The sequence below is a fragment of the Pontibacter coccineus genome, assembly GCF_030546575.1.
In the GTDB taxonomy this organism is placed as follows: domain Bacteria; phylum Bacteroidota; class Bacteroidia; order Cytophagales; family Hymenobacteraceae; genus Pontibacter; species Pontibacter coccineus.
On sequence record NZ_JAUOTN010000010.1, the window covers coordinates 57,672 to 115,342 of the forward strand.

General features: G+C 51.2%; 53 protein-coding genes (2 of these 53 cut by a window edge). 35 read left to right on the top strand and 18 right to left on the bottom strand.

Annotation, left to right across the window (positions count from 1 at the left end; all coding sequences use genetic code 11):
* Positions 1–656, bottom strand: the 5' portion of a protein-coding gene (locus tag Q4E40_RS18890; RefSeq protein ID WP_303414429.1) for an HAD family hydrolase. Its footprint begins 91 nt before the window's first position; 656 of the gene's 747 nt are visible here — the first part of the coding sequence; it begins with the start codon at positions 654–656; its stop codon lies beyond the left edge, outside the window.
* A gap of 102 nt (positions 657–758) precedes the next feature.
* Positions 759–947, bottom strand: coding sequence for a hypothetical protein (locus tag Q4E40_RS18895; RefSeq protein WP_303414431.1), 189 nt, complete (start codon positions 945–947; stop codon positions 759–761).
* Positions 948–1,184: 237 nt separating this feature from the next.
* On the opposite strand from Q4E40_RS18895, the gene pgi reads away from it, so the two are divergent.
* Complete coding sequence (gene pgi, locus Q4E40_RS18900) at positions 1,185–2,834, top strand: glucose-6-phosphate isomerase (RefSeq protein WP_303414434.1); 1,650 nt, start codon at positions 1,185–1,187, stop codon at positions 2,832–2,834.
* Positions 2,835–2,882: 48 nt separating this feature from the next.
* Positions 2,883–4,481, top strand: coding sequence for a hypothetical protein (locus Q4E40_RS18905; protein WP_303414435.1), 1,599 nt, complete (start codon positions 2,883–2,885; stop codon positions 4,479–4,481).
* A 197-nt stretch (positions 4,482–4,678) separates the two neighbouring features.
* Here the strand turns inward: Q4E40_RS18905 and Q4E40_RS18910 are convergent, their stop codons facing one another.
* Positions 4,679–5,746 carry a DNA topoisomerase IB gene (locus Q4E40_RS18910; RefSeq protein ID WP_303414437.1) on the bottom strand — a complete coding sequence of 356 codons (1,068 nt, stop codon included), beginning with the start codon at positions 5,744–5,746 and terminating at the stop codon, positions 4,679–4,681.
* A gap of 141 nt (positions 5,747–5,887) precedes the next feature.
* Between Q4E40_RS18910 and Q4E40_RS18915 the strand changes: the two genes are divergently transcribed.
* The 4 genes from Q4E40_RS18915 (at position 5,888) to Q4E40_RS18930 (ending at position 11,489) form a co-directional block, all read left to right on the top strand.
* Positions 5,888–6,298: a hypothetical protein gene (locus Q4E40_RS18915; RefSeq protein ID WP_303414439.1), complete on the top strand. Its 411-nt coding sequence runs from the start codon at positions 5,888–5,890 to the stop codon at positions 6,296–6,298.
* 89 nt (positions 6,299–6,387) lie between these two features.
* On the top strand, positions 6,388–9,237 hold the full coding sequence (locus Q4E40_RS18920) for a M16 family metallopeptidase (protein ID WP_303414440.1): 2,850 nt from the start codon (positions 6,388–6,390) through the stop codon (positions 9,235–9,237).
* Between the two features lie 218 nt (positions 9,238–9,455).
* On the top strand, positions 9,456–10,292 hold the full coding sequence (locus Q4E40_RS18925) for a M48 family metalloprotease (RefSeq protein ID WP_303414443.1): 837 nt from the start codon (positions 9,456–9,458) through the stop codon (positions 10,290–10,292).
* Between the two features lie 57 nt (positions 10,293–10,349).
* Positions 10,350–11,489, top strand: coding sequence for an App1 family protein phosphatidate phosphatase (locus Q4E40_RS18930; protein ID WP_303414446.1), 1,140 nt, complete (start codon positions 10,350–10,352; stop codon positions 11,487–11,489).
* Between the two features lie 137 nt (positions 11,490–11,626).
* Here the strand turns inward: Q4E40_RS18930 and Q4E40_RS18935 are convergent, their stop codons facing one another.
* Positions 11,627–12,121 carry a YybH family protein gene (locus Q4E40_RS18935; RefSeq protein WP_303414449.1) on the bottom strand — a complete coding sequence of 165 codons (495 nt, stop codon included), beginning with the start codon at positions 12,119–12,121 and terminating at the stop codon, positions 11,627–11,629.
* A complete protein-coding gene (gene mtgA, locus Q4E40_RS18940; protein WP_303414452.1) occupies positions 12,108–12,845 on the bottom strand; it encodes a monofunctional biosynthetic peptidoglycan transglycosylase in 738 nt (245 codons plus the stop codon). The genes Q4E40_RS18935 and mtgA overlap by 14 nt, the downstream gene beginning before the upstream one ends.
* 158 nt (positions 12,846–13,003) lie before the next feature.
* Between mtgA and Q4E40_RS18945 the strand changes: the two genes are divergently transcribed.
* Positions 13,004–13,639: an LON peptidase substrate-binding domain-containing protein gene (locus tag Q4E40_RS18945; protein ID WP_303414455.1), complete on the top strand. Its 636-nt coding sequence runs from the start codon at positions 13,004–13,006 to the stop codon at positions 13,637–13,639.
* On the top strand, positions 13,639–14,868 hold the full coding sequence (locus Q4E40_RS18950) for a metallophosphoesterase (protein ID WP_303414458.1): 1,230 nt from the start codon (positions 13,639–13,641) through the stop codon (positions 14,866–14,868). Before Q4E40_RS18945 ends, Q4E40_RS18950 begins: the two co-directional genes overlap by 1 nt.
* A gap of 7 nt (positions 14,869–14,875) precedes the next feature.
* Here Q4E40_RS18950 and Q4E40_RS18955 read toward each other — a convergent pair whose 3' ends face one another.
* Together Q4E40_RS18955 and Q4E40_RS18960 are read right to left on the bottom strand one after the other, a co-directional pair.
* The gene (locus tag Q4E40_RS18955; protein ID WP_303414460.1) at positions 14,876–15,787 is read right to left on the bottom strand and encodes a diacylglycerol/lipid kinase family protein; all 912 of its coding nucleotides are present in this window, start codon (positions 15,785–15,787) and stop codon (positions 14,876–14,878) included.
* A gap of 34 nt (positions 15,788–15,821) precedes the next feature.
* Complete coding sequence (locus Q4E40_RS18960) at positions 15,822–16,619, bottom strand: M48 family metalloprotease (protein WP_303414463.1); 798 nt, start codon at positions 16,617–16,619, stop codon at positions 15,822–15,824.
* 279 nt (positions 16,620–16,898) lie between these two features.
* Between Q4E40_RS18960 and Q4E40_RS18965 the strand changes: the two genes are divergently transcribed.
* Positions 16,899–17,096 (top strand): hypothetical protein, encoded by a 198-nt coding sequence (locus tag Q4E40_RS18965; RefSeq protein WP_303414466.1) that lies wholly within the window; start codon positions 16,899–16,901, stop codon positions 17,094–17,096.
* A 72-nt stretch (positions 17,097–17,168) separates the two neighbouring features.
* Here the strand turns inward: Q4E40_RS18965 and Q4E40_RS18970 are convergent, their stop codons facing one another.
* A complete protein-coding gene (locus Q4E40_RS18970) occupies positions 17,169–17,984 on the bottom strand; it encodes a murein L,D-transpeptidase catalytic domain family protein (RefSeq protein WP_303414468.1) in 816 nt (271 codons plus the stop codon).
* 269 nt (positions 17,985–18,253) lie between these two features.
* On the opposite strand from Q4E40_RS18970, the gene Q4E40_RS18975 reads away from it, so the two are divergent.
* Entirely contained in the window at positions 18,254–18,643 is a 390-nt protein-coding gene (locus Q4E40_RS18975; protein ID WP_303414470.1) for a hypothetical protein, read from the top strand.
* Between the two features lie 51 nt (positions 18,644–18,694).
* Here Q4E40_RS18975 and Q4E40_RS18980 read toward each other — a convergent pair whose 3' ends face one another.
* The gene (locus Q4E40_RS18980) at positions 18,695–19,093 is read right to left on the bottom strand and encodes a hypothetical protein (RefSeq protein WP_303414472.1); all 399 of its coding nucleotides are present in this window, start codon (positions 19,091–19,093) and stop codon (positions 18,695–18,697) included.
* A gap of 312 nt (positions 19,094–19,405) precedes the next feature.
* Here Q4E40_RS18980 and Q4E40_RS18985 point away from each other — a divergent pair, with 312 nt between their 5' ends.
* On the top strand, positions 19,406–19,636 hold the full coding sequence (locus Q4E40_RS18985; protein WP_303414475.1) for a hypothetical protein: 231 nt from the start codon (positions 19,406–19,408) through the stop codon (positions 19,634–19,636).
* 86 nt (positions 19,637–19,722) lie between these two features.
* Here Q4E40_RS18985 and Q4E40_RS18990 read toward each other — a convergent pair whose 3' ends face one another.
* Together Q4E40_RS18990 and Q4E40_RS18995 are read right to left on the bottom strand one after the other, a co-directional pair.
* A complete protein-coding gene (locus Q4E40_RS18990) occupies positions 19,723–20,181 on the bottom strand; it encodes a DUF4199 domain-containing protein (RefSeq protein WP_303414476.1) in 459 nt (152 codons plus the stop codon).
* Positions 20,182–20,242: 61 nt separating this feature from the next.
* Positions 20,243–20,713 carry a DUF4199 domain-containing protein gene (locus tag Q4E40_RS18995; protein WP_303414479.1) on the bottom strand — a complete coding sequence of 157 codons (471 nt, stop codon included), beginning with the start codon at positions 20,711–20,713 and terminating at the stop codon, positions 20,243–20,245.
* Between the two features lie 334 nt (positions 20,714–21,047).
* Between Q4E40_RS18995 and Q4E40_RS19000 the strand changes: the two genes are divergently transcribed.
* A complete protein-coding gene (locus Q4E40_RS19000; protein ID WP_303414482.1) occupies positions 21,048–22,673 on the top strand; it encodes an ABC-F family ATP-binding cassette domain-containing protein in 1,626 nt (541 codons plus the stop codon).
* A gap of 36 nt (positions 22,674–22,709) precedes the next feature.
* A complete protein-coding gene (locus tag Q4E40_RS19005; RefSeq protein ID WP_303414484.1) occupies positions 22,710–23,396 on the top strand; it encodes a hypothetical protein in 687 nt (228 codons plus the stop codon).
* Between the two features lie 76 nt (positions 23,397–23,472).
* Here Q4E40_RS19005 and Q4E40_RS19010 read toward each other — a convergent pair whose 3' ends face one another.
* The gene (locus tag Q4E40_RS19010; protein ID WP_007660460.1) at positions 23,473–23,622 is read right to left on the bottom strand and encodes a lmo0937 family membrane protein; all 150 of its coding nucleotides are present in this window, start codon (positions 23,620–23,622) and stop codon (positions 23,473–23,475) included.
* A 66-nt stretch (positions 23,623–23,688) separates the two neighbouring features.
* Positions 23,689–23,841 carry a lmo0937 family membrane protein gene (locus Q4E40_RS19015; protein WP_108212983.1) on the bottom strand — a complete coding sequence of 51 codons (153 nt, stop codon included), beginning with the start codon at positions 23,839–23,841 and terminating at the stop codon, positions 23,689–23,691.
* Positions 23,842–24,293: 452 nt separating this feature from the next.
* On the opposite strand from Q4E40_RS19015, the gene Q4E40_RS19020 reads away from it, so the two are divergent.
* A complete protein-coding gene (locus tag Q4E40_RS19020; RefSeq protein ID WP_303414496.1) occupies positions 24,294–25,199 on the top strand; it encodes a 3-hydroxybutyryl-CoA dehydrogenase in 906 nt (301 codons plus the stop codon).
* A 2-nt stretch (positions 25,200–25,201) separates the two neighbouring features.
* Complete coding sequence (locus Q4E40_RS19025; RefSeq protein WP_303414499.1) at positions 25,202–25,591, top strand: VOC family protein; 390 nt, start codon at positions 25,202–25,204, stop codon at positions 25,589–25,591.
* Positions 25,592–25,684: 93 nt separating this feature from the next.
* Here the strand turns inward: Q4E40_RS19025 and Q4E40_RS19030 are convergent, their stop codons facing one another.
* Positions 25,685–26,497, bottom strand: a complete 813-nt coding sequence (locus tag Q4E40_RS19030) for a 2,3,4,5-tetrahydropyridine-2,6-dicarboxylate N-succinyltransferase (RefSeq protein WP_303414502.1) — start codon at positions 26,495–26,497, stop codon at positions 25,685–25,687.
* 51 nt (positions 26,498–26,548) lie between these two features.
* Here Q4E40_RS19030 and Q4E40_RS19035 point away from each other — a divergent pair, with 51 nt between their 5' ends.
* The 17 genes from Q4E40_RS19035 to Q4E40_RS19115 all read left to right on the top strand — a co-directional run bounded on the left by Q4E40_RS19035 (position 26,549) and on the right by Q4E40_RS19115 (position 50,036).
* On the top strand, positions 26,549–27,697 hold the full coding sequence (locus Q4E40_RS19035; protein WP_303414504.1) for a glycosyltransferase: 1,149 nt from the start codon (positions 26,549–26,551) through the stop codon (positions 27,695–27,697).
* 67 nt (positions 27,698–27,764) lie between these two features.
* Positions 27,765–28,763 carry a 3-oxoacyl-ACP synthase III family protein gene (locus tag Q4E40_RS19040; RefSeq protein WP_303414506.1) on the top strand — a complete coding sequence of 333 codons (999 nt, stop codon included), beginning with the start codon at positions 27,765–27,767 and terminating at the stop codon, positions 28,761–28,763.
* A 185-nt stretch (positions 28,764–28,948) separates the two neighbouring features.
* Positions 28,949–29,605 carry a metal-dependent transcriptional regulator gene (locus tag Q4E40_RS19045; RefSeq protein ID WP_303414508.1) on the top strand — a complete coding sequence of 219 codons (657 nt, stop codon included), beginning with the start codon at positions 28,949–28,951 and terminating at the stop codon, positions 29,603–29,605.
* Position 29,606: 1 nt separating this feature from the next.
* Entirely contained in the window at positions 29,607–30,539 is a 933-nt protein-coding gene (locus Q4E40_RS19050; RefSeq protein ID WP_303414511.1) for a metal ABC transporter solute-binding protein, Zn/Mn family, read from the top strand.
* 12 nt (positions 30,540–30,551) lie between these two features.
* A complete protein-coding gene (locus Q4E40_RS19055) occupies positions 30,552–31,343 on the top strand; it encodes a metal ABC transporter ATP-binding protein (protein WP_303414513.1) in 792 nt (263 codons plus the stop codon).
* Positions 31,344–31,551: 208 nt separating this feature from the next.
* Positions 31,552–32,835 (top strand): metal ABC transporter permease, encoded by a 1,284-nt coding sequence (locus tag Q4E40_RS19060; RefSeq protein ID WP_303414515.1) that lies wholly within the window; start codon positions 31,552–31,554, stop codon positions 32,833–32,835.
* Positions 32,836–33,205: 370 nt separating this feature from the next.
* Positions 33,206–34,084, top strand: a complete 879-nt coding sequence (locus Q4E40_RS19065; protein ID WP_303414517.1) for a metal ABC transporter permease — start codon at positions 33,206–33,208, stop codon at positions 34,082–34,084.
* Between the two features lie 73 nt (positions 34,085–34,157).
* Positions 34,158–34,700: a thioredoxin family protein gene (locus Q4E40_RS19070; protein WP_303414519.1), complete on the top strand. Its 543-nt coding sequence runs from the start codon at positions 34,158–34,160 to the stop codon at positions 34,698–34,700.
* 70 nt (positions 34,701–34,770) lie between these two features.
* Entirely contained in the window at positions 34,771–36,150 is a 1,380-nt protein-coding gene (gene mnmE / locus Q4E40_RS19075; protein WP_303414521.1) for a tRNA uridine-5-carboxymethylaminomethyl(34) synthesis GTPase MnmE, read from the top strand.
* A gap of 267 nt (positions 36,151–36,417) precedes the next feature.
* On the top strand, positions 36,418–37,389 hold the full coding sequence (locus tag Q4E40_RS19080) for an MBL fold metallo-hydrolase (RefSeq protein WP_303414522.1): 972 nt from the start codon (positions 36,418–36,420) through the stop codon (positions 37,387–37,389).
* Positions 37,390–37,662: 273 nt separating this feature from the next.
* A complete protein-coding gene (locus tag Q4E40_RS19085; RefSeq protein ID WP_303414524.1) occupies positions 37,663–39,504 on the top strand; it encodes a glycoside hydrolase family 15 protein in 1,842 nt (613 codons plus the stop codon).
* 1 nt (position 39,505) lies between these two features.
* On the top strand, positions 39,506–40,615 hold the full coding sequence (locus Q4E40_RS19090) for a glucose 1-dehydrogenase (protein ID WP_303414526.1): 1,110 nt from the start codon (positions 39,506–39,508) through the stop codon (positions 40,613–40,615).
* A gap of 133 nt (positions 40,616–40,748) precedes the next feature.
* Entirely contained in the window at positions 40,749–42,293 is a 1,545-nt protein-coding gene (locus Q4E40_RS19095; RefSeq protein ID WP_303414528.1) for a glycoside hydrolase family 10-like protein, read from the top strand.
* Positions 42,294–42,518: 225 nt separating this feature from the next.
* A complete protein-coding gene (locus tag Q4E40_RS19100; protein WP_303414529.1) occupies positions 42,519–43,838 on the top strand; it encodes an SGNH/GDSL hydrolase family protein in 1,320 nt (439 codons plus the stop codon).
* Positions 43,839–44,880: 1,042 nt separating this feature from the next.
* Positions 44,881–46,308, top strand: coding sequence for an APC family permease (locus tag Q4E40_RS19105; RefSeq protein WP_303414531.1), 1,428 nt, complete (start codon positions 44,881–44,883; stop codon positions 46,306–46,308).
* An 867-nt stretch (positions 46,309–47,175) separates the two neighbouring features.
* Positions 47,176–48,291 (top strand): lysylphosphatidylglycerol synthase transmembrane domain-containing protein, encoded by a 1,116-nt coding sequence (locus Q4E40_RS19110; protein WP_303414532.1) that lies wholly within the window; start codon positions 47,176–47,178, stop codon positions 48,289–48,291.
* The gene (locus tag Q4E40_RS19115) at positions 48,288–50,036 is read left to right on the top strand and encodes an amino acid permease (protein ID WP_303414534.1); all 1,749 of its coding nucleotides are present in this window, start codon (positions 48,288–48,290) and stop codon (positions 50,034–50,036) included. Before Q4E40_RS19110 ends, Q4E40_RS19115 begins: the two co-directional genes overlap by 4 nt.
* Before the next feature lie 159 nt (positions 50,037–50,195).
* Here Q4E40_RS19115 and Q4E40_RS19120 read toward each other — a convergent pair whose 3' ends face one another.
* From Q4E40_RS19120 to Q4E40_RS19130, 3 genes are all read right to left on the bottom strand, one after another.
* The gene (locus Q4E40_RS19120; protein ID WP_303414536.1) at positions 50,196–51,470 is read right to left on the bottom strand and encodes a glycoside hydrolase family 1 protein; all 1,275 of its coding nucleotides are present in this window, start codon (positions 51,468–51,470) and stop codon (positions 50,196–50,198) included.
* Positions 51,471–51,535: 65 nt separating this feature from the next.
* Positions 51,536–52,738: a UDP-galactopyranose mutase gene (gene glf / locus Q4E40_RS19125; protein WP_303414537.1), complete on the bottom strand. Its 1,203-nt coding sequence runs from the start codon at positions 52,736–52,738 to the stop codon at positions 51,536–51,538.
* 35 nt (positions 52,739–52,773) lie between these two features.
* A complete protein-coding gene (locus Q4E40_RS19130; protein ID WP_303414540.1) occupies positions 52,774–54,027 on the bottom strand; it encodes a glycosyltransferase family 1 protein in 1,254 nt (417 codons plus the stop codon).
* Between the two features lie 258 nt (positions 54,028–54,285).
* On the opposite strand from Q4E40_RS19130, the gene Q4E40_RS19135 reads away from it, so the two are divergent.
* From Q4E40_RS19135 to Q4E40_RS20440, 3 genes are all read left to right on the top strand, one after another.
* Complete coding sequence (locus Q4E40_RS19135) at positions 54,286–54,999, top strand: DUF8091 domain-containing protein (protein WP_303414542.1); 714 nt, start codon at positions 54,286–54,288, stop codon at positions 54,997–54,999.
* A gap of 101 nt (positions 55,000–55,100) precedes the next feature.
* Complete coding sequence (locus Q4E40_RS19140; protein ID WP_368411182.1) at positions 55,101–56,348, top strand: sugar MFS transporter; 1,248 nt, start codon at positions 55,101–55,103, stop codon at positions 56,346–56,348.
* An 18-nt stretch (positions 56,349–56,366) separates the two neighbouring features.
* Positions 56,367–56,525, top strand: a complete 159-nt coding sequence (locus tag Q4E40_RS20440) for a hypothetical protein (protein WP_368411183.1) — start codon at positions 56,367–56,369, stop codon at positions 56,523–56,525.
* Between the two features lie 598 nt (positions 56,526–57,123).
* Here the strand turns inward: Q4E40_RS20440 and Q4E40_RS19145 are convergent.
* On the bottom strand, positions 57,124–57,671 hold the 3' portion of the coding sequence (locus Q4E40_RS19145) for a GH92 family glycosyl hydrolase (RefSeq protein WP_303414544.1). The gene runs 1,771 nt beyond the window's last position; 548 of the gene's 2,319 nt are visible here — the last part of the coding sequence; the start codon falls outside the window, past its right edge; its stop codon occupies positions 57,124–57,126.

The window sequence follows — 57,671 nt, forward strand, 5'->3', positions numbered from 1 at the left end:
CCGAAGCCGCCGGCTTTCGCGGCCTGTACTCCTTTGCGAGCATCCTCGAATACGGCGACCTCCTGGGGGGCTATACCTAAGCGGCGGGCGGCTTCCAGAAAAACATCCGGGGCGGGCTTGCCTTTCAGTCCCAGCTGTGAGGCTTGCAGCCCATCGACGTGCTCTTCAAACAGCTGCGCTATACCTGCGGCATGCAGCACATCCACACAATTTTTGCTGGCCGAGATAATGGCTGTGCGTAAACCGTTTTGTTTCTGTTGTTTGAGCCAGGCGATGGTATCATCATATACATCGACCCCTTCCTGCCTGACCAATTCCTGAAAGTACATATTTTTCAGGTTGCCTAGTCCTCCCACTGTTTCTTGTCCCTCCTCGTCTTCGGGTGCGCCCTCTGGCAAACGGATGCCGCGCGACTCCAAAAAGTTGCGCACGCCGTCGTAGCGCGGAATGCCGTCAATGTGCTCCCGGTAGTCGGTTTCAATGTCAAGCGGCTCGTAGTGCTTGCCCTCTTTCTCGCCGCGCTTCTGCAGGTAGGCATCAAACATGCGTTTCCAGGCCTGGGCGTGTACCCGGGCAGTCTGCGTCACGACACCATCGAGGTCAAAAATCAAGGCTTTGATGTTTTTGTCCTGGAGATTCTGCTGAAGCGTATTCATTTTTTCGGTTAGTTAAAGATCAGGGTACCAGATGGGCGTTAAGCCTGGGGTATAGTTTAGGTATACTTGGCTGCGTGAGCCTCATAAAGAATCAATAAGCGCCTAAGGTATACCTTCTGTGCGCTCATGCGGCGGCACGTCAGGCGCCTGCTCCGGGTGGGTGGTCTGGTGCTGTTCACCGGTTACCTCCTTCGGGTGGGTCGGTGGGGTTCTTTTTCCGTCGTCTTCACGCAGAATTTTGGCCTTTGGCGATGATTTATCGTTTGGCTGGTCCTTTTGTTCCTCTTTCATGGTCTGGGGCTTTTGGTGTAACATTCCAGTAAGCTTCATACGCATGAACTCGCTTCATCGAATGAAATCAACCGGTCTTAGACCTACGCAGGAGTCCGCCAAATGATACCTTTCCTGTGCTAGCTGCCCAAATTAACGTATCTTTATACCTGAAAGACTATATTTCCTGCTCATTCCGAAAAACCTTGCAGGCCCTTTAAGAGTAGTTCCTGCCGTAACACCTTGACAATTTAAAACATGCTACACACCGACAATCCGACCCATACCAACGCCTGGAAAAAACTGGAAACTCACTTCACTGAACTGAGGCAAAAGCACTTGCGCGATTTGTTCAAGGCCGATCCGGATCGCTTCAAGAAATTCTCGTTTGAGGTAGACGGCACGCTCTACGATTTCTCCAAAAACCGCATCACGGAAGAAACGCTGGATCTGTTAACTGATTTAGCCGAGGAAACTAACGTACCGGCTGCCATCGAGAGCATGCTGCGCGGCGAGAAAATCAATGCCACCGAAGGCCGTGCCGTGCTGCACACTGCCCTGCGCAACTTCACGGATCAGGAACTGATCGTGGATGGCGAGAATGTGCTGGAGGAGGTGCGGGATGTGCAGCGCCAGATGAAGGACTTCTGCGACCGCCTGCACAGCGGCGCGTGGACCGGCTATACCGGTAAAAAAGTGCAGCACGTTGTGAACATAGGGATTGGCGGCTCGCACCTGGGCCCGCAGATGGTGACCGAGGCGCTCAAAAAATACCAAAAGCCGGATATCGAGGTGCACTTTATCTCGAATGTGGACGGCACCGATGCGGCCGAGGTCCTGCGGAAAGTGGATCCGGAAACAACCCTCTTTATCATTGCCTCCAAAACCTTCACTACGAAAGAAACGATTGCCAACGCCCACATGGCACGCAGCTGGTTTCTGGCAACGGCCAAAGACGAGGCGCATGTCAGCAAGCACTTTGTGGCGCTCTCCACCAACACGGAGGCAGTTTCTAAATTCGGCATCGCCCCGGAAAACACCTTCCGCTTCTGGGATTGGGTAGGCGGGCGCTTCTCGCTCTGGTCGGCCATCGGCCTGTCGGTTGCTTGCGCCATTGGCTATGACAAGTTCGAAGAGTTGCTGCGCGGTGCCGAGTCCATGGACAAGCACCTAAAAAATACCCCGATGCGCCAGAACATACCGGTGCTGATGGCTTTGCTGAGCGTGTGGTATACTAACTTCTTTGAGTCGCAGTCGCATGCTGTGCTGCCTTATGACCAGTACCTGCGCCTGTTGCCGGAGTACCTGCAGCAATTGCAGATGGAAAGCAACGGCAAGACCGCCATGCGCAACGGCGAGTATGTCAACTTCCAGACGCAGCCGGTGATCTGGGGGGCGGCCGGTACCAACGGACAACACTCTTTCTTCCAGCTGATTCACCAGGGCACTGTCCTTATACCTTCCGATTTTCTGGCTCCGGTAAACAGCCACAACCCGATTGGCGAGCATCACCCGATGCTGCTCTCCAACTTCTTTGCCCAGACGGAGGCCCTGATGAAGGGCAAAACCGAAGCGGAAGTGCGTGCCGAATTGGAGAAGAAAGGGATGGCCGGTGAAGAACTAGAGCAACTGGTGCCACACAAGATATTCGAGGGCAACAAGCCGTCCACCTCTATTATGTTCGACTTGCTGACGCCCTATAGCCTGGGCAGCCTGATTGCGATGTACGAGCACAAGACCTTTGTGCAGGGTGTGATCTGGAACGTGTACAGTTTCGACCAGTGGGGCGTAGAACTGGGCAAGCAACTGGCCGGCGCAATTGAAGAGGAACTGCTCAACGATAAGACTGCCGAGCACGACAGTTCCACAGCCGGACTGATTAATTACTACAGACAAAAACGCAAATAGGCGAAAACCTTGTGGCAAGGCTGCGTTTAAGGATGGTACCTATACCTTATGCAGCACCTATACCTTAAAACGACGCTTCTGCTGCTTCTCACACTCTTGCTAAGCAGTTGCGCCGACGATAATTTTTACCAACAAGACGCTTTGGTGCAGCCGGGGGAGTATGACCTGCCCCCGGCCGGCGCCGACAGCGTATGGGTAGTGGCAGGCCGCCACTACGACCGCAACTGGCTGCACCGCCTTTTCTGGGGCAACCACCACCGCGATAGCTGGACCACCCCCGTTCAGCTCCCCGTGTTTGACCTTTCCCGGGTGAAAGGCGGCATGAAAGTCGTCAAGAAAGGCGGCGGCTTCCAAACCAGCAGTTTTCAGCTTCAGGACAGTCTCGGCCGCATTTATGCCTTCCGTTCCATCGACAAGAATCCGGTGCAGGTACTGGCCAAATTCTGGCAACCAACCTTCGTCACCAACATCCTCCGCGATCAAATCTCGTCTGCCAACCCCTATGGGGCCTTAATCATACCTGACTTGGCCGAAGCGGCTGGCGTTTTCCACTCCTCCCCCGCCCTCTACTATGTTCCAAAGAGCGATACAGCTTTCGGAGTATACGCCGAGGCGGTGCAGGGCAAGGTATACATGCTCGAGGAGAAATTTGATGGCATGGCCGACACCTTGCGCATATTTGGGAATGTGGCTGGATTTGCGGACTCCGAAGATGCCTTGCGCGATCGTTATGAGACCAACACCCATCATTTCGATCAGAAGGCCTTTGCCCGCGCCCGGCTCCTGGATGTGCTCGTCGGTGACTGGGACCGCCACAAAGGCCAGTGGGACTGGGCTGTTTACGCAGAGGGCACTGATACGATCTATAAGCCCATCCCCAAGGACCGTGACCAGGTCTTTTTGAAAATGAAAGACGGCGCTATACCTGCCATCGCCACCAGCAAGCTGATGGCCCGGAAGTTCAACTCTTTCGGACCGAAGATCAAAGATGTGAAAGCCCTGATGATCAATGCCCGGTTCATTGACGAGCGCCTGATCCATGAACTGACCCGCGAGGAATGGGTGGCCATTGCAAAGGATATGCAGGAAAAGCTGACAGATGTAGTGATTGAAAAGGCGGTTCACAACCTGCCTCCGCCCATCTATACCTTGAAAGGAGCGGATGTCATTCAAAACCTGAAAAACCGGCGCGACCAACTCCCTGAAGTGGCTGCAGAAATGTATGAGATCCTGGCCAGTGAGGTCACTATTGCCGGCACTGACCAACCGGATATCTTTCGGGTTCGAAGATTAGATGATGACCGCACTGAAGTAACCTTAAGCCGCCCCGCCCAAAACGGTACACCTGGAAAGGTCCTTTACCAGCGAACATTCTTCCGGAAAGAAACCGAGAAGATCACGTTGCATGGCCTCAGTGGTGGTGATGTATTCTTAGTGGAAGGCGATGTGGCCGAAGGGATATTGGTAGAGGTATACGGTGGCCTCGGAGAAGATGAGATCACGGATAAATCCACTGTGGAAGGGTGGCGCAAGATGACCCACATCTACGACACCGAGCGCGGCAACGAAATCGACTTCGGCACCGAAGCCAAAGACCTGACCACCCGTGATGTTAGGGTGCATGCCTATGACCGGGAAGGAAATTAAAGGTTGAAAGTTAGAGTTTTTAGGTGTTGGAGAGGGAAGGAATCTGAAACCGAGCGGACAGATGTCAGTATGTTTTATCTGTGGTAACAGGCTAAAAACTTAAACTCCCTTTTAGGAGCACACTGATCTTATTTCGTTATAAAATGAGTAGTCAATGCAGCCTATACCACTCTTAAACTTTCTAACTCCCAAACTCCTCAACTCTTCAGGCTTTTCTCCAGCATTTTCAGCACAAAATTTTCCATATTCGTGAGATGTTCGGTCTTGGATTTGGTGGGATCGTGCTTTTTGAGGAAGCTCATCAGTTTGTCTTCCCGGAAGAGGTTCACCACTTCAGGGTGAATGTAGTATTTGCTGCAGACCGTCGGCGTGTTACCAAGGCCCTTGGCCACCTCCTTCACCGCCTCTTTTATACCTTTCTCCTTGTCGATCTCAGGCTTCTCGTCGATGACGCGCTCCAGGCACTCCACCATGCGCACGGTGCCACCCCAGGTCCTGAAATCCTTCGCTGTGAAATCATAAGCGGTCACCGCCCGCAGGTATTCATTCACGTCCCCTGACTCCAACGTTTGCCGCTCGCCGGCTTCGTCATAATACTGAAACAGGTCATAGCCCGGTATCTCTTTGCACTTCTTCACGAGCTGCGCCAGTCGCCTGTCTTTCAGGTCAATTTTCTGCTCTACCCCTTTCTTGCCCACAAAGGAAAAGGTGACGGTGTGGCCATTGAACGTCACGTGCCGGTCGCGCAGCGTGGTAAGCCCATACGATTTGTTTGATTTGGCATAAGCGCGGTTGCCGACCCGGATCAGCGCGTTGTCCATGATCGACACGACCAGCGCCGTCACTTTGCGCTTGTCGAGCTGACGGGACTGTATGTCTTGCTGAACCTGCTCGCGTAGCGTGGGCAATGACTTACCAAACGTGATCATGCGGCCGAACTTGGTCAGGTTGCGGGCATGCTGCCACTCATTGTGGTAAATATACTGCTTGCGCCCTTTGTCATCACGCCCGGTGGCCTGCAAGTGTCCCCGGGCAGTTTTCGCGATCCAGACTTCGGTCCAGGCAGGCGGTATCACCAGCTTTTTGATGCGCTCAAGTGTCTTTTCGTCTGTCACCTTCTCACCTTTTGAGTCGAGGTAGTAGAAGCCTGTGCCGGCCTTTTTTCGGGTGATGCCCGGCCTTTCGTCAGAGGTATAGCGCAGGCCCGCCCACTCCGCTGAGAGGGCAGGATCTTTATATAAATTGTGTAGTTCTTTCTTTGTCATTCGCTCAGGCATTAGGCGCCTGCTGCCTATAATACATAAAACCCATGCAAAAGTTATCAGCGATAGAAGCTGCCTAACAGCTTTTGCCTATACCTCCTCAACATTTCCGCTTATATTTGCCTCTGCATAACGATATACTCCATGACCATCCATAAACAGATTTCTTACCTCTACGCTTTTTTTGGTGTGTTCCTGCTGGGCTGTGGCGCTGTGGCCGTAGACGTAGCCGGCGAGCAGGCCCAAACCGCCCTCTTCACAGGTATAGCCGGTGGCCTGCTGGCGCTGGTGGCAGGTCACTTCCTGAACAGAAAACAGCGCTGGGGTTTCTTGCTCGGCACCGGCGAGGCAGGACTGCTCACGCTGCTGCTGGGCTGGCGCTCGGGCACCTATTTTATTCGCCTGCTGGAGATGGTGCAGGAAGCGCCGGAGCCCAACTCCACACACACCGCAGGTATGGCTTTTCTGCTAACAACGGCCATGCTGGTGGTTGCTTTGCTGACACTGGCCGTGTCCGTTATGTTCGCTAAACAGGTGTTTGCCGAGACAAAATAGGCGTTCGTCTATATTTTCTTATAGCATTAAACCTTTATGTGTTATATTGGTCCTAACACAAGACCAATCGTTCACCTAAAACAAATTATATGCTACAGAAAATCGGTTTGAGTATCGTGCTTACGGCCAGTGTGGTCAGTGCAGCCGAGGCGCAGACAAAACTCGTGGAGAAGGTAACCAAGAAAAGCGATGAGCTGGTTATACCTTACGAAAAGTATAAACTGGCCAATGGCCTCACCCTGATCGTGCACGAAGATCACTCCGATCCGGTAGTGCATGTGGACGTAACCTACCACGTAGGCTCCGCCCGCGAAGAAGTAGGCAAGTCCGGTTTCGCGCACTTCTTTGAGCACATGATGTTCCAGGGCTCCGACAACGTAGCCGACGAGGAGCACTTCAAGATCGTATCGGATGCAGGTGGTACGCTAAACGGCACCACCAACCGCGACCGCACCAACTATTTCGAAACCGTACCGAGCAACCAACTGGAGACAGCGCTGTGGCTGGAGGCCGATCGTATGGGCTTCTTGCTGGACGCTGTAACCCAGAAGAAATTTGAGGTACAGCGCGAAACCGTGAAAAACGAGCGTGGTCAGAACTACGACAACCGTCCTTACGGACTCGTGTACGAGAAAACATCACAGCACCTTTACCCGCACGGTCACCCTTACTCCTGGACCACGATCGGTTACATCGAAGACCTGAACCGCGTAAACGTAGAAGACCTGAAAAACTTCTTCCTGCGCTGGTACGGACCAAACAACGCAACGGTAACAGTAGGTGGCGACGTAAACCCGGCTGATGTAGTGAAGCTGGTGGAGAAATACTTTGGCGCTATACCTACCGGCCCGGCCGTGCAGGACATGAAGCCAATGGTTGCTTCGCTTAACGCAGACCGCTATATCTCTTACGAAGACAATGTGCGCTTCCCGATGCTGCGCGTAACGTACCCGGTGCCGGAAGCTGGTCACAAAGACGAGCACGCGCTGGACGTACTGGCTGAAATTCTGGGACAGGGACGTAACTCTATCTTCTACAAAAACTTTGTGAAAGAGCAGAAAGCCCTGCAGGCTTCTGCCATGAACTCTACCTCGGAGCTTGCCGGTGAATTTGGTATCAGCATTATGGCCTATCCAAACAGCACTTTGGCTCAGATGGAGGAGCTCCTGCGCAAGTCTATCGCTGAATTTGAAACACGCGGTGTGACCGACGAAGACCTGCAGCGCTACAAAGCCTCTGCTGAGTCGAGCCTGGTGAACAGAATGGCAAGCGTGAGCGGCAAAGTGTCACAGCTGGCTTCTTACGAAACCTTCCGCAACAACCCGAACTACCTGCAGGAAGAAATTCGCCGTATCAACGCGCTGACCAAAGCAGACGTGATGCGTGTGTACAACCAGTACATTAAAGGCAAGCCTTCCGTTATCCTGAGCGTGGTGCCGAAAGGTAAGCCAGAGATGGTGGCCAAAGCCGACAACTATACGGTTGACACCAAAGTATCAGTAGCCGAGCCGCAGGACTACAGCGTCCTGAGCTATACCAAGGCAGTGGACACATTCGACCGCACCAAACGCCCGGTAGCGGGTCAGGCCAAAGCCGTGAGCGTACCGAACTTCTATACTTCGAAGTTCAAGAACGGCATGAAGGTGATCGGTACCAAATCGGACGAGATACCAACCGTAACGCTGCAGCTGACTATACCTGGCGGACACCGCTTGCTGGCCAATAACACGGGCAAAGCAGGCATCGCTTCGCTTACAGCGTCTCTGATGAACGAAGACACCGAAAACTATACTTCGGAAGACTTCACCAGCGAGCTCGACAAACTGGGTAGCTCGATCCGCATCGGCTCCGGCACTGAAGACACTTATGTAACGGTGCAGTCGCTGAAGAAGAATCTGGACAAGACACTGGTGCTGCTCGAAGAGCGCCTGTTCCGTCCGAAGTTCGCACAGGATGACTTTGATCGCCTGAAGAAGCAGCAGCTGGAAGGTATAGCCAACCAGTCCACACAGCCGACGGCCATTGCCAGCAGCGTGTACAACAAACTGCTTTATGGCGATAACCACATCATGGCCATCCCAACCTCGGGTACAACAGAGTCAGTAACCAGCATCACACTGGATGATGTGAAGCAGTTCTACGCGGCCAACTTCACGCCTACTGGTTCTGAGCTGGTAGTGGTAGGCGATATCAACGAGAAGGAGATCATCGGCAAACTGGACTTCCTGAAAAAATGGAAGAAGAAAAATGTGACCGTGCCTGCTGACGTGAAAGCGCCCGCTAATGCAGCCACCAAAATCTATTTCGTGGACAAGCCGGATGCCGCACAGTCCGAAATCAGGATTGGTTACGTGGGCATGCCTTACGACGCGACCGGTGAGTACTACAGAACTTCGCTGATGAACTTTGTGCTGGGTGGTGCCTTTAACAGCCGCATCAACCTGAACCTGCGCGAAGACAAAGGCTATACCTATGGTGCCCGCTCCGGCTTCGGTGGCAGCCGCTTTGCAGGTCCGTACACGGCTTCTGCCGGTGTGCGTGCCGATGCCACGGCTGCTTCTGTAGTGGAGTTCATGAAAGAGATCAACGATTACAGAACCAAAGGCATCACAGAAGATGAACTGCAGTTTATGAAGAACTCGATCGGTCAGTCAGATGCCCGCCAGTACGAAACGCCTGCCCAAAAGGCGAACTTCCTGGGCCGCATCCTGCGCTACGACCTGAAGAAGGATTACGTAAGCAAGCAGACACAGATTTTGAATAACATCACGAAGCAAGAAATTGACGCTTTGGCAGCCAAGCACCTGCCATCCGACAAGATGCACATCGTGGTAGTGGGCGACAAGAAGACGGTACTGCCTGAACTGCAGAAACTGAGCTACGAAGTGGTGGAGCTGGATACCAACGGCAACCCCGTAGGTACCTCATCCGTAAAATAAACCATACTACACTTAGAAAAAGCCCCTGAAATTCAGGGGCTTTTTTATTTGCACCGATTTCTGGGTTGTTTACTTCAGCGCACCTTCCAACCATGGCTAATTTTAATCCGTAAGGGCATACTAAAATCTATTCGCTTTAGTTTTAAGCCAGTCGCAGGGTATGTTTTTACAGCCTATACCTGCGCATAGCTAAAACTCATTTTACCACTCTTAATCAAATGATGAAGTATATCAATCGTACTACGCCCTGGCTGCTTGTCTTTGTCAGCGTGTTTTTCATGAGCAGTTGCAAAGACAATGAGGGCGTGATCTTCTCCATTCAGGACGACATCCGACTGGGTGAGCAAGTTTCGCAGCAGGTTGACTCTACCTTCCGCGCACAAGGCAAGCTGCTGGAACGCACCTCTACCAACGCCAATGTAAAAAAAGCATACACCCACCTCGACCGCATTGTGAACCGTGTGCTCAGCTCCGGCGAGATCAAGTACAGGAACGAGTTTGTCTGGACGGTGAAGATCATTGACGATCGCGAAACGCTGAACGCTTTCGCAGCGCCGGGAGGGCACATTTATGTATACACTGGCTTGATGAAGTTCCTGGATGACGAAGACCACTTTGCCGGGGTGCTGGCCCACGAAATTGCCCACGCCGACAAGCGCCACAGTGTGCAGCAGCTGCAACGCGACTATGGTATAGCCCTGCTGCTCTCCGTAGCTCTTGGCAACAATGCAGGCACACTACAACAAATTGCCGCCCAACTGGCAGGTACACTGGCCGGTCTGCGTTTTAGCCGGGGAGCCGAGACTGAGGCCGACAACGCCTCGGTGGTATACTTGGATGGTACCGATTACTATGCCTGCGATGGTGCAGCCGGTTTCTTTGTGAAGCTCAACTCCCAGGCACAGGGAAGCAACCCGCCTGAGTTCCTGAGCACGCACCCGAACCCGGACAACCGCGTAGAAAACATACAGCAGCAGGCCAAGCAGCGCGGTTGCGCGACAGACGGAGCCGCCAACACGGACTTCAATGAGCTGAAAAAAAGCCTGAACCTGTAACACGCAAAGGTCTGTCGCAAGGCAGGCCTTTCTGTTTCACCTCTATACCTGCCGACTATGAAAAAGATAAAGACTACTGCTGCGAAGGCTATTTTGAAAGCAGAGGAAAGCTTTGACACCCTGACATTTAATCTGCGTCGCAAGCTCAACATGTTCGGGCCGCTGCACATCATGGCCTACCGCAGCTATGGCACCCCTACCCGCCTGTATGTGAAAGGCCGCGTGCTGGTCGATAAGGGGATTACCTTGTCAGAAGAGAATGATTCGCTTTGGGAGAATATCCTGAATATGTACAAGCGTTTCAACAGCCGTGAGATACCGGGAGCACGTGTAGAGCTGTGTCTGGGAGATCAGAAGCATGAAATCACAACGGATGTGGAAGGCTATTTTGTACTGAACCTCGCACCTGAAAAGCCGCTTGAGTTATCGGATATATGGCACACCATTGATATCACCCTTTCAGCATCTCCGGTTGAGATGGAAGGTCCGGTAAAGGCGCAGGCACATGTGCTCGTTCCACCTCCAGATGCCGAGTATGGCATCATCAGCGACATAGACGACACCATCGTGCGGACGGGCGCCACGAGCCTGCTGCAGACCGGCCGGAACGTACTCCTCAACAATGCGCACTCCCGTATACCTTTCCACGGGGTGGCCTCCTTCTACAAGTCCCTGCAACTGGGGCGTAATGGCAAACGCAACAACCCATTCTTCTATGTCTCGAGCAGTCCCTGGAACACGTACGACCTGCTATACCATTTTCTGGAGCTGAACGAAATACCACAAGGTCCGCTCCTGCTTCGCGACTTCGGAATAGATGAGAGCAAGCTTGGCTCCTCCGACCACATGAGCCATAAATACAAGGAAATCGAGAACATTCTGATCACCTACCCGGAGCTTAAATTCATTTTAATTGGTGACAGCGGGCAACAGGATGCCGAAATTTACGCCGAAGTAGTGCGAAAGCACCCGGGCCGCGTGCTGGCCATCTACATTCGGGATGTGAACATCGAGAAACACACCACCAAAGTAGTCAGCATCTTCGACGGGTTTAAGGATAGCAAAGAAGTAGAAATGGTACTTGTGAAACAGACCCCGGAAGCCGCTGAACACGCAGCCAAATGCGGTTACATCTTCACGGAAGAAATTCCGGAAATAGCCAGAGAAACTAAAGTGGATGCCGAGGGAGATGAGTAATTTAGGGATTGAGTGAGTTGGTGATGGAGTGAGTTCCAATTGTTGATTGTTAAATTGTTAATTCAATGATTGAAATCATACACTAACAGCACATTCTCTCAATCACCAATTCACTCAGTCACTCCATCACTCATTTACTAACTCGAATGGTCTGCTATGATCTTCCAGCCTTCGGGGAAGCGCTTGATGATAATAGAGAAATGGCCTTGCAGGTCGCCTAGTTCAGCTTCGCGCTGCAGATGCCATTTGCCTACCACCAGCATGTGGTCTGCAGCCAGGTGCCGCATCTCTTTCAGGTCGAAGGTCAGTTTGCCCATGGCTGCCGGATCAGGATAACTCTTGCGGTAGTTGTCCAAGGTCTTTTGCCAGCCATAGGTCAGGCCGCTTTTACCGACAAACAGCAACGAGTCCGATTTCCAGTAGTCCTGCATAAAGCACTCGAGGTTGCCCTGGCTCCAGCAGACCGATTGCGCGGCCAGCATGTCGCGCACCTGCGCTTCTGCCGCCGCTGTGTCGTGCTGGGCAGGGGCATTGGTGGTCAGCTCTACCTGCTTCTCTTCGTTCTGCTGACAAGCTGTGAGCGACAAGCCTATACCTAAAGCCAGTGCGTAGATAAACCTATTTCTTTTCATCTTTTTCGGGAAGTATGGTTTTGATATAAGTAGTTCCACCCAGTCGGCCCATGGCGCGGGCTATACGTCGCTGCCTGCCCAACACGTAAGCCGACGGCCTTCCTGCGGAATAGCGGATCGGGTTGGGAAGCACGGCTGCCAGCCGTGCCGACTCCTGACGTCCAACCTCCGAGGCCGGTTTGTTAAAATACTTTTGAGAAGCTGCTTCCACGCCAAACACCCCATCTCCCATCTCCGCAATGTTCAGGTATACCTCCAGGATGCGTTGCTTGCCCCACAGCACTTCGATCAGAAATGTAAAGTAAGCCTCTACGCCTTTGCGCAGGTAACTGCGGCCATGCCACAGGAACACGTTCTTGGCCACTTGCTGGCTGATGGTACTGCCGCCCCTGATGTTCTTCCCCTTCTGATTACGCTTGAAGGCATCGGCAATGGCATCGAAGTCAAAACCGCTGTGCTCCAAGAAAAGCTGGTCTTCGGAGGCTACCACGGCCAGTGGCAACTGCTCCGACATCTCCTCCAGGGAAACGAACTTATACCTGATTGCGGGGTTATCCTTGCCTGTCGTTCCGGCTTCGGCACGGCGCTTTACCATATGCAGTGTCGCGGGAGGAGCCACCCAACGGTATACCAACACCCACAGCACACTCAGGAGCACGAGGCTCAGCAAAAGCTTTGTGATGATAAGCCTGATCTCACGAAAGCCCAGCCGTTTCTTCTTCATTTTAAGCGGTCAAAAATAAGTGCGCAAAGCTAAGTGTTTTGGCTTATAATGCAACAAAAGCAGGCTGCCTGAATCGTTTTACTTAACACGTGCCTAAACATACCCGTATTCCATATACAAAACCCATACTTGTCTGTTACTCAGCTAAAGAAAAGACCATGCAAAAATACCTGCCCTTATTCCCTCTGAATATCGTGGTATTTCCGGGTGAGAAACTAAACCTGCACATTTTCGAGCCCCGCTACAAGCAGCTGGTCTACGACTGCCTCGAAAGCGGCAACACGTTCGGCATACCCACGTTCATCAACAACAGCGTAGGCCTCTACGGCACGGAAATCAAGCTGCTGCAGGTTGAGAAGAAATACGAAAGCGGCGAGATGGACATTCGTACACAGGGTTTAGGTATATTCAAAATACTGGAATTTGAAAAACAGGCACCCGGCAGGCTTTATGCAGGTGGGCAGGTAGAGGAAGTAGAGAATCTGGCTGACGAGGACATCGTGACAAAGGAACAAATACGCGAAAAACTACGGGAACTGTACACGGCCTTAGGTATAAGCAACATCTTTCTGGACCTGCCCGAGAACTTTACCTCATATGATGTTGGCCATCATCTGGGACTCAATACGGAGCAGGAATATACTTTATTGCAGTGCAATAGTGAAGGCTTGCGTCAAGAGATGATTTTGCAGCATCTGTTGCAGGTATTGCCCATTGTAGCCGAAACCGAAAAACTCAAGGAGCGTGTCAAGCTCAACGGTCATTTCAAAAACCTCACCCCACCCAACTTCTGATGCTCCTATACTTTATTATCATACCTACCGTGCTGTTTTTGGTTTTTGGGCTGTTCAGCTACTGGCAGGAGCTCAAGTACCGCAACAAGCCATTCTACAAGCTCTCGGACGTAGGGTGGCGCAAATGCCTTCCCAAGCCGGAGGCACGGCTGGTGCACAGCATCGCGTTCATGGGCGATGTGGGCTACGTAGCGACCGACGGCACAGACCCTGTTATGCGGCTCCTGGGGGAGTGGCAGCAAACCACAGGCCCTGAAGGAAGCGTCCTGTTCCTGGGGGACAATTTATACCCGGTAGGGATGCCTGCTGAAACACACCGCCACTACCCTGCCGCCAAAGAGCGTATGGATTTCCTGCTGCAGCAAATGGGCGCTTACGGGGGACGCAAGATTTTTCTGAGCGGTAACCACGACTGGAACAAAGGGCGCAAAAAAGGGCTGGAGTATATGCTGCGACAGGAAAAATACGTGGTCGACACGCTGCAGGATGAAAACAGTTACCTTCCCCGCCACGGATGCCCGGGACCGGAGGCTATACAACTGGCAGAAGGGTTGCAGCTGGTGATCATCAACACGCAGTGGTGGGTGCAACGCGGCGAAAAGCCGATGGGGCCATCACAAGGGTGTGCTTATGATGACATAGAGGAATTTTTTCTGCGCCTGAACCAGATCCTGCGCCGGAACAGGCACCAGCGCATTGTGGTGGCAGCGCACCACCCGCTTTATAGCAATGCACTGCACGGCGGCAAGTTCACAGTAAAGCAGCACATCTTTCCGCTGACGGCCGCACACAAACGTTTCTATATTCCATTGCCTATTTTCGGATCGCTATACCCGTTTTACCGCCAGCTATTTGGAGCCTACGAAGACATGTCGCACCGGAAATACCGCAAGATGCGCAAGCGCCTGCTCCGTATCTTCCATCAGTACAGTAACATTGTGTATGTGGCGGGGCACGACCATAACCTGCAGCATTTTGAGGTGCGGGATAACCATTACATTGTGAGCGGATCGGGTAGCAAAACCTCATTTGTAAAAAAAGGAGGCAAAGCCACCTTTACGCTGGAGCAGCGGGGCTTCTTTGTGCTCAACTACTACGACACCGGAGAGTTATGGATAGAGGCACTGGCGGTCACGGAAGCGGAAGACGTTTCAATACCAGGAGCCGTCGTATTCCGAAAAGAGCTTGGCCCCGTTCTGCAACCAAAAGAGCAGACGCAGCAGGTATAGCTCTAGATTAGGACTCCTCAGGTATAGGAAGTATAACTTTCAGGCTTTTGGGGTGCATCGTCACTTTTATCACCTCATCCAACTCAGCTGGCTCGCCGTCAATGTGCACTACCTCATGGTCTACGTTGTAGACGGTTGCCTTGCGGCAGCTGATGCGGCGGGTATAGATGGAGCCGTCAATATTGTCGGTGTACATCCGTACCAGCAGAACGGGCGCGGCAGCTTTCGGGAAGGGCTCAATCAGACAAATCTCAAAGCGGCCGTCGTTTAGAATACCGCTGGGGTTAATAGCGGCATTGCTCCCGAAAGCGTTGGCATTGGCTATGGTCACCATAAAAGCCTCCCCCTCAAAATTCTCGGTGTCGGTCTCAATGCGATAGAACTTCGGTTCGTAATTTATGTACTCCTGCAGGGCTATCCAGGCATAGGCACCTGGACCGCGCTTATCCCCTTCGCAAAAGCGCTTTACGACCAGGGCATTAAACCCCAGATCACTGAGATGGATCGAAGGCTTCCCGTTCAGGTCGATGGTGTCGATGTTGCGCACCACATGTTCGTGGATCAGTTGGAGGGCCTCCTCTGTATCTTGCGGTATACCCAAATCTTTGGAGAGTCCATTGCCCGAGCCAAGCGGAATAATACCCAACGGGGTTTGAGTGCCTATCAGCAAGGCGCCAACCAGACTCACTGTACCATCTCCCCCTACCGCAAAAACAGCGTCAAAGGTGTTTTCCTCTATCAGCTGCTTGATATGCTCTAAATCTTGCTGGCCTGTCGTGCGGTAGATGGTGCACTTCATTTGATGTTCAGCACACTCTGTCTTAATTTCATCCTCCAGTTCTTCCTTGTCTATATCCCCCGCTATAGGGTTAACAACAAACAGCAGGTTGCTGAACTTTTTTTCCTTTTGCTTTCCCATGTCGTGGTGTCAATTTCTAGTTTAAGGCACGGGCTTATTCAACCAGGCCGGCGGGAAGACCGCTTGGATATTCCTCCTGGATGGCACGTTCTATTTCCGCGATCCGGTTACCAGGATTGGGATGCGTTTGCGCAAACTCAGGACCACTGGCACCACCGCTGGCCTCCTCCAGCACCCGCATTACCCCGATCATAGCCCGCGGGTCATAACCAGCCTCACCGGTCAGGCGCACAGCTAGCCTGTCCGACTCCAGTTCATCTTCCCGGCCATAACGCATGTTCATCAGCTTGCCGATCATGGCGGCAGCCACGGCGCCGGTACGGGAGGCTGGGTTTTCCGGATCGTAAGTGGCAATGGCTGCAGCACCGGTCAGGCCCTGGGTGAGCTTTGCCTTGGCTAACTGCTGGGCGGAGTGCCGTCCGACGACATGCCCAATCTCGTGGCCCAGCACGCCGGCCAGTTGCGCCTCAGAACTCAGGCGGCGAAGCAGACCCGCTGTGATGAAGATCTGCCCGCCAGGCAGGGCGAAGGCATTGACGGTCTTCTCATCGGCCAGCAGATGAAAGTCAAACTGGTAGGGAGTTTCGCCAGCGCGGGTACTCCGGACAAGCCGCTGCCCGATGGCGTTCACCTGGGCTCTCGCCTGTTCGTCCGGGTGCATCCCTCCATATTGTGAAGCCATCTGCGGGGCGGTCTGTAATCCAAGGGCGATCTCCTGTTCTACGGTCATATCTACGTGCTGCATCTGGCCGGTAAATTCATTTTCCTGCCTGTTGCACCAATACGTGACCAGCGATACTGCCGCAATCAGGATTGCGACGATAAATTTCATGACTGCTCTCATGTTACTCTATATCAACACGATTCTGGTTAAATGTTTTGCATGTGCGTTGCTCAACGGCTTAGTTTGCGAAAGGTATTCACGTCGGCCGGATGCGCTGCCTCATCATATACTTTTATTGTACTAGAAAGTATACGCAATCGCCATGAAAATAATAGAGACTGTTGGTCCGACATGGTGTAAGAATTCATAAATAGCTACCCTATTTTATATGAATTTCGTAATACACTAAAATCGCTGCAAAATCAGCTTCAATTAAAACAGAATATTATGAATATGAAAAGAACATTCGGTGCCATTCTGACCATATTAGGTATAGTCGGCATCATCTGGGGCGCTTATGCCTTTATTATGGGAGGCGACGGCGCTGCTGTCGGCAAGTACACGGCTGCAGTCCCTTTTATTGTAGGACTGATCTTTTTCTTTGCGGGTATCAACCTGGTGAAGACAACAAAAGACCAGACGTAAGTGTAAGAAATGTTAAAATGAAAAAAGCCACGTCGGTTATCGGCGTGGCTTTTTTGTATGTTTTTAATTAATCTATGCGTTCGTTGGCAGCATATCCTGAAGCAAAGCAAAGCCTTCAACGGCTCTTTCTGTGTTGAGGTAGTCAGAGGTATAGGCCTTGTCTGCACTGTGAATGTAGAGCACCGTATTATTCTTGATCAGTTCGATGACCTCACCGGAAATAGCTCTTGGCACTGCCGGGCAACCCAGGCTGCGGCCCAGCCGGCCATACTGCTTCACAAAATCATCGCTCACGTAGTCAGCGCCATGCAATACGATGGCACGCTCCATGGCTTTCGAGTTATATTGCTCATCCATACCTGACAAACGAAGCGAAAGCCCATGCTTGCCATGATAGGTTTTATCGGTCAGGTAGAAGCCCATGCTGCTCATGTTGGAATTAGGCTCGTTTGAGAACTTCTCTGCTTTAACGTTGCCTGTATTCCGGCCATGCGCCACCAGGTTGTTGTAGAGCACTTTGCCTGCATCCAGGTCAATGATCCACATACGCTTCTGGCTGCTCGGCTTGGTAAAATCAACCACCGTCAGGATCTGCTTGTCAGCGGCTGTCAGTTCGTCCTGCTTGAAATTGTGGTAACCGGTATAGGCACGCTCAAATACACTGTAAGAAAGCCCTGTCTTTTGTAATCCCGATCTGTTATACACCTCCTGCACATGCTCTTCGAAGGCGAGTTTCTTCTCGGCAAAAGAAAGGTTGGCAAGTGAAGTGGAAGTCAAAACAGTTTCAGCTGTGCGACCCATCGGATCAGATTCGTCGTTTCGCGCCCCGCCAGGGGTAGAAATCAGCATGAAACTCAGGGCAAAGGAAGTAACAATGGTTCTTATCATAGAGTCAGTATTCTTATCAGGTTTTACGCAATTACAGTACTAACAGGAAAAAACACAACAATTGTTCCCCTTAGGGATGCTTATATCCAATTTGTAGCTTTACAACCGCCCCAGCGGCCGGGTGTATATGCTAAACGTTTGTATACCTGAAACTTAGTATACGAGGCAGAATAATTTATTTTGCCCCTGGCAGCTCCTGTTATATAAATTACCGCATTTGCTTGTATGCCAAGGCCGGAAGCTGCAATTTTGAGGTAAGAGAATAGCACATGAAAACGTACTCCTTCTACGCCCTGTTCCTGATCATGCTGATGGGCTGCGCCGACCCTGCCCGCATTTCAGGCTTCGATAGTGAAAAATGGCAGCAAGATAAAAAAGGTTGCCAGGGACAACGAAGCACCATGGTCAGCGACTTTGAGACCATCCGCCGCGACCTGTACGGACGCCCTGAAGCGGAGGTAAAAGATATCCTCGGCAAGCCCGATGCGGAGCAACTGATGCGACGGGGGCAACGCGTCTTCATCTACTACTTTGAGCCGGGCTCGCAGTGCAAGGAGCGTAACAAACTCTCCGAAGCTAACCGGGCTGAGGTCCGCTTTAATGCTTTGAGTAAAGTAAGCGAAATTACTTACCTGCGTCCGGTACCTGTTTCAAAATAACGCAAAAAGCCCGCCTTACAGCGGGCTTTTTTGATTGCCATCCTTCGGATGTTATTCTTCCTCTTTCCCGGTAAGCATGTTAACGTGCTGGCGTCCTTCCAATTCAAGGAAGTGCTTTAGCTGTTTTTCACTCAGAATACCAGCCATTACCTTGTCATGCTGCATCTGTATTTCTCTGAAAGTGCGCTGCAGTTCAATCGGGTCTTCCTGTATCAGTTCAGCTTCCGACATCAGTTGGTAGCGTTCTTCGTGAAGCAGTTCAACTTGCTTCATTTGCTCATCGCTTAGATTCAGTTCGCGCTTCATTTCCAGTAGCGCCATCTGAGGCCCGCTCAGGCTGATGGCCAGCACTTTCTTATCCAACTCGTCGTCAGTCTCTGTCAGGCGCTGCGCGTAAGCCGTGTTAAAGGTCAATCCTAGTATGATTAAAAATGGTATAATTCTTTTCATGGTATGCGGGTATTATGCCATCACCTGGCTAGACTAAATTATATAGTGTTATGAACGGAATTATATTGTTTTGGTTCTGCCTAAAAACACACTTGTTTTAGATTTTTCTAATAGCACAGAATAACCCATTTGCACACCAAATAGAAAGACTTTAATATATTTTTAAATTATAAAAATAACTTGTATTCAAAATTAGCTATATCGTAACTAAGCCCCTGCAGAATAGTATACAAAACAAACACTCGAAATAGTATTTTAACAATGGCCACCGGTTTCGCAGCAGCGGCTCCCACCATATAAAGTGAAAAAACCATGAAGACTAAATATTATAATCCCAGCTCGCTGGAGGTTAGTTTTGCCAAGGCATTTCAGGACTTAGCACAGCAACTCGAAGACAGGCTCGATGTGGGCAAAGTTGTCAATATCACGCCGATACATGACGTAGATAACCCTATGGTGATTTATAAATTAAAAGATGAGGAAGGTGATTTACATGAAGTAGTTGTACAAATCATACAGCGGCCAGATAACCTGGTGAGTTGATCAGGCAATAAAATACAAAAAGAGAGGCGACCCGGAATTTAGCGGGTCGCCTCTCTTTTTGTATCTCAGGTATAGGTAAAATCCGATCAGGGACTACCGGGCACCTTGTGGTCGCGTCGTTTAAACCACTGCATCGCAATAAACGACACCATGAAGCCCGAAATCACACCTTCCAGCATCAACACCATAAAAATAACGACACCAGGCGTAATGGCCATCCTTTCGCCGAAGTACTGATTCCCGGCCAGTACACTTAGCAGTCTGTTATCAAATGTTTTTATGTAGACGACCATAAACGCGGCAAACACAACGGTTGCAAGGGCCGAGGTAATGATGCCTGTTCCCAGGCCCTCAAAATAACCAATATCACCCTGCCGCATTTTTTTTAATCCCCGGATGGCCATCGTTACCCCAATTGCCATAATCACGCCGTTTAGGAAACGCAACTCAATGATGTGCTCCAGGCCAACGAGCTTCATGAGCAAGAAGTAGCCAATGAGTGCCAGTGCCGTAAATAGGCCGTATTTTAGGCCAATTTTTTCCATAGTAGGTGCTTCGGGTGTGCCTTATCTTAATTATAATTCTGCTAATCGTAGAACGCTACGATCAGATACGCTCCTGAATGGCATGTTCTTCCCGCTTAAACCACTGCATGGCCACAAAAGCGATAATAAAGCCCGGAATGGTACCGTAAATAATAGTGAGCACAAAGAACGACAGAACCGACAAACTAACCGGGAACAGCGAACTGGACTGCAGACTGGCCAGGTATGCCGTGTCTAACGTGGTTAAGTAGATGACCATGAACAGGGCCAGAATTGTAGAGGACACCACGCCGGTGGTAGCGCCGATCGCCAGTCCCTGGAAATAATTGATGTCCCCTCCTTTCGCCTTTTTGAATTGCGAAATAGCAACCGTTATACCTATGATCAGGAAGATCGCACTCAGAAACGAAAGCTCCACCCTGTTCTGCAGGTTAAGCAGGCGCATGACCAGGAAAAAGAGCACGTGCGCTATACCTACGAAAATACCATATTTCAGTGATACCTTTTGATAAGTGATTCTTGAAAGTGCCATATGTATACTGTTTTGTTAAGAGTCCTTAGTTTTTAAAAATGAACAGATTAGTTGCACGGTTGGTTATAAAAAAGAGCTTGTCTTACACAAAGCTCCCCAAAGCAGGTGCAATCTGCCGTATATAATTAAATCAATATACTAGAGAATGTGGCGTGGCGTTGTGATTTGAACCATAAATTTTTCGGAACATACCCCGAAGCGCTTCATTTAAAAGCAATTAAGCCGCCCTCTGTAAGCCCTTAGCCTATTGGTTTACAGCAATTTGAAAAAAAGACGGTTTTTATTTCGTAATTTTGCACCGCAATCGTTTCATATACTCATTTTTAAGCTATCTATGATCAGCACCAACAATGTAAGCCTGTCGTATGGCAAGCGTACCCTGTTTGAAGACGTTACCATTAAATTTTTGCCCGGCAACTGCTACGGCCTCATAGGGGCTAATGGCGCAGGCAAATCCACCTTCCTGAAGATACTCTCGGGTGAGATTGATCCGAACACCGGCACCGTGGAGATTCCGGCCAATGCCCGCCTGGCCGTATTGAAGCAGAACCACTTTGAGTACGACGAATCTCCGGTATTGCAGACCGTCATCATGGGCCACAAGCGCCTCTTTGACATCATGCAGGAAAAGGATGCAATTTACGCTAAAGAAGATTTTTCGGAAGATGATGGCGTACGTGCTGCTGAACTGGAAGGCGAATTTGCTGACCTGGAAGGCTGGAATGCAGAGTATGAAGCGGCAGAACTCCTGAGCGGACTTGGCATCTCCGAGGACCTGCACTACGCGCTTATGAAAGATCTGAGCGGTAGCGAGAAAGTGCGTGTGCTCCTGGCCCAGGCCCTCTTCGGTAACCCGGACATCCTGCTGCTTGACGAACCGACCAACCACCTGGACGCTGAGTCGATCATGTGGCTGGAGAACTTCCTCGATAATTTCCAGAACACTGTGATCGTGGTATCGCACGACCGCCACTTCCTCGACGCTGTGTGTACGCACGTAGCCGACATCGACTTTGGCAAGATCAAAATGTTTGCGGGTAACTATGGCTTCTGGTACCAGTCAAGCCAACTGGCCTTGAAACAGCGCTCCGATGCCAATAAAAAGACAGAAGACAAACGTAAAGAACTCGAAGAATTCATTCGTCGCTTCAGCGCCAACGCCTCCAAGTCGAAGCAGGCGACTTCTCGTGCCAAGTTGCTCGAGAAACTGACGGTAGAAGATATTCAGCCATCCTCCCGTAAATACCCTTACATCGCCTTCAAGCCTGAGCGCGAAGCAGGAAACCAGATCCTGCACGTGGAGAACCTGACCAAGTCGATTGATGGACAGCCACTTTTCACGAACATCTCTTTTATGATTGATAAAGGAGATAAGATCGCGGTGATTGGCCGAAACGATATTGCCGCTTCCACTTTCTTTAAGATCCTGTTCAATGAAGACCAGCCTGATTCAGGTGAGTTCAAGTGGGGCACAACCATTACGGCTTCTTTCTTTCCGAAGGACAACCAGGAGTTCTTTGACACGAATCTGAACCTGGTGGACTGGCTGCGTCAGTATTCTGTGGAGAAAGACGAAAGCTTTATCCGCGGATTCCTGGGTCGTATGCTCTTCTCTGGCGAAGAGTCGCTCAAGAAGGCCAACGTCCTGTCAGGTGGTGAGAAAGTGCGCTGCATGTTCTCCCGCATGATGCTGCAGTCCGGTAACGTGCTGGTATTTGACGAGCCAACCAACCACCTGGACCTCGAGTCGATCACGGCGCTCAACAACTCCCTGCGCGATTTCGATGGCACCATCCTCTTCTCTTCGCATGACTTGCAGTTTGTGGACACGATCGCTAACCGCATCATCGAGCTGACGCCGGGTGGCATCATCGACAAACGCATGGGCTACGAGGAGTACCTGTCGGATGAGAACATCAAGGAGCTGCGCAAAAAAATGTATGCCACAGCCAAGGTATAGCGTATAAACCAGCGATAACCTGTAACCAATCAAGCTATGCCGCTACGCTATCGCTATAAATTACTGGTACTGACCCTGTGCTGCCTGTTGGGCAGCACAGCGGCGATGGCCCAGGTTGAACCTGACACAGTGAAACGCAAACGCGAACTGCCTACAAGGCCTACTGTGGAACCACAGCAGCAACGACACCCTCCTGTTACGCAGCCACAGCCGCAACCAGAGGTGATTCGTCCGCAGGTGGTGCGTCCGGGTGAGGAAGCGCCAAAGGCACTGATTGACCGCATGTTCTGGGGTGGTAGCTTCGGTTTGCAGTTCGGCACCTTTACCAACATATCCTTATTGCCGGTGGTGGGTTATCGGGCTAGCGAAACATTTTGGCTAGGTATAGGCGGAGTATACCACTACCGCAGCTTTAGAGGAGAGCGCATGCACAACTACGGTGGGCGGGTTTTCGCACAACAGCAGATTTTCGAAAATTTCCTGATCCATGGGGAATTTGAGCAACTGAGCGTGGAGCTCCCCTTGATGAACTACAACACCGGCGTGTATGAGTTTAGCAGGCGCTTTATAGGTATACCAATGGCCGGGCTCGGCTACAGACAAAAGATTGGCGAACGGGGTGCTGCAGATATCTTGCTGCTCTACAACTTCAACGATTCATATGCCTCGCCTTATTCCAACCCGGTCATTAGGGCGGGCTTTAGCTTTCCATTCAGAAAGTAGACAAAACCGTTAAGGCATAAACTCAAAAAAGGCTGCAAATTTCTTTGCAGCCTTTTCTGTTTTTGAAGTATTTGTATTAGCCTCGAATGAGTCGTAGCAGTACCACGATCACGGCGATCACCAATAAGATGTGAATCAATCCGCCTACGGCATCAGGGAATCCCAGGAATCCGATCAGCCAAAAAATTACTAGCACAACGGCTATGATATACAATAAATTTCCCATAGTTTTAATATTTTAATTTCGAAAATATAGTCTGTTATCCTATCTAACGTAGTTACGCTATATAGGTTAAGCACTTCGTATTAATCGCAGCAACACCGCGATAACAGCCAGCACTAAAAGTACGTGGATAATTCCACCTACGGCATCGGGAAACCCAAGGAACCCGATCAGCCAAAAGATCACTAGCACGACGGCTATGATATACAGTAAATTTCCCATAGTTGTTTTGTTTTAATTTCTCCTTTTCAATGCGTTGAAAGCTTCAATGCGTTGAAAGCGAAACCGTCTGTCTGGCTTTCAAAACAGACCAGCTGGCCTGCTTTGCATTTTTTTGTTTTAAGCTTTTTACGAGCCCTATACTTTAAAGGATGTATATAATCGCATTATTTTGTATACTTTAAACGAAGAAAGAATAAAGGAGCCAAAACATTATGCACAAAATAAGTCCCTATCCTTTTGATAGACAGACAAAAGACAGCTTCTTTCAAAAAGGAAATTGCCTTCCATAATTTTGTATAGAATATTAACTATACCCGGTACCTTACAGGTATAGCCAAGACTTTAGGTAACATAAAAAATAGAAGTCTTCCAAGATAAATGTTTTTAAAACCGATGTTTGTCTGAATTCTACTAGCTTTGTAATGGATTTTTAACTACACGCACATACATCTATGAAGAAAATAGCAGTCATTGGTTCGGGCACTATGGGCAACGGTATAGCCCACGTGTTTGCCCAAAATGGTTTCCCTGTTTCACTGGTTGACATTTCAGAAGAGGCACTCAACAGGGCACTCTCCACCATCACCAAAAACCTCGATCGCATCATCGCCAAAGGCAACCTGACGGAAGAGCAAAAAAACCAGACCCTGGACCGCATCACCACCTATACCGACATGAAGCAGGGTGTGAAGGAAGCGGACTTGATCGTGGAGGCGGCCACCGAGAATGTGGATCTGAAGCTGAATATCTTTAGAGATTTGGACGCTTTTGCCAAACCGGAGGCGATACTGGCCAGCAACACCTCCTCTATTTCTATTACCAAAATCGCTTCGGTAACCAACCGCCCGGACAAAGTGATCGGCATGCACTTCATGAACCCGGTGCCGGTGATGAAGCTGGTCGAGATCATCCGCGGCTACTCTACTTCTGACGAAGTGACCAGCCAGGTGATGGATATGTCACTGCAGTTGGGCAAAGTACCTACGGAGTGCAACGACTACCCGGGTTTTGTAGCCAACCGCATTCTGATGCCGATGATCAACGAGGCCATCTACTCCCTGTATGAGGGCGTGGCCGGTGTGGAAGAGATCGACACGATCATGAAGTTAGGTATGGCGCACCCGATGGGACCACTGCAACTCGCCGACTTCATTGGCCTGGACGTTTGCCTTTCTATCCTGAACGTGCTGCACGACGGCTTTGGCAATCCGAAATATGCCCCTTGCCCCCTGCTGGTGAACATGGTACAGGCCGGCCATAAAGGTGTTAAGTCAGGACAGGGCTTCTACTCCTGGACACAAGGCTCGAAAGAACTTGTCGTGGCAGATCGATTCAAGAAAAAGCATTTTGCACAATAAAGATGGCACAGACCTTTAATGTAGTAGGCTGGTTTGAGATACCAGTTACCGATATGCCGCGGGCTATTCGTTTTTATGAAACGGTGTTTGGCTACACTCTGCACTACCAGACCATTGGCGACGAGGAGATGGCCTGGTTCCCCTGGGCCGAGGAGGCTACGGGTGCTTCGGGTTCGCTTGTAAAGCATGAAGAGAAGTATAAACCATCGGCTGACGGAGCGGTAGTCTACTTCTCCTCCCCGACTGGAGATCTGGCTAACGAACTGACCAAAGTAGAACAGGCTGGCGGTAAACTGCTGCAGGACAAAACTCTCATAGCGGAGGACATCGGCTTTATGGCTTTGATCCTGGACACCGAAGGCAACCGCATCGCCCTGCACTCCAGAGGCTAGGCTATACCTTTCAATTATACCTTAAAAACTGAAAATCCCCCTGCCATATCAGCAGGGGGATTTTCAGTTAAATAAAGGGAGGTATAAAAGAATTTAAACGGCTACAGCATTTTCGCGCAATGCGTCGTTAAGGGAAGTCTTCAGGTCGGTGCTTTCCTTGCGCTGGCCTATGATGAGGGCACAAGGCACCTGGAACTCGCCTGCCGGGAATTTCTTGGTGTAGGAACCAGGTATAACCACGGCACGCGGCGGTACATAGCCCCGGTACTCCTTCGGTTCACTGCCCGTCACATCAATGATTTTGGAGCTGCCAGTGATCGTCACGCCGGCACCGATCACCGCTTCCCTGCCGATGCGGCAACCTTCTACCAGAATGCTGCGCGACCCGATAAAGGCGCCGTCTTCGATAATCGTAGGAGCTGCCTGCACCGGCTCCAGCACACCGCCCAGCCCAACACCGCCACTCAGGTGCACATGCTTACCCACCTGCGCACAGCTGCCAACAGTCGCCCAGGTATCGACCATGGTTCCTTCGTCCACGTAGGCGCCAATGTTCACGTAAGAAGGCATCATGATCACACCCTTAGCCAGGTAGGCACCGTAACGCGCCACAGCATGCGGCACGACGCGAACACCCAGCTGGGCATAGTTCGTTTTAAGGGCAATCTTGTCATGAAACTCAAATGGTCCCACTTCGATCGTCTTCATCGCCTGAATCGGGAAGTACAATAGCACTGCCTTCTTCACCCACTCGTTTACTTTCCAGTCATCACCAACAGGCTCTGCCACACGCAGGCGGCCTTTGTCCAGTTCTTCTATCACGGCACGAACCGCTTCAATCGTGTTATTTTCTTTCAGCAAGTCACGGTTTTCCCAGGCCTGCTCTATTATCTGCTGTAATGCCATGCTATTTTTCGTTTTTAGAGAATCAATGCGTAAAAGTATTAAATTTAGGCGATGTCTGAAAAGAGAATCCTGCTTGCCTCGCTGCTAAAGCCCATCAATGACACCCGGCTCTACGAAAAGCTGGGCATGTCACTGAGCAACATTTCGGAGGCGTGCATCCATCTGGCGGGCTATGTGGCGTCTATCCCTGCCGAAGCACCTGTTAATATCCACTTCCACCCTATTTTCCAGTTTAGGAGACTTAGCACTGGTCGTATAACCGCCCAACGTGACTACTACCGTTTGCTTGAGCACCTCCGGCCACACCTGGTCATTGTGAGCACGCACGAACTGCTGCTGGCCACGTTGCTTTACAAAGCCAGGTATAAGGGTGTCCGTATTATATACGACATTCAGGAAAATTACAGACTGAACCTGCGGGCACAGCGCAACTACAGCTGGCCGCTCAAACACCTGCTGGCTTTGACAGTGCGCGGCATCGAGAAGTTGGCAGCAACCAGCATCGACTACTTTCTGCTGGCCGAGCGCAGCTATGCCGATGAGCTTCCCTTTTTGAGCAATCGCTATACCTTCATAGAGAACAAGTACAAAGCCGGTCGGGAAAAGCAGCCACAAGCTGTGCCGGTCAGCATACCGGCTAATGGGCAGCTACGCCTGCTCTACAGCGGTACCATTGCTGAGGAATACGGGGTGTGGGAAGCAATGGAACTGGCAAAGCAGCTACAGGCTATTCGGCCTGAGGTGAAACTGACGATCATCGGCTACTGCGCGAACAGCCATACCTTAGCAAAGCTTCAGCAAGCCTGCCAGGCTCTCCCGTTTGTAGAGCTGGTGGGTGGCGACAACCTGGTGCCGCACCAGGAGATACTGCAGCAGATACAAGGTAGTCATATCGGTTTGCTGCCTTACCGACCCAATGCCAGTACCTTCCGGTGCATCCCGACAAAACTCTATGAGTACATGGCCCATGGGCTACCGATCCTTATCCAGCAAAACCCACTGTGGCAAGGTATAGTAGAGGGAAGCGATGCCGGGCGAGCCGTTGATTTTGGCCAATTAAATGCAGCGGAGCTTTATCAGGAACTGAGTGCTAACAACTTCTACAAACAAGGTATACCTGACACCATTTTTTGGGGAAGCGAAGAAGATAAACTGTTGCAGGTTATCGTTCCATTACTGTCAGAAGTACAGGAAGAATGAAAATTTATTTTTAGACGAATCTAAATCAGTACATAATCAGTATATTTGTAAAGCTAAACCTTATATTATGCGAAACTCAAAGATAGCTGGCGTTGGCCATTATGTGCCTGAAAAGGTGGTTACCAATTTTGACCTGGAGAAGATCATGGAAACTTCGGACGAATGGATCCGGGAGCGAACAGGTATACAGGAGCGTCGCTATTTCCAGGAAGGCGTAGACACTACTTCTAACATGGGGGCCAAAGCTTCTATGAAAGCGCTGGAAATGGCTGGCTTAAAGCCAGAAGACGTGGACATGATCGTGTTTGCCACCCTCAGCCCCGACTACGTGTTTCCTGGTTCAGGTGTGCTGATGCAGCGCGAAATGGGCCTGAAAGAGATTCCGGCTCTCGATGTGCGCAACCAGTGCTCCGGCTTTGTCTATGCCCTCTCCGTGGCTGACCAGTTCATCAAAACCGGTATGTACAACAACATTCTGGTAGTGGGCTCTGAGATCCACTCAAACGGACTGGACTTCTCTACCCGTGGCCGCAACGTATCCGTGATTTTTGGTGATGGCGCCGGCGCCGTGGTGCTCAGTCCTTCCGAAAAGGAGGGACAAGGTATCCTGTCGACGCACCTGCACGCTGATGGCGAGTTTGCAGAAGAACTGGCCGTGATTGATCCGGGCAGCACCAAAAAGGACCGTCTGACACATGAGATGATAGACGAAGGAACAGTTTACCCTTATATGAACGGCAACCAGGTGTTCAAACACGCCGTGACGCGCTTCCCGGAAGTGATTGAAGAAGCACTTAATAAAAATGGTTATAAAGCATCTGATATAGACATGCTTACACCGCACCAGGCCAACTTGCGAATCACCTCCTACATCCAACAGAAAATGGGCCTGCCAGTCGAGAAAGTCATGAGCAACATCCACAAGTATGGCAACACCACGGCCGCCTCTGTACCGATTGCGCTGAGCGAAGCCGTGCAGGAAGGGCGCATCAAGGAAGGTGACCTGGTGTGTATGGCTGCTTTCGGCTCCGGCTTCACCTGGGCCTCGGCGCTGATCAGATGGTAATCCTTTATTGTTAAATGGTTGATGGTTAAATTGTTAATTGTTTTTTATCGAGCGATACGATTTTTAAAAGTAGAAGGGTCGATGTACAGCCGTAGGGACAGGTCACGAACTATCCAATCGTGCACCAAACAATTTAACCATCAACAATTTAGCAATCTAACAGCTCACTAACTCACTCAACAAAAGTGCACAGCTTTACTGAAGAAAATTACATCAAGGCCATTTACAAGTTATCGGATGGCGGTAGCCGTGAGGTGAACACCAATGCGATTGCCGATGCGCTGGCTACCAAAGCGGCCTCTGTAACGGACATGTTGCGCAAACTGAGCGCCAAAGGTATAGCCGATTATGTCAAGTACAGGGGCGTTACCCTGACGGAGAATGGTGAGCGGGTAGCTTTGCAGATCATTCGCAAACACAGGTTATGGGAGGTCTTTTTGGTGGAGAAGCTGAAGTTTAACTGGGACGAAGTGCATGATATGGCCGAAGAACTGGAGCACATCAACTCCGACCTGCTAATCCGGCGGCTCGATGAGTTTCTGGGTTATCCGAAGTTTGACCCCCACGGCGACCCGATTCCCACAGAAGACGGCGAGATGAACACCAAGCAGCAGCGCCTGTTGGCGGAACTGGAAGTGAACAGCTCCGGCACGGTGGTGGGCGTCAACGACTCCCAGCCGCTCTTCCTGCAGTACCTGGACAAGATGGGGATATTCCTGGGAGCCAAGATTAAAGTAATAGACAAGATCCCGTACGACAACTCCCTGGAGATCAACCTTGAAAATAAAAAGAACCTGGTGGTATCGGGTGAAGTGGCACGCAATATTTTCCTTTCCGCTTAGCATGAAAGTCTCTGCTTTATACCTGAGTTTATTGCTAGCCATGTTGCTTGGAACAGCCTGCACCCAGGTAGACTCCCGGGGTGAAGTACCTGCCGGTAAACGAATGCGCATCGTGACCACGACAGGTATGCTGAAGGACGCTGTTGTGAATATTGTGGGCGATGCTGCCGATGTAGAAGCGATCATGGGCAGCGGTGTAGACCCGCACCTGTACAAGGCAACGCAGGGCGACCTGAACATGCTAACGGAGGCGGATGTGATCATTTACAACGGTCTACACCTGGAGGGGAAAATGGGTGAAGTACTGGAGAAGCTGAGTCGCTACAAAACCGTAGTGGCCGGGGCCACAGGCATACCTGAGAATAGCTTGCTAAAATCGGCTGCATTCGCTGACAGCCATGACCCGCACGTGTGGTTTGATGTGTCGCGCTGGATGCAGGTAGTTATATACCTCAGTAGCGAACTACAGAAAAAAGACCCACAGCACACAGCCCTTTACCAAGAGCAGACGGCCACCTACCTGCGCGAACTCTCAGCACTCCACAAGGAAACCAAAGCCGCCATAGCCTCCATACCTGAGCAGCAGCGTATCCTGATCACTGCGCACGACGCCTTCGGCTACTACGGCAACGCTTATGGCATCGAGGTGCGCGGTCTGCAGGGCATCTCTACTTTATCCGAGTTTGGTCTGCAAGACGTGTCTTCACTGGTCAAATACATCGTGGCCAATAAGATCAAAGCGGTGTTTATCGAGTCTTCAGTATCGCCAAAGGCTATTGAGGCAGTGGTACAGGGCTGCAGCAAGCGAGGGCACGAAGTGCTTATTGGCGGCACCCTGTTCTCTGATGCCATGGGCGCAGAGGGTACACCGGAAGGTACCTATATCGGCATGGTACGTCATAACACAAACACGATTGTAACTTCTTTAAAGTAAGAAGGCTAGCATATGATATTTCAAGTAGAAAATCCAGTAGTAGAAGTACACGACCTGACGGTGAGTTACGACCGCAAGCCCGTGCTGTGGGGCATTGACCTCACCCTGCCGGCCGGTGCGCTGGTGGGTGTGATCGGCCCGAACGGTGCAGGGAAATCTACCCTGATCAAAGCGATGATGAACCTGCTGCCGGTGAGCAGCGGCTACGTGCGCATCTTTGATCAGCCCCTCAAGCAGGTATACAGCCGCATCAGTTATGTACCCCAGCGCGAGTCAGTGGACTGGGATTTCCCGGCCTCGGTATTTGACGTGGTGCTGATGGGCAGGTATGGGCAGCTGGGTTTGTTCAAACGCCCGCGCAAGGCCGACAAAGATGCCGCCATGGATGCACTCGAAAAAGTAGGGATGCAAAGCTTTGCCAACCGGCAGATCTCACAGCTTTCTGGTGGACAGCAACAGCGGGTTTTTCTGGCGCGCGCACTGGCCCAGAATGCCGATGTCTACTTCATGGACGAGCCCTTCGCCGGCGTCGACATTGCCACCGAAACGGCTATCATCCAGCTGCTTCGCCTGATGCGTGACGAGGGCAAGACCGTGATCGTGGTACACCACGACCTGCAGTCCGCCTCCGATTACTTCGATTGGGTCGTGCTGCTCAACATGCGCCTGGTAGCCTCCGGTCCTACCGAACAGGTACTGAACCAGGAGTTACTGGAGCAGACCTACGGTGGCAAGCTCACCGTGCTCTCCAAAGTAGGCGACCTGCTCCGCAAACAGGAATTCCCGGCGAGGGAGAAGAGTTAAAGTGTTAGATGGTTGATGGTTAAATTGTTAATTGTTGGGTGCATGATTAACCCACCTACCCCTCCGAGGAAGGGAATTGACGCGGCTACCAATTGGTATGATGAGTATCGTAGTTGAGTCTTTATCACATAAAGCACCATCAATAGATAAAGCAATTAACAATTTAACCATCAACCTTTTAACCATCAGAAATTTAACCATTTAAAAGATGCAGGACTTCTTAGAGTTTTTCTCGTTTACGGATGCCAACATACGGTACGTGACGCTGGGCTCGGTACTGCTAGCTGCCAGTTCGGCAGTGGTGGGCTGCTTTACACTGCTGCGCAAGCGGGCACTGGTGGGCGATGCGGTGGCCCATGCTGTGCTGCCGGGTGTCTGCCTGGCCTTTATCCTGTCGGGCACCAAAAACCCGTTTATTCTGCTGATCGGCGCTTTCGTAACGGGTTGGCTTTCGCTGGTGGTGATCGATTACATCACTTCCCGATCCCGCATTAAAGAAGATACGGCCATTGGGTTGGTGCTTTCCGTGTTTTTCGGTATTGGTATTTTGCTGCTTACCTCAATTCAGCAGACCGGCAATGCTGCCCAAAGCGGACTCGATAAGTTTCTGTTCGGAAGTGCGGCCTCCCTGATTGGAGGAGACCTGATCGCTTTTGGCGTAGTTGCCGTGTTGCTCCTGGTAGCGGTGGTACTCTTTTACAAAGAGCTCACCCTACTCTGTTTTGACCAAGCCTACGCTCGCACCATCGGTTTTCCGGTGCGTGGGCTCGAGCTGCTGCTTACTACCCTCACTGTTTTTGCGGTGGTGGTAGGTATACAGGCTGTTGGAGTCGTGCTGATGGCAGCTATGCTGATCACGCCGGCTGCGGCCGCCCGCTTCTGGACCGAAAATTTGAAGGTGATGCTGGTGCTTGCCGCCCTGATAGGTGCTTTTTCAGGTATAGCGGGTGCCTTTGTTTCGTACACCGCTCCTTCCATGCCGACCGGCCCCTGGATTGTGCTGATCGTTTCGATGATCGCGATTTTGTCCTTTGCCCTGGCTCCTGGTCGCGGCTGGGTTGCCCGCATCATGCGGCAGCGGCGCAACAAGACCCGTATTCTGGAAGAAAACCTGCTCAAACTACTATACCAGTTAGGCGAACTCCGACAGGACTACGGCAGCGGCCGCAGTCTGGAGGATTTGCTGGAGCGGCGCAACATTCCTAAAAAGGAGGCCTTGGGCGGATTGCAGAAGTTAAAGCGACAAGGTTACCTCCGAAATGAAGACAGCCGCTGGCTGCTGACCCCGGAAGGTGAGAAAAGAGGCCGAAGGGTAGTGCGCCTCCATCGCCTATGGGAGCTATACCTGACGCAGTACCTGAACCTGGCCTCCGACCACGTGCACGAAGACGCCGAAACCATCGAGCACATCATCACCCCGGAACTGGAACAGCGCCTGGTCGAGGAACTCAATTACCCCGACCTCGACCCGCACAGCACGAGAATACCTTAAGGGATTTAGTGGTTGAGTGAGTTTGAGTTGGAGGTAAAAGTTTATAAACAAAACTATCAACCCAGGTTCATTTGTCATTTCAAACCCAGTGAGAAATCTGAAATAAAGCTGGTGTATCAACAAAATTCAGATCTATCATTTAATTCGAGATGACAGATTACTTTAAATGATTTTAAATCGTTGGTTCAGGTCGAGACCCGTCCGAATCGTGCATAACATATTTGTCTGAATTTAAATATAAGGCCCCTACCCTAAGGATTTAGAGGATTATTAAAAAGGATCGTTCATAAAACCAAAGCTGAAAATTTAATATAATAACTCATTCAAAATCGCTAAACCACTCATTCACTAAATCACTAACTCAAAAAACATGAACGCATTCTGGATCATATTGACAGGAAGTTTGGTGGCGACATGCTGCAGTCTGCTGGGGTGTTTCCTGATACTAAGGCGTATGGCCATGGTTGGCGATGCCATTTCGCATGCCGTGCTGCCGGGAATCGTGATCGCGTTTATGTTGACGGGCTCCCGTGATACCATTCCGATGCTGATCGGGGCCGGGCTGCTGGGGGTGCTCACCACTTTCCTGATCGAGTTTTTCCACCGCTTTGCCAGGGTACAGGCCGACGCGGCCATTGGGGTCACTTTCACCTGGCTCTTTGCCATCGGCATCATCCTCATTTCCGTGTTTGCCGGACAAGTGGACCTGGATCAGGACTGCGTACTGTATGGCGAAATTGCCTATGTGCCACTCGACCTCATCCTCACCGATGGGGGGCTGAGCATGGGCCCCCGCACAGTCTGGATGCTGGCAGTAGTCACACTGCTGATTGGCGCTTTCATTGTGCTGGGGTATAAAGAGCTTTTCCTGACCACTTTTGACCCTGCCTTCGCGGCTGCAATCGGAATATCCACTACCCTATGGTATTACCTGCTAATGGGTGCGGTGTCGCTCACCACAGTGGCTTCGTTTGAGTCAGTTGGGGCGATCCTGGTAGTGGCTTTTCTGGTCGCTCCTCCGGCTACAGCATACCTGCTAACCGACGATTTCAAGACCATGCTGGGTATAGCAGTCGCTCTGGGCATCATTGCCTCTTTTGCTGGCTATTACCTGGCAGTATGGATGGATGGGTCAATTGCCGGAGCCATCGCCACCGTGACAGGTATAGAGTTCCTGCTGGCTTTCCTCTTCTCGCCGTCACATGGCAGACTTCGAAGACAGAAACGTGTGCAGGTAGTTGGTCACTAACCTGAATAATAAACCTTTTGGTAAGTGAATTGAAAGTATCCCCTTAAGCGTTCAGAGTCAGATATAACCCGCTATGCTACAAAAAATAGTCCTGCTGCCTGTGCTGGTTTTGATGCTGCTAGCATCTGGCTATACCTGGAATAAGGGTATACCTGCTGAAACAGCTAGCCAGAAAGGAGCCAAAATCAATTGGATCAGCATTGAGGAAGTTGCCGAAAAAAACAAAAAGCAACCCCGCAAAATTGTGATTGACGTGTATACCGACTGGTGCGGCTGGTGTAAAAAGATGGATAAGTCTACCTTCACCGACCCTGCTGTGGTGGCTTACATCAACAAAAACTACTACGCCGTGAAGTTGGATGCCGAGGGCAAAAACCCGATTACGCTCAACGGCCATACCTATACCTACAAAGACCAATATCGAGCGCATGAGCTGGCAGTAGCCCTGCTGCAGGGGCAGATGAGCTACCCGACCACCGTATACCTGGACGAGAAATTTAACATGCTCACACCCGTTCCCGGTTACCTCGATGCTCCTACTTTCCATCAGATCCTAACGTATTTCGGGGACAATCATCACAAGTCTAAAACCTGGGAAGAGTATACCAAAAAGTAGGTATAGCGAATGTTTCGTGAAGAATGCCTGATTAATCCGTAATTTTGTGTTTTAAAACACTTACTATACCTTGATTCATCAGTTTCTACATACCGATACCATTGCAGCGGTCGCCACGGCACCCGGTACAGGCGCCATTGCTGTTATTCGCCTTTCGGGTCCGGAGGCCATCACCATTACCAACTCTGTTTTTAAAGGTAAAGACCTGACGAAGCAGGCCAGCCATACCATTCATTTCGGCACGCTTCGCGATGACGATAAGATCATGGACGAAGTGCTGGTTTCCCTGTTCGTGGCGCCTCACTCCTATACCAAAGAGAACGTGGTGGAAATCTCCTGCCACGGCTCCGATTTTATTGTACAGCAGATCATGCAGTTGCTCCTGAAGAAAGGCGCCAGACTTGCCAATGCCGGCGAGTTTACGAAGCGTGCCTTCCTGAACGGCCAGTTTGACCTGGCGCAGGCCGAGGCAGTGGCCGACCTGATCGCCTCTGACTCTGCCCTATCGCATGAGGTGGCCATGAAGCAGATGCGCGGCGGTTTTTCACAGGAAATCAAACGGCTGCGTGCCGAGTTGGTGCACTTTGCTTCGATGATAGAGTTGGAGTTGGACTTCGGTGAAGAAGATGTGGAGTTTGCCGATCGCGACCAGTTGCGTACACTGATCCTGAACATACAGCAGATCATTCGTGAACTGCTCAAATCTTTTGAGCTGGGCAACGTGATCAAGAACGGCGTGCCGACCGTGATCGTAGGTAAACCCAATGCCGGCAAGTCTACCCTGCTCAACAAGCTGCTGAACGAAGAAAAAGCCATCGTGTCGGATGTGCCGGGCACTACCCGCGACTTTATTGAAGATGAGATCAACATCGGAGGTGTTACGTTCCGCTTCATCGACACGGCCGGTCTACGCGAAACAACCGATAAGGTGGAGGCTATCGGCGTGGAGCGCACCATGCAGAAGCTAAGCCAGTCCTCGCTTATCATTTACCTCTTTGACATCACCAGTACAACGCCGGAAGAACTGCAATCCGAACTGGAAGTGCTTAACCCGAAGAAACTGCCTTTCCTGCCTGTCGCTAATAAGATTGACCAAGCCACACCTTCCCAACTGGCCGCTTTCGCAGGTATAGAAGGGTTAGTGGAGATTTCCGCTGCGGAAGGCGCTCACCTGGAAGACCTGAAACAGGCGCTTGTAGATAAGGTGAACCTGGGCAAGCTCAATACCCAGCAGCAGACCATCGTAACCAACCTGCGCCACGTCGACAGCCTGAACAAAACCTACGAAGCGTTGGATGATGTGCTGAATGGGGTCGGTTTAGGTATGAGCGGCGACTTGGTGGCTGCCGACATCCGCCGGGCACTTTACAGCCTTGGTATGATCACTGGTGAGATCACAAATGATGATTTACTGGATAATATCTTTACTAAATTCTGCATCGGTAAATAAATTCTTTAAATAAGATAATATCACATTAAACCAAAAGCCTGATTATGATTGATAATCAGGCTTTTTTTCGTCTTCCTCTTCGTGCCAATCAAAAACATTACCCTTTAGTTTAATTACCAGAAGCGAGCTGCAACAATACTATAGGGCAAACAGAAATAATTGAACTTTTGTCATTTTATTGAACGGTAGTGCTGAATTACCAACCTTCAACAAAACCTTAACAAACCACTGTGCGTCAAGTTAATAGTACTCCTTAAAACGATAAGAATGAAAACAAAGCATATTTTTTTTTCGCTTTACCTGTCGGCAATCCTTTTTATTACTTATGAAGGATTTGCACAAAGCAGGGACACGTTGATTGGAGCAGAATATGTGAATAAATCGCTTTACAGTGATCGGCAGGTGCTTCCTGATATTTATGGCAAACCTAACCCAAGCCTGAAAAAATCGCTGACACAGGTGAAGGGCAACCTCTACCGGCATACCAACGACACCATTCCATCACTACACAGCGGCCTTGTCTTGATTACAAAAGCAGGTGCCATTGTCATTGACCCCGCTTTAACACCAGCAGCCGTTTGGCTGAAAGATGAAATTAAAAAGCGTTTCAAAGTACCTGTGAAATATGTCATCCTGACCCATGCCCACTACGACCATGCAGGAGGCTCTCAAATTTTTCAGCAGGACGGTGCAAAGGTCATCATCCAAAAAAACGGGTTAGAACCTATTATTGGTGAAAAGCTTCCCATAGCGGTCCCCGATATTGTGTATGATAAAGAACTAACTATTAAACTTGGCGGTGAAACGGTGATTCTGCATCACATTGCACCGAGCCATTCCAACAGCATGTCGGTTGTGTCGTTCCCTGCCTATAAAGCCCTTCAGTTGACTGACGTTGGTCAGTCCAATACCATGCCCTACAATGACTTCCTGGACTTTTATTATGATGGCTGGATAGAAACGCTGGACTGGGTTTTAAAACAGGATGTGGATTTCATAGACATCGGCCATTATACCCCCGCTACTAAGGAAACAATCAAAAATGAAAGAGACTACATGGTTGACCTGCACCAGCAGGTATTGAATTTGGTACGCCAGGGCCAAAGCTGGGATCAGCTATACCGGAACGTGAAGTTTTCAGACAAGGTAAAAGGCTGGTACGGCTTCAATACCATGAGCAAATTGAATATTCTGGGCATGCATAGATGGATCACCAATCACAGACGAGGCGTTTGGTGAGCGTTATAGTTTCGTTTACTAAGGAGCCCTGGTTAAACAATTCAGTCCACTGGTCTGCAAAAGCAAAAACCCGCTTCACATCAAATGGAGCGGGTTTTTGATTCAGCAATTTTCCTTTGCTTTCCGTTGGAGTATGCTCCGATCCCGGGTTCCAGCAGAAACAAACCCAAAACCAATAAGGCCTAAACACCAGCAGACTTAAAATCTGTTGTGTGTTTAAATCTTATATCGAAAAACCCTAACCACAGGCTTTTAAAAACGGTATGAATCAACATGAAAAAGCAAGGCCGGGCGAACTACCAACCCATTGAAAATTATGGCATTATAGGTGATCTGAATACCATTGCGTTGGTTTCCCTGAGTGGCTCCATCGATTTCATGTGCTTTCCCGATTTTGATTCGCCGAGCATTTTTGCGGCATTGCTTGATGCCAATAATGGCGGCAAGTTCGAGATCAGTCCGGATTTTCCGGAAATGAAAACCAAACAGCTTTACTTACCCGATACCAACGTTTTACTGACCCGATTTCTTTCGCCGGATGGCGTAGGCGAGATCACCGACTTTATGCCAGTAGAAGAACTGTATTCGGGCAAAGAACTTATTCGCCGCATTACCACGGTTAGAGGCCTTACGCACTATAAAATGCGCTGCTCTCCCAGATTTAATTATGGACGCAGTCCCCATACCGTCGAACTGGTAAACGAAAAAGAAGTAATTTTTAAGAGCTCCGGCGAAGATAAAACCGTGCTGCGTTTACTCAGTTCAGTACCCTTGCAAATCCAAAACGGCGACGTTATAGCCGAATTTACCTTAAAACCCAATCAAATTGCCGACTTCCTGCTCGAACACGTTGATAAACAACATAATGAAGCCCGTGATTTTAAAAACTTTATTACCGAAAGCCTTTTCAAAACCGTTAATTACTGGAAAAACTGGGTATCGCAATCGACTTACAAGGGCCGCTGGCTGGAAACCGTGAATCGTTCAGCACTGGTTCTGAAACTGCTTACTTCCTATAATTACGGCTCCATCATCGCCGCTCCCACTTTCAGCTTGCCCGAAAGCATCAGCGGCAAACGCAATTTCGATTACCGCTATACCTGGATCCGTGACGCATCTTTTACGGTGTATGCCTTCATTCGCTTAGGGTATATCAGGGAAGCCAGAGCGTTTATGAATTGGGTGGAAAAGTTCTGTCTCGATATAAAAGCGCAGCAGCGGCTGGGCATTATGTATTCAATAGACGGCCAGCGGCAACTCGAAGAAATCACCTTAGACAACCTGGAGGGTTATAAAAAATCAGCGCCTGTCCGGATCGGAAATAACGCTTACAAGCAGCTACAACTCGATATTTATGGCGAACTGCTAGATGCGGTTTACCTCTACAACAAATACGGCGACCCTATCTCCATCGATTTCTGGAAGAACCTCGAAAACCAGGTAAACTGGCTGAGCCAGAATTGGTTTCAACCCGACGAAGGCATTTGGGAAGTGCGCGGCGGACAGCAATATTTTCTTTATTCGCGGCTAATGTGCTGGGTAGCGCTTGACCGAGCCATAAAGATAGGCGAAAGCCGCTCTTTTCCGCTAAACGAAAACTGGCGGCCCGAGCGCGACCGGATCTTCAACAGTATTTATACCGATTTCTGGAACGAAGAAAAACAAGCCTTTATGCAGTACCCTGGATCCGAAACCGTAGATGCTGCTTCACTTTTGATGCCGCTTATCCGGTTCAGTAGCCCCAAAGACCCGCGCTGGCTTTCCACCCTGAAAAGAATTGAAGAAGAACTTGTTTCCGATTCGCTGGTTTATCGCTATCGCCAAAACAAAGCAGCGCCCGATGGTTTTGTCCGCCACGAAGGCACCTTTTCGATGTGCACGTTCTGGTACGTGGAGTGCTTATCCAAATCAGGTCAGTTGGAAAAGGCCCGTTTTTATTTCGAAAAAATGCTGGGTTACGCCAATCACTTAGGCCTGTATTCAGAACAACTCGGCTTTCAGGGTGAACACCTGGGCAACTTCCCGCAGGCCTTTACCCATTTGGGACTGATAAGTGCAGCCTACAACCTGAACCTGCAATTAAACGACAGCCGCAACAAAGATGTAACCAACTAAAATGAAAGCAATAGTCCTGATTCCCGGTACCACCACCGTTTGCCTCAATGACCGTACCGAACCACAGATCTCCGCCGATGATGAAGTTATAATAAAAGTCTGGCAGGTTGGTATTTGCGGCACCGATCGCGAAGAAGCTTCCGGCGGACGTGCCACGGCACCAGCCAACAGGCAGGAATTGATAATCGGGCACGAAGTGTTCGGTCTGGTAGAAAAGGTAGGCAAAGCCGTGAAAAAAGTCAGGCCTGGTGATTTCGGGGTATTTACGGTGCGGCGGGGTTGCGGAAATTGCCTGGCCTGCCTGAACGACCGCAGCGATATGTGCTACACCGGCAATTACACTGAAAGAGGCATAAAAGGCGCCGATGGATTTCAGGCAGAATACGTGGTGGACCAAGAGCAATACCTTGTAAAAGTACCTGAAACCATCACACACCTCGGCGTGCTTACCGAACCCATGAGCGTAGCTGCCAAAGCCATTGACGAAGCATTGGGCCTGCAAAAATCGCGGCTGAGGGATATTATGGAACAGGAAAGCTGGCTACAGGGTAAAAAAACTGTGGTAGCCGGCATTGGGGCAATTGGTTTGCTGGCAGCATTTGTCTTAAGGCTAAAAGGCGCGGATGTGGTTGGGTTGGATATTGTAGAAGAAGATTCACTCCGCCCACAAATTTTAAAACAAATTGGCGGCAAATATATAAATGGCAAACACGTAAAGGCCGCCGATCTCGATTCCCGGCTTGGCCAGATTGATCTCATTTTTGAAGCTACCGGTATTGCCGAACTTCAAGTACAGTTAATTCAGGCTCTGGGAATTAACGGAATTTACATACTGACCGGAATTCCGGAAGGTACCAGGCAGCTTTTGAATTTGACCGGCGACCTGATGAAGCAGATCGTACTGAAAAATCAGATCCTGCTGGGCAGCGTGAATGCCAGCTACGCTCACTACGAAATGGCCGTAGACCTGCTGGCCCAGGCGCACGAAAAATATCCGGAAGTCATCAGCCGGTTCATAACTGACCGCATTCCGTTTTCCGATTTTCAAACCGCTTTGCGAAAACATTCTCCCGATGAAATTAAAGTGGTGGTAGAATGGGCAAAAAATTGAAATTGAAATCAACCGGTGCAGAATTGTGAGCTGCTACAAAGGTGCGCGCGTCACAAGGGATCTTTTGGTTTGGGGGAGTTAAAACTTTCCGCTAGTTTTATTGCCAGACACTTCCACCCTAAATCGACTTCTGATGAAAAAATCTTTACGCTACGTAGCCGGACTGTGCGCTATCTGGCTCCTGCAGGCTTGCTCTACTTCCCAGCCTGCGGCCACGCAGCAGGAAACAGCCAAACCCGTAGAAAACGCCAAGCCGGGTGCCAAAGCGGCCACCGAGTTTCGGGCGGCCTGGGTGGCCACCGTGGCCAACATCAACTGGCCCAGCAAGCCGGGCCTCAGCACCCAGGAGCAGCAGCGCGAAGCCATTGAACTGCTCGATTTCCTGCAGGCCCACAAATTCAACGCCGTTATCTTCCAGGTGCGGCCGCAGACCGATGCCCTCTACGACAGCAAGCTGGAGCCCTGGTCTTATTACCTGACCGGCCAGCAGGGCAAAGCCCCCGAGCCATACTATGATCCGCTGGCATTCTGGATCGAGGCCGCCCACGACCGTGGCCTGGAGCTGCACGTGTGGCTGAACCCATACCGAGCGCACCACGTGGCCGGCGGCGAGATCAGCGAAAAGTCAATCGTGAAAACCAAGCCCGAGCTGGTGGTCAAGCTGGAACAGGGTTACTGGTGGATGGATCCGGCCAAGAAAGGCACCCAAGACCACTCCACCGCCGTGGTGATGGACCTGGTGAAACGCTACGACCTGGATGGCGTGCATTTTGACGACTATTTCTACCCCTATTCCTCTTACAACAACGAGAAAGATTTTCCGGACGATGACAGCTGGGCGGCCTACCTGAAGTCTGGCGGCACGCTTTCCCGCGGCGACTGGCGCCGCCAGAGCGTAAATCAGTTCATCGAGCGACTTTACAGCGAGATCAAAGCCGAGAAACCGTACGTGAAATTCGGGTTAAGCCCCTTTGGCGTGTGGCGGCCCGGCTATCCAGCCTCTATTGAAGGCATGGACCAGTACGACAAGCTGTACGCCGATGCCCGTCTGTGGCTGAACAAGGGCTGGGTGGATTATTTCACGCCGCAGCTCTACTGGCCCATCAACCGGATTCCGCAGAGTTTCCCGGTACTGTTGGGCTGGTGGGCCGGTGAGAACACCCAGAAGCGCCACTTATGGCCTGGCATCAACGTGGGCCGTGACAGTTCCGCCCTCAACGTGCGCGAGACCATGAGCCAGATCATGATCTCGCGCGGGATGCTGCCAGAGAGCCAGGGCGTGGTGCATTGGAGCATTTCTTCGCTCACCAAGAATCCCAACATGGCCAAGTCGCTGCTCAGCGGACCCTACAAAAAAGAAGCGCTGGTACCAGCCAGCCCCTGGTTGGACAGCTCCGCCCCAGCCGCTCCGTCCGTTTCCACCACTACCCAGGGCGACAGCCTGAAAGTTAGCTGGACGCACCCGGACGAGAAAGACGTGTTCCGCTGGATCGTGTACTATAACTATGCCGGCCGTTGGGACTATAAAATCCTGAACCGTAACGACCGCTCCCTGGACCTGAAGCTTAGCAACGGCTCCGCCCAGGGTCCCATTCCGCTCAGCCAGATTTCGGTTACCGCCGTGGACCGGGTTGGGAATGAGAGTGCCTTTCAGGAGATCGGGCTGACACAACAATAAGTGGGTTTTCCCTTAACAGCAGGGCCAGTCGCTACATGCGGCTGGCCCTGCTGTGTTTTAAGCTCAGTGGAGGAGCGCTTTTGATCAGAACCTTTAAATAAGGGGAACAGTATATAGGAACTGTCTGATATCAGCCCTGCAAACAGCCTTCCCATGTTCCTTTACGCTTCCCGCCTTTGGCATAACTGCTGCCTCCTTCTGTACGCTATCATTACCGCAACAAGTATGCTGCCAACAGCTGTCTATGGCCAAGCTGACCTTACTTCAAAAGTCAGGATCATGCCGCTTGGGGATTCTAATACGGAAGGCGTTCGGAGCATCGATGTAGCCCCTGAGGACAGGGTCGCCTATAGGGACAAGCTAGAGGAACTCCTGGATGCTTCTTCCTGGAAAGGGCAGTACGAGTTTGTGGGGAGTGAGAGCGGAGGCAGCGCCCACATGCGCGGCACAGCACATGCGGGGTTCGGCGGGGCCCGGGACGAGGACATCGCCACACTGCTGAAGGAAGGGAAATTCAGATTCTATGACACTGACATTTACCCTGGCCCGGGAGGAGGCCCCTACCTGGATCAGTATGCCCCGGATATCATCCTGCTACACATCGGCACCAACTGGATCGACGCCAGTCCGGAGGCAGTGCGTGATGTAGCAGACATCCTCGACCAGGTGGACCTTTATGAACAAAGGGCCGGCAAGGAAGTAACGGTCATACTGGCGAAAATCATTCTCACAGACGGTGGTAACCCTACCCTAGACGCTGCTACCAGGACGTATAATGCCCATGTAGAGGCAATGGTTGAGGAGAGGCTGGCAAGCGGGGACAAGCTTGTCCTGGTGGACATGCAAGATGGCGTCGGGCTAGTGTACAGGCCGGAAAGCGAAGGGGGAGACATGGCCGACCAGCTGCACCCGAATCAGCAGGGATACCGCAAAATGGCCCAGGTATGGTTTGAGGCTCTGTCCCCGATCGTCCCCCTGCCCGTCGAGCTGACCTCGTTCACCGGCACCCTTTCGAAGGTGGAGGTGCTCCTGGAGTGGACGACGGCCTCTGAACTGGACAATGGCTATTTCCAGGTCGAGCGCATGCAGGAGGGCCAGCCCTTCTCCCCCATCGGGAGGGTCGACGGAAATGGCACCAGTAGCCTTTCCCACCGCTACTCCTTCCGTGACAAGAGCGCTCCGGCAGGACTGCTGTACTATCGTCTCCGGCAGGTCGATACTGATGGGACCTACTCCTACTCAAAGGTGGTGGCAGTCCATCGGTCGGTCGCCACTGACTTTAGGGTGAGGCTCTACCCTACTCTGTCGGATGGCAGCCCGCGGACCGTGCACATCAGTGCCACCGGTTTTGCTGCCGCAGCCTTGGTCGATGTGACCCTGCGGGATACGATGGGCCGGAGACTCCACCACCAGACGCTGCGGGCGCGGGCGCAGGGCGAACTGGAGGACGAGGTGCAACTGCCCCTTGTTCTTTCCAAGGGGCTCTACATGTGGGAAGTCAGTTCCTCAGATAAAACCAGCAAAGTAAAGCTTTTGGTCAGGTAGGGTCTCATTTTGAAGCCCAGAAGAAAAATTGCTCTGTAAGCCACTGCAATGCTTGCTCATTTGTTTCTATAACCTTATCTCTGGTAAAGCCTGCAAAACTGCTAGCATCATCTCTCCAATTTCGCTGCAGTTGCCGCACACAGTTAACATTTTCACATCTGTTAGTAAGACTGTCCTTTCTCTTACTTTGTTATTGAACCCGCTGAATTTTTGCTACCGCATCCACCCAGCACAAATGTGTTTTTAGAAAAGCTGAAATTATACATATATTAAGCTTCCATTCTGCAAATAATACAACAACCACCCCAGGGCAGTGTAATAGGATTCGTAAATTTTATAACTTTACTAATTATATATGGGTACATCTTAATAAACCGATATATATGCTGACGCTCAAGAGACCCCGCAACACCCATACCAGATACAGAAGGAAGGTTAAACAGCAGATTCCCCGAATACAGGACCTATCCGATTTACAACAGGATGAAAGGCGATTTAGGCGCTGCTTCTTCTGTTGGTCTTCTGATCTGGTACTCATAGTCTAATGCCTCAATTATTAATTCCTCGCTAATTAGTAAGAGTATTCAATATACTCTAAGTTCTTCATTTTAAATAAGACTTTGCTGACCACATAACTCTATTGAAGTGATTTTTATGAATTCTATACCACCACCAACACTCCGAATACTACTTCCATACCTCATTTACGCTTATTTTACGACGGCCACCTTTAAGACAGCAAGTAAATATAACAAACATCGCATCTGACAGGTATAGCGCCGACTAACAGGTAACCAGTATCTACCGGCAACGCACAATTTTGAAATATCCGATCACCACACGGTATACCTCAAGTCGGTTATGTACTAGAACCAATCGATCTTCAACCTTGATCAAAGTCTTACTGGTGAAGTTTCCCCTACCCACCACTGCTTCCCAACTTTTTATTGCTATGGATAAATTTGTATGAAATATTATTTTTCCATCCTACATTGGGGTTAGAATTGCCTAATTGTAAAGAGACCAGCAGAAGACAAATCGCATGGAGAAACAAAGAGAACTGGACCGATCACTGGGCCTGCGCCTGGTCATCGTAGTCGTGATAGGAAACATCATCGGGTCCGGCGTCTACAAGAAGGTGGCCCCGATGGCTAATGAGCTACACTCGGCTGAGTGGGTGCTGATCTGCTGGCTGCTGGCTGGCATTATCTCGCTGTTTGGCGCGCTCTGTAACGCAGAGGTAGCCGGGCTGCTAGCCGATACGGGCGGGGAGTATACTTATTACAAAAAGATCTACAACCGTTTCTTCGCCTTCATTTACGGGTGGTCCCTCTTTACGGTCATCCAGACGGCGGCGATCTCCTCCTTATCCTATGTCTTCGCGCAGTCTCTCCACAGCATTGTGCCCCTCCCTCCTTTGCTGGAAGGGCTATCCGGCTTTACGATCAGTGGTATTTTCTACCCTTTTGCCGACTTCAATATAAAGCTGGTTGCCATCCTGCTGATCGTCCTCCTCACGTGGGTTAACATGAAGGGCGTTCGGACGGGGGCGTGGCTAAGCACCGCCATCTTATTGCTCGTCTTCACCGGGATCGGTATCATCGTGCTTTTCGGTCTTTCCAGTGAGCAGTCAACGATTACCGAAAGCTTCTCGGTTTCATCTGTTTCCAATTCTCCCGTCACGTTCAGCGCCATATTCACGGCTATGCTCTCCGCGTTCTGGGCCTACCAGGGCTGGGCCGCCATCGGATTCTTAGGCGGGGAGGTCAAAAACGCCAAGCAGAACATTCCGAGGGGCATTACGATCGGGGTGCTGACCGTAATAGGCATTTACCTGCTGGTGAACATGACCTATTTATCCATTTTGCCAATTCCAGTATTGGAGCAGATACATGCAGCCGGAAACAAGATTGCGGCCGTAGAAGTCGTGAAGAGTTTCTGGGGATATGGAGGCACCATCTTCATCTCTATCCTGATCCTGATCACGACCTTTGGCTGCACCAACGCCACTGTGCTTGCCAGCAGCCGCACGTATTTCGCTATGGCGCGTGAAGGGCTTTTCTTCCGAAAGGCGGCGGAACTCAACAAGGCACAGGCACCAGCCAACTCACTTCGCTTCCAGAGTGTCTGGGCCTGCCTGTTGGTGCTCTCCGGTACGTTCGATCAGCTGACGGACATGATCATTTTTGCTGTCTTCATCTTTTACGGCTCCACGACCCTGGGTGTGTTCATCCTTCGGAAGAAGATGCCTAACGCGCTTAGGCCCTATAAGGTATGGGGTTACCCAATAGTGCCCGCCATCATGGTCCTCTTCTGTGCCGCCCTTTTTGTGAACACAATCGTTGTCCGTCCGCGTGAGGCAGCCATCGGCATGGCCCTGATATTAACCGGCATCCCCATGTACTGGTGGTTCCGTAGAAACCAGCGCCAGGAGACACAAGCCTCAACAGAGAAGAAAGTACTGCATTAAAACTATCTCAGGAGCAAGCAAAAACCTGCAAAACCACTACGCTTGTAACAGGGGCTGGAGACTGAGAATACACTGTACTAAAAGCTCTATTTTGCTTATTCAAACATGGTGTCAGAAGGCTTGTTGACAGGATACAGGACACGGCCTGAAGATCAAAACACTTGTTGGAGCTTGGCTTCAGGTATAAAATATATGTTCCGTTGCTATTGCATTAATCGGCACAACACTATTCCTTTGCTGCGATGAAAACTACAGGTGCACAGTTGCTTCAAAAGCTGAACGTCTTGCTGGCGGTTCTGCTATGCAGTGTGTTGGCATTTGCCCAGCCTGTCACCGCACAGCCGGCCTCCAAATCGGGGGAGTTGCATCAATATAGTTTAAACGATACAAAAGAGGCTCCGCCCGCTCTTCTTGCCGGCCATTTTATCTCAGGCGAAGCTTTGGGTGCAAGCCAGATCGATAGGTCCCTATTGTTTCCTCTGGTCTGCTCACTACTTCATAAACTCTATCCTGTTGGCAACGGTACTGCACCAGCGCCACACTCCTACCCCGCCTCCATAGGCGATTGCGGTCTCCACCCTATTCTCATAAAAGGCCCTTAGTTACCGACCTTTTTCCGGTATGTTACGCCGGCGTAAAACACATGGACGCCTGATTCAGGAGCCAGTGTTCCCTTAAGCCCATTTCTATTTTAAGGTATAGCGGCCCCGGCAAAGCTACTTCAGTAATTCTGGCTCTTCAGCAAGCCTTGGGTGGCATCGTGGCTGCATTGCCTCGGAACGGGTTATACCTGAAACTACGGGACTCTCCTCGTACGATTGGCACAAAATAAGACGAGAAGAGGTCTGAGTAGATACCATCACATTCATGACACTGACAAAAGAAAAACTACAAGCAAAATTCTCTGCCCGCAGGCTAATTCTACCCATGTTGCTGGGCCTGGGTGTAGTGGGTTACATGCTGTATAAGAACTACGAGCCGGGGCAACTCCAAACCCTCCTGCAGGCCAGTCCGCTCTGGCTTGGTGTCACCCTGCTGGTGCTGCTGATCAGGGACCTGGGATACATGTACCGCATCCGCTACATCACAGACAAGGCATTGAGTTGGAAGCAAAGTTTCCGGGTGATCATGCTCTGGGAGTTTGCCTCATGTGCACTGCCTTCTGTAGTGGGTGGCTCTACCGTGGCTGCCTATATCCTGTTCAAGGAGAAGATTCCGCTGGGGAAGTCCATCGCACAGGTAATGGTGACAGCCATGCTGGACAACCTGTACTTCGTGCTGGCTGTGCCATTGGTTTTGTTGTTCGCGGATGGGCAGTTGATCCCCGCCTTCGACAACATGAATGAGACGCTGCGGCAAAGCCTGGGCATTGCCTTTGGTATCTCATACCTGCTGATCGCCCTATATGCCTTCACCATGTTCTACGCTTTGTTCATTAACCCGAAAGCCGTCAAGCGCCTTTTGCTGCGGATCGGGAGTTTCCGGCTATTGCGCAAGTGGCGACCCACGCTGCTGCGCCATGCCAACGAGCTGTTGATTGCTTCCAGGCACCTGCGTACCAAGAATACGGCCTACTGGCTGCATGGGAGCATCTCCACCATATTCGTCTGGACGGCCCGCTATGTCATCATCGGCTGCCTGATAGCGGCGTTCACGCATCTGGATGCGGCGGACCATTTCCTGGTGTTCGCTCGTAACCTCATCTACAAAGTGGTACTGCTGGTTTCTGTTACCCCGGGTGGGGCTGGCTTTGCAGAAATTGCTTTCCCGGCCTTTTTCGGTGCCTTCCTGGGCGGTTTTACCACCATCATCGTGCTCCTGTACCGCCTGCTGACCTACTACTTATACCTGGTGGTGGGTGTGATCGTGTTCCCCCGCTGGGTTGCTGTTGTGTACGGCAACGAGAAAAGCAGCACCATACCTGAATCGAAACAGCAGACTTCCACTGCCTCTTCCAACACCAATACTATACCTGTTAAATGAGAAATTTCGCGAAGAACCTCACCCGCCGCAAAAATGCCACAGCCGTTATAGAAGACTACAGGGAGGATGGCACCATCCAGGGCACTAACCTGGTCCGCAACCTCCAGTTCAGGGATCTGGTCGCCTTTGGCATCGCTGCCATCATCGGGGCGGGCATCTTCAGCACCATCGGCAATGCCAGCGCGGCTGGCGGACCCGGCGTCTCGCTGCTCTTTATCTTCACGGCCATCGCCTGCGGTTTTTCTGCCCTGTGCTACGCCCAGTTCGCCTCTACCATACCTGTGTCGGGTAGCGCCTATACCTATGCCTATGCTTCTTTCGGGGAGTTTGTGGCCTGGATCATCGGCTGGGACCTGCTCATGGAGTATGCCATCGGGAATATTGCGGTGGCCATTTCCTGGTCTGATTACTTTACCGCCGTGCTCCGTGGAATCGGCATCGGTATGCCCGAGTACCTGACCATGGATTTCTTGAGCGCGTCGCGTGGGTATGCCACTGCTACCGAAGCCATGGCACAAGGGCAGGCCTTAACCAGCTTGCCAGGCCACACACAGGAGGCTTTTCTGGCCTGGCAAAACGCGCCGGCACTTGGCAGCCTGCGCCTGGTGGCGGATGTACCTGCATTGGGTATCACGGCGCTGATCACGTACCTGGTGTACATCGGCATCAAGGAATCCAAACGGACGGCCAATCTGCTGGTGTTGCTCAAACTCATCGTCATTTTGCTCGTCATCACGGTGGGCGCCTTCTATGTGAACACCGACAACTGGACTCCTTTCGCCCCGAATGGACTGGCGGGCATTATGAAAGGGGTATCGGCCGTTTTCTTCGCCTACATCGGCTTCGATGCCATCTCCACCACCGCCGAAGAGTGTGAGAACCCCCAGCGCGATCTGCCTCGCGCCATGATTTTCACACTGGTGATCTGCACAGTGCTATACGTGGTGCTGGCACTGGTGCTGACAGGTATGGTGCCATTTGGGGAACTGGCCGTAGGTGACCCGCTAGCTTATGTGTTTTCAAGGGTGAACCTGGATGCTATGGCTGGAATTGTGGCCGTGAGTGCTGTTGTCGCCATGGCCAGCGTGCTCCTGGTGTTCCAATACGGGCAGCCGCGCATCTGGATGGCCATGAGCCGCGACGGTCTTTTGCCAAGGGCCTTCTCCCGCATCCACCCGAAACACAGAACGCCCGCCTTCGCCACCATCGTCACCGGTTTTGTGGTGGCCGTGCCGGCCCTCTTCATGAATCTGACAGAAGTGACAGACCTGACCAGCATCGGTACACTGTTCGCCTTTGTGCTGGTGTGCGGCGGTATCCTGTTGCTGGAGGAAAAGCAAAAAGCCGCCACGGCGGCACACAAAGGGTTCCGGGTGCCCTACATCAATGGCCGCTATGTGTTGCCGCTGCTGGTACTTGTAGCTGTGGTGCTGTTATACCGCTTCCGCGCCGCTGAAGTAAGCGACTTCTTCAGCCTGAACGGAGGTTGGGAAAACTTTCAGCACAAACTGCCGCTGCTGGGCTTTATCGGTATCGCTGCTATCCTCACCGTCTTTACCTGTATCCGGAAACTATCGCTTATACCGGTGCTGGGTCTGCTCACTAACCTATACCTGATGACGGAACTAGGCCTGACTAACTGGACGCGCTTTCTGGCATGGCTGGCGTTAGGGCTGGTGGTGTACTTTGCTTACGGATACCGCAACAGCAAGCTCCATCAATCACAGGAGGCTAAAACATCCTAAACAAGCTATACCTTGATAAACCGAAGGAGCGCATCGCTCTTTGCAGGTTTGCTGTTGTGGGTGTCACTGATGTGTTTTTCCGGTATGCTAAGAATTAGCTTGTCTGAAAAACCGTTTATATGCACCTGCATTTGACTTTGGGGCATTACCTCTCCATTGCTAGACCCTTTTAAATACTTGCCGCAGCTTCCTGAAGCGCCGGTTACCTTCCGACATGGTGCTGTTAGGTCGTGGTATCCCTTTTTCGCTACCGGTTAAGATGGCGTCCTCCATCATTTGTTGGGCATCCAGCAGGGCGTCGGCGTAGGGCTGGTACAACACGCGCTCCGGCAGTTCGCCCGGCTCATCTTCCGCATCCCAAAGCCCTGACCGATGCCAGGGGGAAAGATGGTCCCAGTCGGGCCGGTCGATGATGGGATAAAGACAGATGCCCCACAAGGGTATACCCGCCTGCAAGGCGGCGGCGCACTCTTCTGCGACAAAACGGATCCAGTGCGGACGGTCTATACCTGGGTGGCTTGTTTCTGTTAGGGCAATGGGTTTCTGGTAACGGTCATAGGCCATCTGCAGCAGACTCCGTAAAGGCTGCCACCGCTCATCCTGGTGCTCGTTCACCCAACTCAATTGCGTGTGTGTGCCTATCTCCCACTGGTTGCTGTAGTAGTAGTTGAGGCCCAGTATATCCAGGTACTCCGGTCTGCCGCCCAGTTCGGGGCAAACGTGGCCGCACAGCATATCTACCGCCTGGAACTGGTGCTCATGTGCTAGTTGCGCCTCGGCTTGCTGCTCCGGCGTACAGCCACGGGGAGCCACTATGTTTACCAGCGGCTCTGTGGTCAGTATCCGGATGTCCGGGTCGATTTCGCGCATACCTGCTATACCTTCTATGTACGCCCGCATCAGTCCGTACTTTACCTCCCAGCCCTGCCTGGTGCAATAGGGCGAAGTACCCCGCACATCCCCTCCCAGCCAGGAGATAAAACTCACTTCGTTGATCGGTGTGACCACCAGCGGACCTTCCGGAAAGTGAAATCGGTAATACTGCACAAAAGCACGGCACATGGCGGCAAAGCGTCGTGCAAACATGGGGTGCAGGGGTGTCAGGTCATCCGGATACCCAAAATGGCAGAGGTCCCATACCTGCTGTATGCCCAGTGCCCTGCCCCGCTTCAGCATGGCGCCTACTGCGCTCCAGTCATATTGATAAGGCGCTTTCTCCACCTGGCTCCAACGTATACCTTCACGCACCGTCCTGATATGGAAAGGCGCCAGGTTCTTGTAGTCCTGCTCCAGCAAAGCAAGATGGCCTGTCAGGGTAAGGAAGTCGACTCTATTACCAAAAGCATTGAGTTTATCGGTGCACTCAAACCCAGCCATCCAGAAGGATTGAAAAGGACTTTCCTGTAAGATTGTGTTTGTTGCGTTATCTGCCATAAGCCCGGGGAGTAGGAGTTGCCTGCTACCTATCCGGCGGCAGGCAAAAATGGATTTCATCTTTATCAGGCGGTTCTGCTGCTGCCTTTCGTGCCAGTGTGCAGTCCCATTCCGTTTAGCTTTAGGCGATGGCCGTTTTGCCCGACCAAGACATCCTCCAGAACCGGCAGCACCTCTTCCTGGCCCGTCAGTTTTTTGAAAAGCGTGAGCGCCTGCGCCACCACCTGGTCCATGTTGTAATACTTGTAAGTAGCCAGCCTACCGACAAAGTGAACCCCAAGAGTCGCCTCTGCCAACTTTTTGTACTGGTTGTAAATGGCCGCATTCTCAGGGCGCGGCACCGGGTAATAAGGGTCTCCCGCCGCTTGCGGGTATTCGTACACCACACTGGTTTTAGAATGCTGCTGCCCGGTCAGGTATTTGAATTCCGTAATGCGGGTATAGGCGTGCTCGTTGGGGTAGTTCACCACTGCGGCAGGCAAGTATACCGGGGCATCCAGCGTTTCATGCTTAAACTCCAGCGAACGGTAAGGCAGTTTGCCAAAACGGAAGTCAAAGTACTCATCCACCGGACCGGTATAGATCATTTCCCGGAAAGGAATCACATCGATTATTTCGTGGTAATCCGTGTTGAGCATGATCTTGATGTTGGGATGCGCCAGGAGCTTTTCGAACATGCTCGTGTAGCCGTGCAGCGGCATGGCCTGAAAGGTGTCGGTAAAGTAGCGGTCGTCGCGGTTGATGCGCACCGGCACGCGGGAGGTCACGGACTTGTCCAGTTCCGAGGGGTCCATGCCCCATTGTTTGCGGGTATAGTTGCGGAAGAACTTTTCGTAAAGCTCGCGCCCTACTTTGCTGACCACCACATCTTCGGAGGTGCGCACCGTAGACACTTCCTCCGCCACGGATTTAAAAAAGTCATCCACTTCAAAAGAGGTCAGACTAAGGCCATATAGCTTGTTGATGGTATCAAGGTTAATGGGCATGGGCACCAGTTGTCCGTCCACGCTGGCGAGCACCCGATGCTCGTAGGGGCGCCAGGCTGTGAACTGCGACAGATAGTCGAACACCTCTTTCGAATTGGTGTGGAAAATGTGCGGTCCATACTTGTGCACGAGTATCCCGTCTTCATTGTAATGATCGAAGGCATTGCCCGCAATGTGCGGTCGCTTGTCGATGATGAGTACTCTTTTATCCAGCTGGGAGGCCAGGCGCTCGGCAAGGACGCTTCCTGCAAACCCCGCTCCCACGATCAGGTAGTCGAACATACGGTATTGAATTATAAGGTACAATTACATCCTGATCAGGATCGTCGCTGCTTTTTCAGCTCCAGGGCATTGGCGATCAGCTTCGTCATGCTGCCCCAGGTATTGTTCCAGGAAAGGTCGGCCATGAAACCATCCACAGCGGCCAGCCACGCCTCGTCCTGCTGTTGCAGCAAGGCTTTCTCCACTGCTGCTATAAAGGCTTCGGGGGTACCGGCGATATGCACCAGACCCGCATCCCCGTAAGGGCGCACCACGTCCCGGATAGGGGTTGATACCACAGGCTTTCCGGCTGCCAGGTATTCGGGCGTTTTGGTCGGGCTGATAAATTCGGTGGACTCATTGATGGCAAAAGGCAGGAGCGCCACATCCCAGCCACTCAGGTAGGCTGGCAGTTCTTTGTAGGATTTCCCTCCCAGGTAGTGAATGTTGGGGTGACGAGGCAAAGTGGCCGGATCAATTTTCACGACCGGTCCGATCATGACCAGTTGCCATTCCGGTCGGGCGGTTGCCAACGCTTCCAAAAGCCCCAGGTCCATACGCTCGTCTATCACCCCAAAGAAACCGATGCGGGGTCCAGGAATATTAGCCTGGTCAGACGGTTCGGGCAAAGGGGTGCGCGCCTGCGCAAAGTGCGCCTTGTCGATGCTGCTTGGAAAAGCATGCGCCTGCGGATGCTGCTTTCTCTTGGCCTCATATAAGCTTTGGCCGCCCGTAAAAACAAGGTCCGCTTTCCTGAAGAGTGCCTTTTCCAGGTCTTTGAGTTGGGCGGGCGCAAACCTGAAGGCCGACAGCTCATCCATGCAGTCATAGACTGTGAGCACCGGGGCAAAATGCGCCGTGAAGCCCAGGGCCATCGGTGTGTAGTACCAGAAAAGGTAGTGTACTATTTTATTTTCAGCAAACAGCTGGTCTAATAGCCTCCGTTGGGCCGCCTCTACCTCCTCCGGCGACAGGCCGTGGGGCAGGTGCGGTACGATCAGGTGCACATGCCCCTCCCGCTCTGCCACCTGCAGGTATGGCTCATGGCAATCTGTGAAAAGGGGTTCTTCCACAAAGAAAACACGTACATGTTTTGCGAAGCGCGAGAGCAGGTGCTGTGGTCGCTGGTACACAAAGTCCCAGCGCAGGTGTGACAGGCAGACCACATCCGGCAGGCCCTGAAAATCATTAGCTCGTGTTGCCCCACTACTTGTTTTTTTGTGTGATTCGGTGCTTATGACAGGAGCAACCGTAATGTTGTCTTCGCCGGTCGATACCGGCACATTTGATTCAGAGTTTGTTTTGAACATAGCGTTTCTTTTAAGAGACAGTGAGGCCAGGTTGCAGGATCGCATCGCGAAAGGGCCGAACTGAGAATGTAAGCTTCTCTAACTACGTAAGTTGCGTTAAATCAACCTAGGAAATTATACGTATTAGCACCGGTTAATACACTTATTTCTTATTAGTATTATACCTGATTTATACGCTAATCTAATTTACAGGAGCCTGATAGGCTGTTTTTACAACAGAATGCCTATTTTGCAGATTAGAAAAAGCAAGTGGCAGGTATGGCTGATTCAGAGGTAGCAGATAAAGAGAGTATCAGGGGAAATGGCATCGGTATACGCAACGAGCGCTCGCTGCATGCCGCCCTGAAGCAATGGTATGCCCAGCCTGGTGATTGCTTTGAGGTACCTGTTGGCGGATTTGTAATTGACCTGGTGCGCGGAGAGCAGCTGGTCGAGATCCAGACCCGCAATTTCACCGCCATCCGGCCGAAGTTACAGACCCTGGTACAAGAACACCGCGTACACATGCTGCACCCGATCACGCTCGAAAAATGGATTGTGCAGGTAGACAAATCCGGCGGCTCCACTTTGTCCAGGCGCAAGTCAACCACCAGGGGAGCGCTCACCGATCTTTTTGAAGAGCTCGTACGGCTGCCTGAGCTAATGAACCACGCCAATTTCTCCATTGAGTTTCCGCTGATACAGGAGGAGGAAGTACGCTGCAAAGATGGCAAAGGCAGTAAGCGCCGCAAGCGCGAAAGCCTGAAAGACAGGCGATTGGTTAGTGTGGTCTCTTCCAGGGTGTTCAGCAAGAACACTGATTTTCTGGAGTTTCTTCCACCAACACTTCCGCAGCCCTTTTCGAACAAATGCCTGGCAAAAGCTACCGGGCTGCCGATGCACCGCTGCCGCCAGATTACGTACTGCCTGCGTAAAATGGATGCTATTGTGGTAGTAGGAAAGAGAGGGAACGAGCTGCTCTACGAGTGGTAGTAAGTAAAAACAAAACGAAAGCCGTCCGTTAACTTCCGGAAAAACGCTATATTGTCATACCTTAAACACAACAAGAACCTAACACACTAAACTATACCCTGATGCCATCCATCACGCCTATTAAGACCAACGAGACTGCTTCGCAGTCTACCGAATCTCAGAGGGACTATAGAAACTATACCTCCCCGCTGATCGTTGTAACGCTCCTGTTCTTTATGTGGGGCTTTATCACCTGCATGAACGACATCCTGATCCCGAAGCTGCAGGAGGTGTTTACGCTGCAGCTCTGGCAGGCCATGCTGATCCAGACAGCCTTCTTCGGGGCCTACTTCATTGTGTCTTTCCTTTACTTTATATTGTCCATTGTCAAAGGAGACCCTATCCAGAAGATCGGGTATAAGAACGGTATCATCATCGGTCTGATCGTAGCAGCGTTGGGTTGTACCTTGTTCTACCCAGCGGCCGAATTTCATAGCTACGGTCTTTTCCTGATGGCCCTGTTTGTGCTGGCATCCGGCATTACGGTACTGCAGATCACGGCCAATCCCTATGTGGCGATCCTTGGGCCTCCTGAGACCTCATCCAGCCGCATGAACCTGTCGCAGGCGCTGAACTCCTTCGGTACTACCATCGCCCCAATCATCGGCGGTTACCTGATCTTCGACCAGGTGGCTTCTGCCCAAATTGACACGGCAGACTCTGTGAAACTCCCCTACCTGGGACTTGCTGCGCTACTGCTACTGTTGGCACTGTTAATTAAAGTGGCGAGACTACCGCGGCTGGAAGGTAGTGGCAAAATTGAGACTGGTGCAGCCGCTCTGAAGCACCCGCATTTGGTACTGGGTATCATCTGTATCTTTATGTATGTGGGTGGTGAGGTGAGCATTGGCAGTGCGTTGATCAATTACATCAAACTTCCACAGATCACCGGCCTGACTGAATCGGAGGCGAAGCATTACCTGGCCTTCTATTGGGGTGGCGCTATGATCGGACGCTTTTTCGGCGCCGTCGCCTTGAGCACCCTGAAGCAAGCCGGAAAGTTTGCTGTTATCGCCCTGATCGCCGTGGCTACCTTCCTGACAGTGTATGTGTTGTATGACCTCAGCGAGGCGCTGATCATCCTGGGAATGATTGCAGTAAACGTATTGGTGCTGATGCTGGCCCGCTTTATACCTAACCGCACTGTGGGCTTTTTTGCCATGGCCGTAATTGGCTTGCTGCTGATTGGGGTGGTAGCCGAAGGTTCACTTGCCATGTGGGCGATCATCGCCATCGGTCTGTTCAACTCCATCATGTTCCCAACCATCTTTGACCTGGCCATCAAAGGGCTCGGCCGCCATACCAGCTAAGGTTCTTCCCTACTGGTAATGGCCATTGTGGGCGGTGCCATCGTGCCCCCACTACAAGGCCTGTTTGCTGACGTAACAGGCGACCTGCAGCTTTCCTTCATCATTCCGATGATCTGCTACGCTTATATCGTGTATTATGGCTTCGTGGGGTATAAAGTGAAAGAGGTTCAGGTATAGCCGACACACATTGAATTCAAAAGAAAAGAGACCGTGGGATTAGCCTGCGGTCTCTTTTTTTGTCTGAATCGGGACTTGCAGGATTTAAGAGGGTTCCTCCCCCACGGATTGACAGGATTCCGGTGCACGATTAACATCCCCCTGCCCCCTTCGAAGGGGGACTTTCTGCCATCGCCAGTTTATAGGTTTAAGGTTAGTAGCCAAGACCACACGGACCCCTGGCAGGTATAGCAAGAGTAACTTGCCACGGAAGCTATGCAACAGATCACCTTAGCCAGGTGCACCAAATGACTACCCACTGTTTGAGCGTTCAGCGAGTTTGGGGAGTCTTGACCTTTTTGCTTACTTTTTGTGTCAAGACAAAAAGTGAGTGCCCGCCGCACAGGCGAAGCTATAAAACAATATAGGTTAAGGTATAGACAGGCTGAAGCTACGCCAGCTGCAAACTAGCCACCTTGCTCCATCGGCTAGAGTCCGCCCTATACCGCACACTCGCGGGACACGAGCGAGGGCATTAACCTTAAAAACAGAGAAGCCTCTCCTGATCCGGAGAGGCTTCTCTGTTTTTAAGCTATAACTGGTTTCACTCTATACCTGATTAAGGGGCTACAGCGAAAAGCTTCTTATTCGGCTTACTGCCCAAATAAAAGATTAACTTCCCACCATTCATAATCTCATCGTGCGTCAGGAAAGCGCGATTCACTGGTTTTCCGTTCAACTCCATCTTCTGCACATACACATTGCTGCCTTTCTGGTTCTTCACATCAATGATAAAGGTCTTGCCGTTCTCCAGGTTGATTGTGGCTGACTTGATGGCTGGACTGGTGATGGCGTATTGGTCGGAGCCAGGGGCTACCGGGTAGAAGCCCAGTGCACTGAAGATGTACCAGGCACTCATCTGCCCAAAGTCGTCATTGCCGCCCAGGCCGTCGACTGTCGGCTTATACATGGCCTTGAGCACCATGCGGGTGCGTTCCTGCGTTTTCCAGGGTTGGTCGGTCCAGTTGTAGAGGAATGGAACGTGGTGCGAGGGCTCGTTGCCGTGCACGTAGTTGCCGATGATGCCTTCTCTGGAGATATCCTCGGTGTTCTCAAAGTACTTATCCGGCAAATCCATGGTGAAGAGCGAGTCCAGGTGCTGAGCAA

Coding starts and splice junctions, on each gene's coding strand:
- Q4E40_RS18950 (WP_303414458.1), top strand. CDS start 13,639: ATGCTCCTATACTTTATTATCATACCTACCGTGCTGTTTTTGGTTTTT.
- Q4E40_RS19140 (WP_368411182.1), top strand. CDS start 55,101: ATGCCATCCATCACGCCTATTAAGACCAACGAGACTGCTTCGCAGTCT.
- Q4E40_RS19000 (WP_303414482.1), top strand. CDS start 21,048: ATGATCAGCACCAACAATGTAAGCCTGTCGTATGGCAAGCGTACCCTG.
- Q4E40_RS18915 (WP_303414439.1), top strand. CDS start 5,888: ATGACCATCCATAAACAGATTTCTTACCTCTACGCTTTTTTTGGTGTG.
- Q4E40_RS19115 (WP_303414534.1), top strand. CDS start 48,288: ATGAGAAATTTCGCGAAGAACCTCACCCGCCGCAAAAATGCCACAGCC.
- Q4E40_RS18980 (WP_303414472.1), bottom strand. CDS start 19,093: ATGAAAAGAATTATACCATTTTTAATCATACTAGGATTGACCTTTAAC.
- Q4E40_RS19025 (WP_303414499.1), top strand. CDS start 25,202: ATGGCACAGACCTTTAATGTAGTAGGCTGGTTTGAGATACCAGTTACC.
- Q4E40_RS19035 (WP_303414504.1), top strand. CDS start 26,549: ATGTCTGAAAAGAGAATCCTGCTTGCCTCGCTGCTAAAGCCCATCAAT.
- Q4E40_RS19095 (WP_303414528.1), top strand. CDS start 40,749: ATGAAAAAATCTTTACGCTACGTAGCCGGACTGTGCGCTATCTGGCTC.
- Q4E40_RS19130 (WP_303414540.1), bottom strand. CDS start 54,027: ATGTTCAAAACAAACTCTGAATCAAATGTGCCGGTATCGACCGGCGAA.
- Q4E40_RS18965 (WP_303414466.1), top strand. CDS start 16,899: ATGAATATGAAAAGAACATTCGGTGCCATTCTGACCATATTAGGTATA.
- Q4E40_RS19060 (WP_303414515.1), top strand. CDS start 31,552: ATGCAGGACTTCTTAGAGTTTTTCTCGTTTACGGATGCCAACATACGG.
- Q4E40_RS18910 (WP_303414437.1), bottom strand. CDS start 5,746: ATGACAAAGAAAGAACTACACAATTTATATAAAGATCCTGCCCTCTCA.
- mtgA (WP_303414452.1), bottom strand. CDS start 12,845: ATGAAGAAGAAACGGCTGGGCTTTCGTGAGATCAGGCTTATCATCACA.
- Q4E40_RS18905 (WP_303414435.1), top strand. CDS start 2,883: ATGCAGCACCTATACCTTAAAACGACGCTTCTGCTGCTTCTCACACTC.
- Q4E40_RS19100 (WP_303414529.1), top strand. CDS start 42,519: ATGCTGCCAACAGCTGTCTATGGCCAAGCTGACCTTACTTCAAAAGTC.
- Q4E40_RS18935 (WP_303414449.1), bottom strand. CDS start 12,121: ATGAAAAGAAATAGGTTTATCTACGCACTGGCTTTAGGTATAGGCTTG.
- Q4E40_RS18925 (WP_303414443.1), top strand. CDS start 9,456: ATGATGAAGTATATCAATCGTACTACGCCCTGGCTGCTTGTCTTTGTC.
- Q4E40_RS19090 (WP_303414526.1), top strand. CDS start 39,506: ATGAAAGCAATAGTCCTGATTCCCGGTACCACCACCGTTTGCCTCAAT.
- Q4E40_RS19015 (WP_108212983.1), bottom strand. CDS start 23,841: ATGGGAAATTTACTGTATATCATAGCCGTCGTGCTAGTGATCTTTTGG.
- Q4E40_RS20440 (WP_368411183.1), top strand. CDS start 56,367: ATGGCCATTGTGGGCGGTGCCATCGTGCCCCCACTACAAGGCCTGTTT.
- Q4E40_RS18995 (WP_303414479.1), bottom strand. CDS start 20,713: ATGGCACTTTCAAGAATCACTTATCAAAAGGTATCACTGAAATATGGT.
- Q4E40_RS19020 (WP_303414496.1), top strand. CDS start 24,294: ATGAAGAAAATAGCAGTCATTGGTTCGGGCACTATGGGCAACGGTATA.
- Q4E40_RS19110 (WP_303414532.1), top strand. CDS start 47,176: ATGACACTGACAAAAGAAAAACTACAAGCAAAATTCTCTGCCCGCAGG.
- Q4E40_RS19080 (WP_303414522.1), top strand. CDS start 36,418: ATGAAAACAAAGCATATTTTTTTTTCGCTTTACCTGTCGGCAATCCTT.
- Q4E40_RS19135 (WP_303414542.1), top strand. CDS start 54,286: ATGGCTGATTCAGAGGTAGCAGATAAAGAGAGTATCAGGGGAAATGGC.
- Q4E40_RS18960 (WP_303414463.1), bottom strand. CDS start 16,619: ATGAAATTTATCGTCGCAATCCTGATTGCGGCAGTATCGCTGGTCACG.
- Q4E40_RS18970 (WP_303414468.1), bottom strand. CDS start 17,984: ATGATAAGAACCATTGTTACTTCCTTTGCCCTGAGTTTCATGCTGATT.
- Q4E40_RS18990 (WP_303414476.1), bottom strand. CDS start 20,181: ATGGAAAAAATTGGCCTAAAATACGGCCTATTTACGGCACTGGCACTC.
- Q4E40_RS19120 (WP_303414536.1), bottom strand. CDS start 51,470: ATGGCAGATAACGCAACAAACACAATCTTACAGGAAAGTCCTTTTCAA.
- Q4E40_RS18975 (WP_303414470.1), top strand. CDS start 18,254: ATGAAAACGTACTCCTTCTACGCCCTGTTCCTGATCATGCTGATGGGC.
- Q4E40_RS18895 (WP_303414431.1), bottom strand. CDS start 947: ATGAAAGAGGAACAAAAGGACCAGCCAAACGATAAATCATCGCCAAAG.
- Q4E40_RS18945 (WP_303414455.1), top strand. CDS start 13,004: ATGCAAAAATACCTGCCCTTATTCCCTCTGAATATCGTGGTATTTCCG.
- Q4E40_RS19065 (WP_303414517.1), top strand. CDS start 33,206: ATGAACGCATTCTGGATCATATTGACAGGAAGTTTGGTGGCGACATGC.
- Q4E40_RS19050 (WP_303414511.1), top strand. CDS start 29,607: ATGAAAGTCTCTGCTTTATACCTGAGTTTATTGCTAGCCATGTTGCTT.
- Q4E40_RS19085 (WP_303414524.1), top strand. CDS start 37,663: ATGAAAAAGCAAGGCCGGGCGAACTACCAACCCATTGAAAATTATGGC.
- glf (WP_303414537.1), bottom strand. CDS start 52,738: ATGTTCGACTACCTGATCGTGGGAGCGGGGTTTGCAGGAAGCGTCCTT.
- Q4E40_RS18955 (WP_303414460.1), bottom strand. CDS start 15,787: ATGGGAAAGCAAAAGGAAAAAAAGTTCAGCAACCTGCTGTTTGTTGTT.
- Q4E40_RS19010 (WP_007660460.1), bottom strand. CDS start 23,622: ATGGGAAATTTATTGTATATCATAGCCGTTGTGCTAGTAATTTTTTGG.
- Q4E40_RS19030 (WP_303414502.1), bottom strand. CDS start 26,497: ATGGCATTACAGCAGATAATAGAGCAGGCCTGGGAAAACCGTGACTTG.
- Q4E40_RS18930 (WP_303414446.1), top strand. CDS start 10,350: ATGAAAAAGATAAAGACTACTGCTGCGAAGGCTATTTTGAAAGCAGAG.
- Q4E40_RS19070 (WP_303414519.1), top strand. CDS start 34,158: ATGCTACAAAAAATAGTCCTGCTGCCTGTGCTGGTTTTGATGCTGCTA.
- pgi (WP_303414434.1), top strand. CDS start 1,185: ATGCTACACACCGACAATCCGACCCATACCAACGCCTGGAAAAAACTG.
- Q4E40_RS18985 (WP_303414475.1), top strand. CDS start 19,406: ATGAAGACTAAATATTATAATCCCAGCTCGCTGGAGGTTAGTTTTGCC.
- Q4E40_RS19040 (WP_303414506.1), top strand. CDS start 27,765: ATGCGAAACTCAAAGATAGCTGGCGTTGGCCATTATGTGCCTGAAAAG.
- Q4E40_RS18920 (WP_303414440.1), top strand. CDS start 6,388: ATGCTACAGAAAATCGGTTTGAGTATCGTGCTTACGGCCAGTGTGGTC.
- Q4E40_RS19005 (WP_303414484.1), top strand. CDS start 22,710: ATGCCGCTACGCTATCGCTATAAATTACTGGTACTGACCCTGTGCTGC.
- Q4E40_RS19055 (WP_303414513.1), top strand. CDS start 30,552: ATGATATTTCAAGTAGAAAATCCAGTAGTAGAAGTACACGACCTGACG.
- Q4E40_RS19105 (WP_303414531.1), top strand. CDS start 44,881: ATGGAGAAACAAAGAGAACTGGACCGATCACTGGGCCTGCGCCTGGTC.